The sequence below is a fragment of the Thalassospira sp. A3_1 genome (genome assembly GCF_017744215.1).
GTDB classification, from domain to species: domain Bacteria; phylum Pseudomonadota; class Alphaproteobacteria; order Rhodospirillales; family Thalassospiraceae; genus Thalassospira; species Thalassospira lucentensis_A.
On record NZ_JAGHQQ010000002.1, the window covers coordinates 1,035,503 to 1,090,742 of the forward strand.

Here is a 55,240-nt window from a genome sequence, read left to right on the forward strand (position 1 = left end):
GAAAAATTCATCGCCGCAAGTCATGCGCAGACCATCGGTAACGGCTTCATTCCCGGTACGGATATTGGCCCGCTGATCAATCGTCAGGCGGTGGCAAAAGTTGAACGATTGATCGATGATGCGAAAAAACGTGGCGCGACCCTGCATTACGGTGCTGACCGCCCCGAAGAAGGCCACTTCATCCGGCCGCTGGTGATGACCGATGTATCCCTTGATGCTGATTGCTTTAACGAGGAACTGTTTGCCCCGGTTGCGCCGATCTATCGTTTCAGAACCGAGGCCGAGGTGATCGAACTTTCCAACCGGGTACGTGCGGGTCTGTCGTCTTACCTTTTCAGTCGTGATATCGGCCGTATCCAGCGGATCGCCGATGGGCTTGAAACCGGGGTGGTTGGTATCAACGATGGCACCACGTCCCACGAAGGTGCGCCGTTTGGCGGCGTGAAGGAAAGCGGGCAGGGCCGCGAAGGCGGTCATTGGGGGCTGGAAGAATATCTTGAACCCAAATATCTGAATTATGCCCTGGGCTGAACCCGCGAATATTCGCCGACTTTCGTGCGATAATTCGAAGATCGCAGAACGGCAATTTTGCGCACCACTATTGCCGTTCTGCGATTTCTTAATCAGCCATGCAAAATTGAACGGTGTGCAGTTCCCGGAATCGAGTCTGCAATTTAAAGCCGTTTTGTCGGCAAATTGCCATTTAAGACCCCGTCTGAAGCATCAGAAACGCCCTGTTTGATCTGCCTCAATCCCTTTATACGCAAAGGATAGAGGTCTAAATGATCCGGCCTGTTCGGATTGTGTTTGAACTGTGTAAAACAGGTCGGGGAAAATTTCGTTCAAGTTGAATGGCTTATTTGTCATGAGACAATCATGCGTCTTTCGCATGAAATGATTATGACGGACTTGTGTCTGGATATGCGTCAAATGCATGGGTGAGGTGAAAAAACTCGTCTCGTAGGATCGAATAAACAGGCGTACACCGGCTTCAGAACAAATCAACGCGAAACCGGAGCGCACATAGCTCCGCCTGTTATGGAAAGGATAAAGCCATGCGTCGTTATGGTGATTACGATCTGACCACGCTGCAGCGCGAAGCCGAAAAACTCCGTGCTCAGGCGATCCGCAAAGCCGTTGTTACTTTGGCCCGCAAAATTGCTTCCCTGTTTGGCGGTAACCGCCTTCCGGGTGGCCGTCCGGCTGGTGCCTAAGCTTAACGCTTGGCGATGAATACCGGGTCGAATGACCCAAGAAACACCCCCGCATTCCTCCCATGCGGGGGTGTTTTGATTCCCATTCCCACCACAGGGCTTCACGCCACCGTCCGGTCCCGCTATTAAGGGGAATAACCAGATAACCCGATTGCGGAGCGTGCCTGATGAAACTTGCCCATTATGCCTTTGGCGAAGAAAACCGTGACAATGGCACGCTTGTGATCCTGCACGGGCTGTTCGGGCAGGCGCGTAACTGGACCGCCATCGCGCGGCGTCTGGCGGAAAAGTATCACGTGGTCACCGCCGATCTTCGCAATCATGGCCGGTCCGACTGGGACATGAACATGACCTATCCGGCGATGGCATCGGACATCGCCGAGCTGATCCGGGATGTTGCCAATGGCCCGGTCCACCTGATCGGACATTCGATGGGGGGCAAGGCATCAATGGTGCTGACCCTGTCACAGGATGCGGATCTGGTTGCCGATCTGGTTGTGGTTGATATTGCGCCTGTGACCTATGACCATGACTATACCGGCTATATCAGTGCCATGAAGTCTGTGGATTTCGATGCAGTATCGCGGCGCGCCGAAGTCGAAGATGCACTTGTCAGTGGCGTTTCGGAAAAGGGCGTGCGTCAGTTCCTGGCGCAGAATGTCGCGACCGACAAGGAAACCGGCAAAATGTCATGGCAGGTCAATATCGATGCCATGGCCAACCACCTTTCCGACATTACCGGCTGGCCCGAAACGGTGGGGGGCAGTTTTGATCGCGATGTGCTGTTCATATCCGGTGCCAATTCGCATTATGTCGATCCCAAGGATCGCGATCACATCAAGTCGCTGTTTCCCAAGGCGGCCTTTACCAGCATCAAGGGCGCAGGCCACTGGGTTCACGCCGAAAAACCCGATGCGGTATTGCTGACCCTGTCTGCCTTTCTGAACCGCTGACGGATATTTTGACATGACCGAGCTTCCCAAAGGTTGGAACTTGCCGGAAAACGACGATATCCGCGTTCAGAACATCGAATGCCTGTCGGATAACTGGTATCACCTGTATCGCGTCAGCTTTGATCTGCGCCGAAGCAACGGCGAATGGCAGTCCCAGCAACGCGAAGCCTATGACCGGGGCAACGGGGCGGCCATCCTGCTTTATAACCGCGCGGTTGGCACCGTGATCCTGACACGGCAATTTCGTCTGCCATCCTTTGTGAATGGCAATGAAAACGGCATGCTGATCGAAGTTCCGGCAGGGTTGCTTGACGATCGCGATCCGGCATCCGCCGTGATTGCCGAGGTCGAAGAAGAAACCGGTTACAGGATCGGCAAACCGCAAAAGGTGTTTGATCTGTTCATGAGCCCCGGTTCGGTCACTGAACGCCTGCACCTGTTCGTGGCCGAAGTCACAAGCGATCATCGCGCGGGCGAGGGCGGTGGTTTGCATGAAGAGGGCGAGGACATCCTCGTGCTTGAAGTGCCTTTCAGGGACGCACTGGCCATGATATCGGATGGCCGCATCCGGGATGCCAAAACCGTCATTCTGTTGCAGCATGCCGTGTTAAACGGCCTGTTTGACTGAGATTCCCGAGAAGCCAAAGGAGAAACCGATGTCCGGTTTTCGCAAGGATCATGTTCATTGGTCCGATATCGCTCAAAACTGGATCGCCTGGGCGCGTAAACCGGGGCATGATGCCTTTTGGCAATTCCGCAAAAATTTTGCTGACTTTGTCGGCCCGGGAACCGGCATTGCACTTGATGTCGGTTGTGGTGAGGGGCGCGGTTCACGGCTTCTGGCCGAACTTGGCTATGACGTCACGGGCATTGACCCGGTTGCGGACTTTGTTCTGGCGGCGCGTGAAGCTGCCACCGACAGCAGATCGTCCTATCATATCGCACCGGGCAATGATGTGCCCTTTGACAATGAAAGCTTCGATCTTGTGCTGGCCTATAACGTTCTGATGGATGTGGATGATCTTGCGGATACGCTGGATGAAATTCGCCGTGTCTTGCGTAAGGACGGGGAATTGGTGATTTCGATTGTGCATCCATTCCGGGACCGTGGCCGCTTTGACGGGACGGCTCCTGATGCCCCCTTCGTCCTGACGGGCAGTTATTTCGGGGAACGCCGGTTTGAAGGCAGCGAAGAACGCGATGGCCTGATCATGCATTTTGCCGGATGGTCGCGGCCGCTTGAGTATTACATCAATGCGTTGGGCAAGGCCGGGTTTGGTGTATCGGCCATGCGTGAACCGGCTCCCGATCAGGCCGACCGTGACATGCTCAAACAATGGTCGCGTGTGCCGCTGTTCATGTGGCTCAAGGCCCGTCCTATTTGATCATTGCATCTCACCACGGTAACTCATTGCCGTCATAGGCAAAGAAGCCGCCGCTTTGTGACGGCTGCAATCCGTCAATCACCATCAACATATTTGCCGTTGCCTGATCGGGGCTTTGTACATTAAGCCCCGATTTGGCAAACGGGCCCGAAAGGCCGGTATCGACCGTGCCGGGATGAAGGGCGACGCAGATGGCGTTGCGTTTGCTGCGGGCAAGCTCGATGGCGGTGCATTTGACCAGCTGGTTCAATGCGGCCTTTGCCGCCCGGTAACTGTACCAGCCGCCCATCCGGTTATCGCCAATGCTGCCGACCTTGGCCGAGAGGGTGGCAAAAACCGATTTGCCGTCACGCGGCAAGAGTGGCGTGAAATGCTTCATCAGCAAGGCCGGACCTATGGCGTTGATCAGAAACGATTTCGCCATGTAATCGGCATCGATCTGGCGCAATGATTTTTCCGGCTGAAATACCTCATCATGCAGATAGCCGGTGGCATCGATGATCAGACGCACGGATTGGTTCTGTGCGGATGCCTGATCGCGAACAAAGGCAGCGGCACTTTCGATGCTGCCGGGATCGGTGAAATCAATGGGGGGTTCGGTGCCGCGCGACAGTTCGATCACACCATCAAACCGGCCACAATCGCGAAGATGTTTCACAAAGGCCCGGCCAATACCGCCGGTCGCGCCGATGACGATTGCGATGCCGGTTGTATCGAAGCTTTGCAATTTGGGTACTGGCGTTCCCGGCATGATCTGATCCCCGATCCGGTTTGATGTCCTGCCTGTATTACGCGGGTAAAATTGCGTCGGTTCAGGGCTTGTCACAGGGTCGGATACCACCCGTCTCTGATGCGTCAGTTATCTTTTATCTTTCGCAAATCAGGGACAATCCAATGCCATATGTTTTCAGTCAGGCCGCCAACCCGCTAGCTATCGCCGAATGTGAATATGCAAGTGCCGCCGAAATCCGCTTCTCGACTTTCACAAGCTGTATCGGGATCGTTGGCATTCGCAATGGCGAGGTTTTCGGCATCCATTTGCCGCTTGCTGTCGACGATTTCGTCACCAACGCCGATATTGATGCCGCGCTGGTGCATTGCCAGGGCTTGGCACAGACAACAATTACCGGGGTGATCGGGGCGTGGACCTCTTCCCGTCCGACTGTATATGCCTATCTTGTTGCCCAGTTGGGCAATCCGGCAATTGGTGTGGATCATGACGAGGGCGTTTACGGTGCGCGCGTGAACAATGGCAATCTGGTTCTTTCCTATCCCTGATAACCCGCCATAATCACATAGCCGTCAAAGCCAAAAGCCGCCCCGGATAAGGGCGGCTTTTGAGTGTTCTATTCATCCGGGGATCGGGGCGCTGTCTATTCGGCGGCTTCGATCCGGGTCATGTCAGGCGCGCTTTTGCGGCCCTTGCCCTGCTGATCGTGGCGACGGATGAAATCCTTGATCCGCGGGCTGATCTGTTCGCGCCAGCGACGACCGTTAAACACGCCGTAATGGCCAACACCCTTCTGAATGTGATGCATGCGCATATTATCGGGCAGATTGGCGCAAAGCTTATGGGCTGCGCGTGTCTGACCCATACCGGTGATATCGTCGCGTTCGCCTTCGACCGTCAGGAGGGCGGTCTTGGTGATGGCCGATGGTTCAACCGGAACCCCCTGCCAGCGCATGGTGCCCTCGGGCAACTGATGTTCGTGGAACACGGCTTTCAGCGTCTGAAGATAGAACTCGGCACTCATATCCATGACGGCCAGATATTCGTGATAGAAATTGCGCTTGGCATCGGCACTTTCACCGTCCCCTTCGACAAGATGGGTGAACATCTCGTGATGGGCGGAAACGTGCTTGTCCCAGTTCATGCTCATGAAACCGGCAAGCTGCATGAAGCCCGGATAAACGCGGCGCATCACCCCGGCATGGGGCAATGGCACATGCGTAATGACATGGCGTTCAAACCAGTCGAGGCTGTGCTGCTTGGCAAAGTTGTTGACCTCGGTCGGGTTTTCACGGGTATCGACCGGGCCGCCCATCAGGGTCATCGATGCCGGCTGGCAGGGCTCGTTCCCGGCGGCCATCAGCGATGCGGCCGCAACCACCGGAACCGATGGCTGGCACACCGCCATCAGATGGGTGTTCGGGCCAAGCTTGCGCAGGAACTGCATGACATAGTCGATATAGCTATCAAGGTCGAAATGACCCTGATGCACCGGAACCATGCGGGCATCGATCCAGTCGGTGATGTAAACATCATGATCGGGCAGCAATGCCTCGACCGTGCCGCGCAGCAACGTTGAAAAGTGACCCGACAGCGGAGCCACGATCAGAAGCCGCGGATCATCCGGCTGATTTTTAAGGTGATCGGTTTCGCGTTTGAAATGCAAAAGATTGCAGAACGGTTCGCTATGGACGATTTCCTCGGTCACGGCGACGGTTTCACCATTGATGACCGTGGTATCAAGGCCGAATTCCGGTTTGCCATAACGGTGCGTGATATGGGTGAACACATCAAACGCGGCGGCCGCCGCACGGCCCTGATGGGTATAGGATAGCGGGTTGACCGGATTGCGCAGCCACTTCTTGCTCGCATCCGCTGCCATGCGCAACGGGCTGATGGTGGCGTGCTGCAATTCATAGAGATGGTACAGCATTAATCTCTCACTCCCCGGCGATGCAAAGGTTCGGTGTGGGGTGCATCGACCGTGTTGGTCCCCGGCTGCATTTTTCCGAAAGAATTTCCGGTGGGCAGGCCTTCTGTTTTTCGTAAATCCCGGGCCGGCTCATGCGGGCGACCGGCGGAACGGGGTGATCATCGCGGGTTAACATCCCGCAATATCACGATAAACAGAAATCCTGCATTCACCAGAACCCTACGATACTTCAGGTTTCAATCAATAACCTAAAAGTATGATGAATTTCCAAACTTTCGTGTTTCACCTTGATTCAAACCAACATTCAGGGTGCTGTCGAGTGAAATTTTGCGATGCAGCGTAAGTTGTTGCGTTGCAACAATAGTTCGCGGTCCGAAAGGCGGGGGAAAAGTATTCCGACCTATACATAGGGTTAGTTTTTTCGGGACTCGGCCTGTTTGCGGGCCGAACAAAGAAAAACGCTGCCGTCGGGGAAACAGCAGCGTCAAGTAGCGCGGAATAGCGAAGGTAATATGCAGGTTACAATTCACGAAATCCGGATCGATGGATGAGGGACGACCGACAGACGGGACAGGGTATGGGTGCGGGGTTGCCTGCCGGTCGTCACCCTGGATGGGAAGTCCATCCGGGTCTCGCAAAAGGTATGAGCTTTGATCAGATCAGACCGCGAAGGGTTTGCGCCATTCCCAGTCCGATAACGAACAGGAAAAATCCGGTGCTTCCGACCACGGCAACCGTGCTGCAAAGCTCGTTCAGGCGGTTCGGATTTTCAAGCAACTTCATCATGGCTGTGTCCTCCTCAATCTGTCTGAAGAAACCATACTGATCCTGTTTTGTTCTCACAAGAACAAAATTAGAACAAAAGCCGATAAAATATTTAAGTTATTGATTTTAAATGAAATTTATATGGCCTCGATGTTCTTGTCTTTCGAAGGAAAATGAGAACATCGGCGGTGCATGACCGGTATCAGGTTGAATGAAACCCGCAGAAATCAACGCTTTTGCGCGAGTCTTCCGAAGTGATGAACCGCAGGGGAATGAAAAACGGAACATCATCGCATTCCCGATGTTCTGTCGTGCGATGGCGGTGGACTATTCTGCGGCGGATGCCGGAATGGCGGTGCGTCGGTCCGGAACACCGTCTATCTCGCTTGGCAGCGGACGGGCCGGAACGGCACCGATACGGGCATCGGGCATTGGCGGGTGATCGGGGAACTGGCCGTGAATGCGAATGTTCTCGCGATAGTCGCTGGCCGATTTCCCACGATACTGGCGAAAACGCCGGTTGAAGTTCGAAAGATTGCTAAAGCCGTTATTTTCGGCGATCTGATAGATTGGAAGATCAGTGCGCGATAGCTGCACACAGGCCCGCGAAATCCGGTATTCGTTCAGATATTCGACAACACTGCGCCCGGTATAACGTTTGAACAGCCGGTAAAAGCTGCTTTCACTGACACCGGCAACATCGGCAAGCGACGATACCCGAAGCGGTTCGGCGTAATGCGCGTGAATGAAAGCCAGTGCGCGATCCACCCGGATAGATTCACTGTTCTTCCCGGCTTCGCCGCCAAAATTGGCCGATGCCAGCGGTTTGTCGATCCCGGCAAGCAGGGCTTCAAGCAGTTCGATCATCAGGATAAAGCGCCGCCGCGGTTTGGCATCATCAAGGTGCGGGCAGATTTCCCGAACGCGTGCGACGGCGTCATCGGTAAAGGAAAGGCCACGACGCGCACGGGCAAACAATTCGTGAAAATCGGCAAATTCAACAAAATCCCGCGTCAGGTTTTCCACCCATTCCTGCGACAGCCAAAGCACATAAACCTCGATCGGGCGGGACGGATCAATGCGCTTGCATTCCCAAAGATGGGGCAGGTTGGGGCCGACCATGGCGAAATCCAGCCCGTCAAACGCCTGCCGATGATCACCAATCAACCGCGATCCTTTGGCATTCAGCGTCAGGGTCATCTCATATTCGGGGTGCTGGTGCCAGTTGCAGCGAAAATCATCCCAGACATAGTGAAAATAACCCCAGCTATATCCCTGTGGATTCGTGATCCGTTCCTGGATGATCCGCATATCGTCCTACTATTCGTGTCGTGATTGCCGCGAATTTGCAGAATAGTATCATCCTTTGAAGGATATGACACTTTGAAAAGGTGCGATCAGGCGTATCCTTTTTCAATCGGGCGGCTCCGCGCCGGGAAGCAATCACCAAAACAGATTGCAGCCGGTGATTGCACCTGGGGTTCCGGTACGGGCGCCCGACCCGGACAAAAAGACCAATCAAAATGAATAAAAGCAGCTGCCAAAAGCTGCATGGGAAAACCGATAACATCCTAGGGAGGTCTATATGACCTTGATGAAAAAACTGCTCGCAACGGCTGGCGTTCTTGGCGCGACTTTTGCGATGGCCGGATCGGCCAATGCCGCAAAGATTTCTATTTCCTGTGGTGCCGTCGGACAGGAACTTGCGCTTTGCCAGGAAGGTGTCGATGCATGGGCAAAGCAGACCGGCAACGAAGTCGCGGTGATTTCCACCCCGAACTCCACCACCGAACGACTGGCCCTTTATCAGCAGATTCTGGCCGCCGGATCGTCCGATATCGATGTGTTCCAGATTGATGTGATCTGGCCGGGGATCCTGGGCAATCACTTCATTGATCTTAACGAATACATGGCGGACGAAGCCAAGCAGCATTTTGAAGCCATCGTCACCAACAACACCTTTGAAGACCGGCTGGTCGCCATGCCTTGGTACACGGATGCGGGCGTGCTTTATTACCGCAAGGATTTGCTGGAAAAGTATGGCGAAACTGTTCCTGAAACCTGGGAACAGCTGACAAAAACAGCGCAGAAAATCCAGGAAGGCGAACGCAAAGCCGGTAACGACAAAATGTGGGGCCATGTGTTTCAGGGCCGTGCCTATGAGGGCCTGACCTGCAATGCGCTGGAATGGGTGGTTTCGTTCAATGGTGGTTCGGTGGTCGAACCGAATGGCGATATTTCGATCAATAACGATCAGGCCAAAAAGGCAATTGAAACCGCTTCAAACTGGATCGGCACCATTTCGCCCGAAGGTGTCCTTGGCTATGCCGAGGAAGAAGCACGCGGTGTGTTTCAGTCAGGCAATTCGGTCTTCATGCGCAACTGGCCCTACGCCTGGGCGCTGGCCAATTCGGCAGACAGCCCGGTCAAGGGCAAGGTCGGTGTTGCTGCCCTGCCCAAGGGCGGTGAAGACGGCCGTTCGGCCGCAGCCCTTGGTGGCTGGCAGCTCTCGGTTTCGAAATATTCGGAAAATCCCGAACTTGCAGCCGATCTTGTGAAATTCCTGACCTCCTACGAAGAACAGAAACGTCGCGCGATCAAGGGTTCCTATAACCCGACGATTGCCGATCTCTACAAGGACGAGGAAGTCCTTTCTGCCAATCCGTTCTTTGGCGATCTGTACGAGACATTCACCAGTGCGGCACCGCGCCCGTCAACCGTGACCGGTTCGAAATACAATCAGGTATCAAGCGAGTTTTGGCAGGCGGTGCATGCATCCTTGTCGGGATCGCAGACCGTCGATCAGGCGGTTACCGGGCTTGAACGCAACCTGAAACGTGTAAAGCGTTCCGGCTGGTAAACGGACCTCGCAGTACCGGGGACGATGGTCGCCCGGTACTGCCCCGATCCTGTTTTCGTACCGGTTTGCTTAGGCCGGTTTGATGGATGGCGGTCATGGCCGATCATCCCCCTTCAAGATCAAGAGCGGTTCCCATGGCGCAAGCTTCGTCCCTGACGCGTGCAAGACGGCGTTCGGCATGGCTGTTTTTAACACCGATGCTGGTCATTCTTGCCGCAGTGGCCGGTTGGCCGTTGCTGCGGACTTTCATCTTTGGCTTTACCGATGCCAATCTGTCCGACCTTGGAAATTATGGCTTTATCGGCTTTGAAAATTTCTATGCGGTTTATGATGGCGAGACGTTCGGCCTTCTGGCCGATCCGGAATGGTGGCAGGCGGTTTGGAATACGATTTACTTCACCGTGATTTCGGTTTCGCTTGAAACGGTGCTGGGGATCATCGTGGCCCTTGTCCTTAATCAGGAATTCAAGGGGCGCGGTCTGGTGCGGGCGGCGGTTCTGATCCCGTGGGCGATCCCGACAATTGTATCGGCCAAGATGTGGAACTGGATGCTGCATGACCAGTTCGGCATCATCAATGATCTTCTGATGTCGCTGGGGCTGATTGCAACGCCGATCGCCTGGACGGCCAATCCGGATACGGCAATGGTCGCCGTGATCATGGTTGATGTCTGGAAAACCACACCGTTTATGGCGCTTTTGACACTGGCAGCCCTTCAGATGCTGCCAAGTGACTGTTACGAAGCCGCCCGTGTTGATGGCATCCATCCGGTCCGGGTGTTTTTCAAGGTGACCCTGCCGCTGATCAAGCCGGCCCTGATGGTGGCCGTGATCTTCCGTGCCCTTGATGCATTGCGTGTGTTTGACGTGATTTATGTCTTAACACCAAACAATCCGAACACCATGACCATGTCGGTCTATGCCCGGCAGCTTCTGGTCGATTTTCAGGAAGTCGGATATGGCTCGGCGGCATCAACGCTGCTGTTTCTGGTCATCGCCTTTTCGATCATGGCCTACATGATGATCGGTCGGGTCCGGCTTGACGAGGGGGGACATTAACATGAACCGCAATGTCAAATCCCTGATGATGAAGGCAGGGTTCTATCTTCTGGTAGCGGCCATCGTGATCTTTGCCGTTTTTCCGTTCTACTATGCGATCCTGACCGCGTTCGAAACCGGATCGGCCCTGTTTGACGTCAATTACCTGCCCGAAAGTTTCAGTTTCTCAAACTATCTGTCGGTATTTGAAGGGCAGCCGTTCGGTCGCAATATCTTCAATTCGATCTTTGTCAGTGTGATGGTTGTGGCCCTGTCGCTTTTGATGGGGGTAACGGCATCCTATGCGCTTGCGCGGGTTAAATTCGCCGGGCGCGGATTGTTGCTGGTGACGATCCTGTCGGTGTCGATGTTCCCGCAGGTCGCGGTGCTGTCGGGCATGTTCGAACTGATCCGGGCCGTCGGGCTTTACAATTCGATGTTCGGTCTGGCGATTTCATACATGATGCTGACCCTGCCATTCACGGTCTGGATCCTGACCGCCTTCATGCGCGAACTGCCCCGTGAACTTGAAGAAGCTGCCGTGATGGATGGGGCCAGCCCGTGGACCGTGATCACGCGCGTGTTCCTGCCGGTCATGTGGCCTGCCATGGTCACCACCGGGCTTCTGGCCTTCATCATGGCATGGAACGAATTCCTGTTTGCCCTGACCTTTACCCTGACCAATGAACAGCGCACCGTGCCGGTTGCCATCGCCCTGATTTCCGGGGCCAGCCAGTTTGAAATGCCATGGGGCAATATCATGGCGGCATCGGTGATCGTGACGGTTCCGCTGATTGTTCTGGTTCTGATTTTCCAGCGTCGCATTGTGTCCGGCCTGACCGCCGGGGCTGTCAAAGGCTGATGCGGCTTCTCGTCCCACATGACCTAAGGTGACTTAAATGGCTTTGGCCGGAAATCCTGACTGGTGGCGCGGTGGCGTCCTGTATCAAATCTATCCGCGCAGTTTCTTTGATTCGAATGGCGATGGCATTGGTGATCTGCCTGGGATTACCCAGAAACTGGATTACATTGCCGATCTGGGCGTCGATGGTATCTGGCTGTCGCCATTCTTTACCTCGCCGATGAAGGATTTCGGCTATGACGTGGCGGATTACCGCGATGTCGATCCGATGTTCGGAACATTGGCCGATTTCGACCATCTGGTTGAAAAGGCCCATTCGCTTGGCCTGCGCGTCACCATAGATCAGGTTCTGTCGCATAGTTCCGATCAGCATGCCTGGTTCAAGGAAAGCCGGTCATCACGCGATAATCCCAAGGCCGACTGGTATGTCTGGGCCGATCCCAAGCCCGACGGCACGCCGCCCAATAACTGGCTGTCGATTTTTGGCGGTTCGGCATGGAAGTTCGATACCACCCGGCAGCAATATTACATGCACAACTTTCTGGTCAGTCAGCCGGACCTGAATTTCCATAACCCGGATGTACAGGCCCAGTTGCTTGACGATGTGGAATTCTGGCTGCGTCGCGGGGTGGACGGTTTCCGGCTTGATACCGCCAATTTCTATGTCCATGACGCGGAATTGCGCGATAACCCGCCATGGGTTCCGGGTACCCACCGGCCCGAAGGTGCCCCAAAGGAAAATCCCTATACCCGCCAGATGCATGTCTATGACAAAACGCGACCGGAAAATATCGCGTTCCTTAAAAAGCTGCGCGCGGTTCTCGACAAATATCCGGGGGCAACGACGGTTGGTGAAATCGGGTCGGACAATTCGCTGGCGACCATGGCGGAATATACCGCCGGGGGCGACAAGCTTCACATGGCCTATACGATCAATCTGCTGGAAAGCCCGCTTGAAACGCCTTTGATCCGTGGGATGTTGCGCAATGTGTTTGACGTTCTTGGTGATGGCTGGCCGTGCTGGGCGGTGTCGAACCATGACTTCGTCCGGGTTGCGACCCGCTGGGGCAGGGACAAGGGCGGCGATAATGATGCGCGCCTTCGCATGATCCCGGCCCTTTACACCACATTGCGTGGCACGCCCTGCATCTATCAGGGGGAAGAACTTGGTCTTGAAGAGGCCGTCGTCCCCTATGAATTGCTGCAGGATCCTTACGGGATTGAAATGTGGCCGGAATTCAAGGGGCGCGATGGTTGCCGGACCCCGATGCCGTGGATGAATGCCAATATTCCGCATGGCGGTTTCACGGCAAGCGACGCGCCGTGGCTTCCGGTCCCGCAGGATCACAGCGCGCTTGCGGTTGCCGAACAGATGGATGACCCCAATTCACTGCGCAGTTTCTATCGTGATCTTCTGGCGTGGCGCAAAATCCATCCGGAAATCATTGATGGCGATATCGAGATGCTCGATATCGATGACAATGTCATCGCCTATGCCCGGATGTCGGGCGTGGTCCGGACCATCTGCGTGTTCAATACGACACCCGATGCCCGAACCGTGACCTTGCCCGGGCGTTCGGATGCGAATTTCGCCCTTAACAGCGGATCGGTTACCGGCAATCAGCTTTCGCTGCCGGGTTGGGGCTTTTATTTCGGAACGATATAAATCGACAAGTCGAGGGAGGAACCCGCATGTCTGAAGTGGTTCTTAAGCAGGTTAAAAAACGTTTCGGTCCGATCGAAACCATTCATGGTGTCGATCTGAACATCCGCGATGGCGAATTTTGCGTGTTTGTCGGCCCTTCGGGGTGCGGCAAATCGACCTTGCTGCGCCTGATTGCCGGGCTCGAAGATATCAGCGACGGCGAACTTTCCATTGGTGGCGAGGTCGTCAATGACAGGGCGCCAAAGGATCGTGGTGTGGCCATGGTGTTTCAGTCCTATGCGCTTTATCCGCATATGACGGTCTATGAAAACATGGCGTTCGGCCTTGATCTCGCAAAAAAGACCAAGGACGAGCAGCGCGAACGCGTGATGGCTGCGGCCAGGGTGCTGCAACTCGAAGAATTGCTGGACCGCAAGCCAAAGGAACTTTCGGGCGGGCAACGCCAGCGTGTTGCCATTGGCCGGGCGATTGTGCGCAAGCCGAAAGTCTTCCTGTTTGACGAGCCGTTATCAAACCTTGATGCCGGTTTGCGCGTGCAGATGCGCATCGAATTGACAAAACTTCATGAAAAATTGAAGTCCACGATGATTTATGTGACGCATGATCAGGTCGAAGCCATGACAATGGCTGACAAGATCGTGGTTTTGCGGGCGGGTTCGGTCGAGCAGGTCGGGACCCCGCTTGAACTCTATCATCATCCGCAAAATCAATTTGTTGCGGGCTTCATCGGGTCGCCTAAAATGAACTTTGTTCCGGCGGTTGTGATGGGGGTTTCGCAACAAACTGTTACGGTTAAACTGGATTCCGGTAAAGAGGTGACGCTGCCTGTTGATGGCAGTGGTCTTGACGCCGGAGATCGTGTAACAGTGGGCATCAGACCGGAACATTGCAGCCTTGCCGATCAGGACACGGCATTGCTGTCAGGAACGGTCGAAGTGGTTGAACATCTGGGCGAGGCGGGTCTCGTCTATGTGCAGGCCGGTGGTGATGAACTGTTCGTTGCCCGTGTCACGGGTGATACGGCAATTGTAACAGGATCATCCATTGGCATTCATGCCCGGGTGGAAGATTGCTATCTGTTCGATCAGAACGGACAAGCCAGACGGCGCCTTGATGTGGATAACGAACCGCTCAGAGCCCAGCTGGCAACAGGATAGGCGGTGACGGGGCGAAAACCCGGCGCCTGCCAACACGGTAAATACCGTGGCCCGGTCGTTTGCCAGAGCCCTTCGGGCTCGGGATCCCACCTTTACGACGGGGAGGAAACGAGTGAGAGCAGTTCGCTTGGAAGGCTTAGGGCAAGATGACACAAACGACGACGCAGCGCCAACGGCTGAAGCATCGTATCGCTGATATCGTGATTTTCGGTGGGACCGGAGATTTGGCGTTACGCAAACTTTTCCCCGCACTTTACGAAATGGAACGTACCGGGCGTTTCGATGACTCCACCCGCATTTTCGGTGCCTCGCGCAGCGAACATTCCGATGACGAATTCCGCACCAAGCTGGAAGAAGCCGGAAAAAAATACATTCCCCAAGGCGAATTTGACGCCAAGGTCTGGAAAAAGTTTGCAGCCCGCATCGCCTATGTTCAGGTATCCGCCGGGGATGAAGCCGGCTTCAAAATCCTGCATGAAAAACTTGCCGATCAGCCGGACCGGGACCGTGTCTATTATTTCTCGACCAGCCCGTCGCTGTTTGCCGATATGGCCTTTAACCTCAAGAAAGCCGGTCTGGTAACGCCCAATTCGCGCGTTGTGCTTGAAAAGCCGCTGGGCCACGATCTTGAAAGCTGCCGTGAAATCAACGGCCAGATCGGTGAAGTCTTCGAAGAACACCAGATTTTCCGTATCGACCATTATCTTGGCAAGGAAACGGTGCAGAACCTTTTGATCCTGCGCTTTGCCAATGCGATGTTCGAGCCATTGTGGAACAGCGCACATATTGATCACGTGCAGATCACGGTTGGCGAGGAAGTCGGCGTCGAAGGGCGCTGGTCCTATTATGACGATGCCGGTGCGATGCGCGACATGGTTCAGAACCATATGTTGCAGCTTCTCTGCCTTGTCGCGATGGAAGCCCCGCATGTTCTCGATCAGGACGCGGTGCGTGATGAAAAGGTCAAGGTGCTCAAGGCGCTCAAACCGATCAATGATTCCAATATCGACAGCGCAACCGTCCGCGGCCAGTATCGCAATGGTGCCGTCGGCGGCAAGGAAGTCCCGGGTTATCTTGAAGAAGAAGGTGCCAATATCGACAGCACCACCGAGACATTCGTTGCCATCCGGGCCGAACTGAATAACTGGCGCTGGGCTGGTGTGCCGTTCTATCTGCGGACGGGTAAACGCTTGCCGAAACGCCATTCGGAAATTGTCATCCAGTTCCGCGATGTGCCGCACCAGATTTTCCCGCTGGCAAAATCCATGACCAATTATCAGGCCAACCGCCTTGTTCTGCGTTTGCAGCCTGATGACGGCATCCATCTGGTTCTGAATACCAAGAATCCGGGGCCGGGTCTTGTGCGCCTGCGCCCGACCGCGCTCAACCTGTCCTTTGCCGAGGCGTTCGGTGGTCGAAGCCCGGATGCTTATGAACGTCTTTTGCTCGATGCGATTGATGGCAATAATACGCTGTTCGTTCGCCGTGACGAGCAGGACATTGCCTGGCAGTGGGTCGATGCCATTCAGGAAGCATGGCAAAGCAATCACATCACGCCCAAGGGTTACACCTCGGGCACGTGGGGGCCTTCGGCGGCCATTGCGCTGATCGAGCGTGACGGCCGGACCTGGAACGAAGAAGCCGGATTCTGATGTTGTGCAGGCTGCCATGCTTTTGGCGTGGTGGCCTTGCGTGACGATGAACCGGTTCCCAATTTTCTGGACGAAGACATGACAAACGAACGCATTTTCCAAAGCGGCGATGACATGCTTGCGGCCATGGTCAAGGAAACCGTGGAACGCCTTGAATTCGCCATTGCCACCCGCGGCCATGCCAGCATGGCGGTGGCCGGTGGACGTTTCCCCAAACCGCTTTTTGAAAAACTGTCGACCGTCAAACTGGATTGGTCGAAAGTCACCGTCACCCTTGGCGATGATCGCTGGGTGGGGCTGGATGACGATCAGTCAAACGAAAAGCTGGTTCGCGATCATTTCCTGATCAACGAAGCCCAGCATGCGCGTTTTGTGTCGCTGAAAACCGGCGATGCCAATCCCGAAGACGCAATTTCAACGGTTTCAAGCCGCCTTCGCACCGATCTGAACTGGCCGCTTGATATCGTGTATCTGGGCATGGGCGATGATGGCCATACGGCATCCCTGTTCCCGTCATCCGCGCCTGATGCCCTGCAAAAGGGACTGTATCCCGCCCATGGCGAACTGGTTGCCGCCGCGCGCCCGACCGTATCCCCGGTCCCGCGCATCAGCATGACTTTGCCCGCCATCCTTAATGCCCGGTATATTGGCATCCATATTACCGGACAATCCAAATGGTCGACCTTTGAAACCGCGAAAAACGGCACCGAGATCGAAGAAATGCCGGTTCGCGCAATCTTGCAGCAGACTGACATCCCTGTCGATCTGTGGTGGAGCGCCGAGAACCCGAAAGGCTGAACCCCATGAAACGTGAATTAGAACAGATTACCAAACGCATCATCGAACGTTCCAAGCCCACCCGTGAAGCATATCTGGAACGCATTGAAGCCGCCGCGTCCGACCGCCCGCACAGATCATCGCTTTCGTGTGGCAACCTGGCCCATGCATCGGCCGGCTGCGGTGCGGCCGAAAAGGAACGCATCAATGGCGACGAAGGTGCCAACTTGGGCATCGTGACATCCTATAACGATATGCTGTCCGCCCATCAGCCTTTGGGTGTTTATCCTGACCGCATCAAAAAGGCCGTGTTCGAAGCCGGGGCAACCGCACAGGTTGCCGGTGGCGTGCCGGCCATGTGCGATGGCGTGACGCAAGGGCGTCCGGGCATGGAACTCAGCCTGTTTTCACGTGATGTGATTGCGATGTCCACCGCGGTGTCGTTGTCGCATGATGTGTTTGATGCGGCCCTTTATCTTGGCGTTTGCGATAAAATCGTACCGGGTCTGGTGATGGGAGCCTTGGCTTATGGTCACATTCCGGCGGTGTTTGTTCCGGCCGGTCCGATGCCGTCGGGCTTGCCCAACAATGAAAAGGCCCGCATCCGTCAGCTTTACGCACAGGGCAAAGTCGGTCGCAAGGAACTGCTCGAAGCAGAAACCGCGTCCTATCACAGTCCGGGGACCTGTACCTTCTATGGTACGGCGAACTCCAACCAGATGCTGATGGAAATCATGGGCCTGCATTTGCCCGGTGCAGCATTTGTCAATCCGAACACCGATCTGCGCGATGCCCTTACCGAAGAGGCCGCCCGCCGTGCGCTTCAGATCACCAAGCTTGGAAATGATTATCGTCCGGTTGGTAAAATCCTTGATGAAAAGGCATTTGTGAACGGCATCATCGGTTTGCTGGCAACAGGTGGTTCAACCAACCACACCCTGCATCTTCCGGCGATGGCGCGTGCCGCGGGCATCGAACTTCGTTGGGAGGATTTCGATGAATTGTCGCGCCTTGTGCCGTTGCTGTGCCGCGTTTATCCGAACGGGCAGGCGGATGTGAACCACTTCCACGCTGCGGGCGGTATGGGCTTTGTGATCAGCGATCTTTTGAAAAATGGACTTCTGCACCCTGATCTTCAGACTATTCATACTAACGGCATGGCAGCCTATGGGACCGAGCCGTATCTGGACAACGGCAAATTGTCGTGGCGTGATGCCCCGGCCTCCAGCCATGATGAAGAAATCCTGCGCCCGGCCGAAAAGGCATTCAGTGCCGATGGCGGCCTTCGCATGCTGGCGGGGAATCTTGGCCGTTCGGTGATCAAGGTATCGGCGGTGAAACCGGAAAACCGCGTGATCGAAGCCCCGGCTGCGGTCTTTACCTCGCAGGAAGAAATGATGCAGGCGTTCAAGGACGGCAAACTGCATCGCGACGTTGTCTGTGTTGTCCGCTTCCAGGGGCCGAAAGCCAATGGCATGCCGGAACTTCACAAACTGACTCCGCCGCTTGGTGTGTTGCAGGACCTTGGTTACAAGGTCGCCCTTGTCACCGATGGCCGCATGTCGGGCGCATCGGGCAAGGTCCCGGCGGCAATCCATGTCACCCCCGAAGCCATGATGAATGGGCCGATTGCCAAGGTGAAAGACGGCGATATCGTGCGTCTTGATGCCGAAACCGGCGAACTGATCCTGAATGTGACCGAGGCCGAACTGGCCAAGCGTGACTTCGCAACCTTTGATAACAAGGCCGAACATCAGACCGGTTTCGGTCGTGAATTGTTCGGTGTCTTCCGCGAACATGTCGGACTGGCCGAACTGGGTGCCAGTGCGGTGCTTCCGGGGGCAGCCGAGGTCGAGGTAGCATAATGCGGCTGGTTGGTGATATCGGCGGTACCAACGCCCGCTTTGCCTGGATTGACGAAAATGGAAATCCGCAATCACCGATGACATTGCCGGTCCGCGATTATGCGACCATCGGCGATGCCATGCGGGATTTCATGGTGAAAACCGATTGCGCAGATCTGAATGAATTTGCGGTTGCCGTGGCCTGCCCGGCATCCGCAGACATCATCAAATTCACCAATAACCCGTGGGTGTTTTCCAAGGACGCGCTCAAGGCCGAATTTGGTCTTGATCGTCTGGTAGTGGTCAATGATTTTACCGGTCTTGCGATGTCCGTGCCTTATCTTGGCGACGAAGACCTGATCACGCTGTTTGATGGTCCGGGGCGCCCGGGATTGCCATTGGCGGTGATCGGGGCTGGGACCGGGCTTGGCGTTTCGGGGCTTCTGCGCCATGACGATCACTGGATTCCGATCCAGGGCGAAGGCGGCCATGTGTCACTGCCCGCCGTTGATGATCTCGATTATGAAATCGTCAAATTCCTGACGGCTGAGCTGGGCCGTGTGTCGGCCGAACGCATCCTGTCGGGGATGGGGCTTGAAAACCTCTATCGCGCGCTTGCTGCCATTGACGGGATGGATGTGACACCGCTCAGTGCCGCTGAAATCGTTGAAAATGCCATGCAGAAAAACGATCCGCTTTGCCTTAAGGTGCTAGATCGGTTCTGTCTGTTCATGGGCGGGGTGGCCGGTGATCTGGTCCTGACGCTTGGCGCATTCGACGGCGTATTTATCGGTGGCGGTATTGGCCCGCGCATTGCCGACTTTATGAAACAAAGCGGCCTTAAGGATCGTATGATCGCCAAGGGCCGTTTCCATGATTTGATGAATGATGTGCCGGTGCGCCTGATGACGGCGAAATACCCGGCCCTGATCGGTTGTGCCAAGATTTTGACGGCCTGACCGAAAACTGGAGGATACCCAATGAGCCTTTCGTCACGCGAAATTCTGTCCAAGGCCCCGGTCGTACCGGTTCTGGTGATCGAAGACGCCAATGATGCCGTTCCGCTTGCAAAGGCGCTGGTGGCCGGTGGTTTGCCGGTGCTTGAAATCACCCTGCGCAGTGCCGCAGCCGAAGAAAGCATCAAACGCATCATCGCCGAAGTGCCAGATGCCATTACCGGTGCGGGCACCGTGATCAATGCCAAGCAGATGGAACGCATGGCAAAAATCGGCTGTGCCTTTGCCGTGTCACCCGGCCATACCAAAAGCCTTCTGAAGGCGGCCAAGGATACCGGCGTGCCGTTGCTTCCGGGGGCCGGAACCCCGTCAGAGATCATGTATCTGCTTGAACATGGTTACGACATGCTGAAATTCTTCCCCGCCGAACAGCAGGGCGGTGTTTCGATGCTCAAAGCCCTGTCCGGGCCGCTGCCGCAGGTCAAATTCTGCCCGACGGGTGGTGTGTCGCTGGCAAATCTTGGTGACTATCTGGCCCTGCCAAACATCATCACCGTCGGTGGTTCATGGGTGGCACCCAAGGATGCGGTCAAGGTCGGTGACTGGGCAACCATCACCCGCCTTGCACAGGAAGCCACCGACAAGGTTGCCGAACTGCGCGGCTGATTGCCCCTGATAGACGACTGCAAAAAAGGAGCCCGCAACAGGCTCCTTTTTCATTGGTGGGGCGGGGGATCTTCATCAGACAATGCGCGTAACGCGCCATTGGTTGCCATCAAATGTGCGTTGCAGTCCGACATCGCGAAGCTGATCGTCGCTCAGATGCGCCATCACTTCGCGTTCGTTCTTGCGTTTGCGGGCGTCGGCCGAATAGTTGGTGATCTTGTCGATCAGACGGCCAAACGGCACGCGGTTGGCGATCGGGTCGGTACGAATGTCGAAGTCCTGTGCTTTGGTCGGGGGCCGATAGGTCATGGTGTCCTCCTGGTTTGCAAAAAACCGTATTCCGTCGATGAACTGATCCTCTCATATGCAAAATAAAACGGGAATTTGGTTGTTTCGCAGATTTAATGTGCAAAAATAAACGGAACTGGTGATCCCCGATCATATGAACTGGTCATGCACATGAACTGGAACGACCTGCGCTATTTCCTGATCCTTGCCGAGGAAGGCAGCCTTTCGGGGGCCGCCCGACGGTTGCGCAAGGAACATACCACCGTCGCCCGCCGGATCGAGGCGCTTGAAGACGCGGTGGGAACCAAGCTGTTTGACCGTTTGCCGCGCGGCTGGCAATTGACCATCGCCGGGCAGAATCTTGTGCCGGTGGCCGAACGGGTCGAGGCCGAGGCGCTTGGCTTTGAACGGCAGGCCAAAGGCGACGAAGCCGCCCACGGTGTGGTGCGCATATCGGTTCCCCCGGTGGCAGGGCGGGTTTTGTTTGCCCCGCGTTTGGCGCAATTGCTAACCGCGCACAAGGGACTGGAATTTGAAATTATCGGGGCGTCCAATGTCGTCAATCTGGCTCGGCGCGAGGCCGATCTGGCGGTGCGCATGGTCACCCCGCGCGAACCCGGCCTGATCACCCGCAAGCTGGTCGAACTTGGCGTCGGCCTTTATGCCGCGCGGGGATATAGCGCGCGCGTGCCCGAACAGGATTGGGAATTTTGCGGCTACGAGGATACATCCTATGGGGCCGCCAAAAAGGAATGGGTGCGCAATATTATGGGGCGTGAACTGCCCTGCCGTTTCCGGGCCGATGATACGGAATCCGTGCGCCAGTTCATCGCCGCCGGGCACGGGGTGGGGGTGTTGCCACGCTATCTGGCGGACGGGGACGAACGGCTTGAACTGATCCGGGCCGATACGGCGGGCGAAAGCCGCGAAACCGCATGGCTGGTGGTGCATCCCGATATGCGCCGCTCCCCCGGTGTGCGGCTTGTCATGGATGCCCTGATCAAGGCTGCCGACAGCATTTCTGCGGAATTTCAGGTGTGAAAAACAAAAAGAGACCCCGTGCTGTGTATCTGCGCGGGATCTCTTTTGCTGCCTGAGGGAGGCATATCAAAGCGTGTCGATTGCCAGAATGAAAGGGTCAGGAACCCTGATCAGGCACCGCCTTGAATCTTTTAATAATTGTCGCGGGATACATACCCGCTTTCGCTGCGTTCCAGTCCGATATCGCACAGTTGATGATCCGACAGCCGGTGAAGTGCTGCGCGGCTTTGATGGCGTTTGTACGCGGCCAGCAGGACATCAATCGCAGTCGTCGCAATTTGCGAGACGGTAGGGCGCGAGGGGCGGTTCAACCGGACATTGGCATCGCATTCGATATGATGGGAGACGGCCATGTCGAAATCTCCTTGTTCGGGGGCTCGTTTGATATGGCGTGATCATGACATGCGCATAAATCTCATGTAATTCCGATAAAATGCGCTATGATTGTGCAAATTTGCGCAAGCGGGATAAGCCATCATGAACTGGAACGATCTGCGATATTTCGTCGTACTGGCAGGTGAAGGCACGCTTTCCGGTGCTGCCCGAAAGCTCGGCAAGGATCACACTACCGTTGCAAGACGGATCGAGGCCCTTGAACAGGATGTCGGGGCGCGGCTGTTTGACCGGCTGGGGACGGGATGGTCGCTGACCGATGCCGGTGAAAATCTTGTGCCCGTCGCGGCAAAGATCGAGGAAGACGTTCTTGCCTTTGAACGCCAGGCACGTGGCGATGAAACCGCGCACGGTGTGGTGCGCATTGCCGTGCCACCAGTGGCAGGTCGCATATTGTTTGCGCCGCGCCTTGCCGAACTTCTGAAAGACCAGCGCGATCTGGAATATGAAATCCTTGGTTCCAGCGTGATTGCCAATCTGGCACGGCGGGAGGCCGACGTGGCGGTGCGTATGGCAACCCCGGATCAAAGCGGGCTGATCGCGCGCAAGCTGACCGATATACGATATGCGGTTTACGCCGTGCGCGGTTACACCGCCAATGTGCCGGAAAAGGATTGGGAATTTTGTGCCGACGGGCGCAATAGCTTTGGCGACTATCAGCAGGGCTGGGTATGGGATCAGCTTAACCGCAAATTGCCGATGCGGGTCAAATCCGACGATACCCAGACCGTGCTGGCCTTTGTTGCTGCGGGATACGGGCTTGGCCTTCTGCCGCGTTATCTGGCGGACGAGGATGACAGGCTGGAACTTGTCACCGATGACGTGACCAATGAACTCAGCAAGCCGGTCTGGCTGGTCGTTCATCCCGATATTCGCCGCTCGCCCGCAGTACGGATGGTGATGGATGCCCTGATCAAGGCAACCGACGCCATCCCTGACCAGTATAAATGCTGATGGATACAGGTTTTTCTGACCGGATAACTGATCAACCTTGCCAATCTGCACGTACGGATTGATGGCTCGGGATCAAATATCCCGGAAAATGGTACATTGGTTCGTCGCAGGGTTGCGGCGGCGATATTTGGCGGATGGCATGGGGACATCAACCCGGGATCTGGAACAGTTTCTGGCACGTGCGGCCGACGGCGATATGGACGCCTTCGGGCATCTTTATCATGCGACATCGGCGAAACTTTTCGGCATTGTCCTGCGTATCTTGAAAAACAGGGCCCAAAGCGAGGATATCCTGCAGGAGATCTATGTGCGGGTCTGGGAACGTGCCGGGGACTTCGAACCGGGTCGTGCGTCGATCATCACCTGGATGGCAACGATTGCGCGTAACCGGGCGATTGATGCGCTGCGTCGTGACAAACGTCATGACGCGGTGGTTGATGATTTCGATATCGATCAACTGGCCGATCACGATGATCTGTCGGTTGCCGATGATGCCGAACGCAATGATGACCTGCGCCAGCTTGAAATCTGCCTTGGCGGGCTTGATGATGATCGCCGCACAATGGTCAGGCTGGCCTATCTTGACGGATTTTCGCGTGCCGAACTGGCAGAACGGTTTGCCCAACCGGTCGGCACGATCAAGACATGGCTGCATCGCAGCCTGAAACAATTAAAGGAATGCCTCGGATCATGACCGACCGGGAAGATATCGACATGCTGGCCGCGGAATATGTGTTGGGAACGCTTGATCCCGACATGCGCCGGATTGTCGATGAACGCCGGTCGCACGAGGATGATCTGAATGCCGCGATTGCCGATTGGGAAAAGCGCCTGTCGCCATTAAACGCGCATTACCGCGATGAAATACCATCGCGCGATCTGTTTCCCGGTATCCGTGCACGGATAGAAGGGGCGCGTGTCCAGGCGGATAATATTGTCGAAATTGATCTGCTTAAACGCAAACTCACCCGCTGGCGGATCGGGACGTTTGCCACTGGCGCACTGGCGGCAAGCCTGATGGTAGCCGTTCTGGTATCGGATTTTGCCACCCCGGTTCAGGACCGGCAATTTGTCGCCGTCTTCCATCGTGACGATACCCAGCCCGCCTTTGTCATGAGCATTGATCTGGATACCCGTGCCGTGATCATCCGGCCGGTTTCGGCAACATTGCCGGAAGGCAAGACTTATCAGTTATGGATCGCATCCGATCAGTTGGGACCGGCACCAAAATCGCTGGGGCTGCTTGAAAACGCATCTGTGCCAACAACCCGGTCGCTGGGGGAATTTGATCCGGCCCTGCTGCGCAATGCGACCTTTGGCATCAGTCTGGAACCCGAAGGCGGATCGCCAACCGGGCGTCCGACGGGGCCTGCCATTCATGGCCGTCTGATCCCGGTCGAACACTGATTTCAAAAAAAGTTTCCCGATCTGAAACCCGGCCGGTCTGGCCTGCGTAGCTTCGATGTGCGCAACAAAGCGCGACACGAGCGGACGGCAGACAAAAGCCTGTCCCGGTTCAACAGACAAGGAGACTTCAAATGCTGGTGACCAAAAAGATGTTCGGTATTCTCGGCGGGGCGCTGATGGCCGGTGCCCTGACTGCCGCCATTCCGACGGCTGCCAACGCCATGGGGCCGATGGTCGATGCGATGGATCAGGATGTTTCGGGCGGAACCGTCAGTGCATCGAAAATCATGGCTGACGAAAATGGCTGGCTGGTGGTGCATCGCACCGATTCCGCGATGAAGCCGGGCCCGGTTGTCGGTTATGCGCCGCTGAAAAAGGGCGAGAACATGGATGTTACCGCCATCCTGCAGGAACCGGTCAAATCCGGTGAAATGCTGATGCTGATGATCCATTCCGAGCAGGGTGGCATGAAAACCGGCTATTTCGAATATACGCTGGGTGCCAAGGAAGACGGCCCGATCAAGCCGGATGGCAAACTGGTGATGAAAGTCGTGACCGCCGAATAATCGGGGCGGCATTTTAAATCAAACGGCCCGCAAGATTGCTTGCGGGCCGTTATCTTTTACAGCCAGCCAAGCTGCCGGGCTGCCGAAAGCAGCAGCAACAGGCCAAACAGGGTAATCAACGCGGCCCCCGCCAAGCCAATCCCGCGGCGAAGCCAGCCCGATGTGCTTTCCGAAACACTGAAAAGATGCTGCGTGCCGGTACGAATACCGATGGCCGCCAGCCCGATCAGGCTGATGGTCAGCGCCACACCGGCCGCCATGGCAAAGGCCGACGCAATCCCGATCAGGAACAATCCATTTGCCAGCGTGAACAGCAACACCAGTATCGACCCGGTGCAGGGACGCAGGCCGACCACAATCCCGCCCGCAATCATCTGCCAGCGGGACTTGGTGATGGCGTGGCCATGCTCATGATTGTGATGCTGATGGTCCGCATGATCATGTTCGTGATCGTGGTCATGGTCATGATGATGTGAGTGATCATGTGCATGGTGGTGATGGTCATGCCCGCCGTGATCGCAACAATCATCACGTCCCTGCAAAATACGGATACACATGAATCCGCCCAGTCCGGCAATCAGGGCATAGGACACGGCTTCCAGAACCAGTCCGTTCTGCGTAATTGCCGCCGGGCCAAGATTAAGGATCAGGGTCAGCGACCCGACAAGAACGATGGCCGTCACCGCCTGAACGCCGGCAATCAGGCTGCCCATGGCAACACCCTGTTTCCATCCGGCATCACGCGACAGGAAATAGGTGGTTGTGACCATCTTGCCATGGCCGGGGCCCGCCGCATGAAACACGCCATAGGCGAATGAAAGCGCGATAATGGTCAGGCCCGGCCACCACGCATCGCCAGTTTTGGCACTGCGCAATGTTGCTGTCATCTGTCGGTTAAGCTGTGTCTGGATCACCACCACCTGACCGACAATATCCGATAGCCATCCCGGCAGGCTGATCAGGCTCTCGCTGTCATTTTGTGTCGTCTGATCGGGAGTATTCGGGGCCTGTTCGCTGCTTGTGCCGCGGCCCAGAAGGTTACTGGCTTGTGCTGCGGCCTGATTGCTCGGCAGAAACGAAATCGCCAGCAGAAAGGCCATGATCAGAACCGGCATCCGCAACCTCGTTCTGGCAGGCAAGGTCGGCGCGTATTGGCGAAACCAGATCAAAATAGATGCGGTTCTTTTCATCTTCGCTCATTTCATAGTGGCATTTGAGATGGCGGTTACCCTTGAACAGGATCGGATCAACCTGGGTAAAGGCAACATCAATATAGAATTCCGCATCATATACCGACAGGGCAACGGCATCTTTTATCGGGTCAAGCGGCTCTTTAAGCGTCAGGGTGAAATCGTAACTCACCCGACGGTCATCGGTAATATCGGCCTTGAAGTCCGTTGCCCCGGCAAAGGTCACAAGCTCCTCGTTCCGGCGCAGATGCGTCAACCATGAAACTTCGGAAAGCAATGCAAACGCATTGTCGTGAACGTCGGTGTTTTCTTCATCAAAGAACCGCAAATCACGATTTTTGTCGAACTGGTCAATCAGCGTCAGACTGAACAGGTCATCAAACACCCAATGCAGCCGGATGGCGGTGATTTTGTCGTCTTCAAAAATCATCTGCGCATCGGCATCGATCCAGACATGCGGATGTGCCGATGCCGGCATGCCTGATCCGACCCAAAGGACGGATGCAAGCATGCCGGCAACAAACGTCTTAGGACTGCGAAAGGCAGTCCGCCAACGCGCCAGCATTCTGGCGCAGGATGTTCTGATAGGCATCTGGTCCTGCCGGAATATCCGCGCCCAGCGGATCAAGCGTTCCGATATGCGCGCCGGTATCGGCAACCACGGCCTCAACGATGGCCGGGCGGAATTGCGGTTCGGCAAAGACACAGACAGCATTGCTGTCCCGGATTTTGTCTTCGATCTCATGCAGGCGCTTTGCTCCGGGCTTCTGTTCCGGTGAAACAGTAATCGAACCAACCGCATTCAGGCCAAATCCCGCTTCCAGATACTGATAGGCATCATGGAAAACGACAAACGGCTTGCTGCGGACCGGTTCCAGTTGACTGTCCAGATCATTCCCAAGTGCATCAAGGCTTGCAAGGAACTTTTTCAGATTGTCCTGATAGGTGCCTGCATGGTCCGGATCAATTTCACCCAGTTCAGCGGCAATCGCCTTTGCGATAGATGCGCCATTGGCCGGATCAAGCCAGAGATGGGCATCAATACCGTGTTCATCATGATGGTGACCTTCTTCACCTTCGTGCTCGTGCTCGTGCTCGTGCTCGTGCTCGTGCTCGTGCTCATGATCATGGTCATGTTCTTCGGCATGGACGTGATCTTCATGCCCGTCATGATGTTCATCTTCGTGATCATGATCATCGTGGTCATGGCCGCCATGATCATGGCTATGGGCTTCCCACGCGCCGCCTTCACGCATTGCCAGGATGGTCAGGCCTTCAACATCGGCCAGTTCAAGCTGATGGGCATCGCCCGACAGGGTTGCCAGCGGCTTTTTCAGAAAACCTTCAAGACTGTGCGACACATAAATCACCAGATCAGCTTCCTGAAGCGACCGGGCTTCGCTGGGACGCAGCGAATAGGCATGCGGTGATGAGGCACCATCAAGCAGCAGAACCGGTTCACCAACGCCTGCCATGATTGCGCTGGCAATGCCGTGGATCGGCTTGATCGATACAACGACCGACGGATTTTCGGCTGCCTGCGCCCCATAGGGCAGGGCAAGCAACGGCAGGGCAAGCAGGGCGCAACGAAGGGCAGAAATTGGCATGACATCAATCCGGTTCGAAACGGGGAAATGGCTATTGGTGAGGTATTATTTGTTATGTTATATCATAACGATTCGTCAAGCGATAAATCCCCTCGTGGTCCGGTTATGCCTGTTTGAGCTTAATAGGGTTTTCTGTTTGATCCCGATAAGCAAGTTTCGAGTTCGTAACAAAAAATCCGCACCCGTAGTTGAATGCGGATTTTGGGCGGATTTCGGCGCAAAACCAACGTTGGGGAATGGCAATGATATCAACGGGCCTGTGGGATCAGACCCGCACACCCTTGCCGAGCTTTTTCTCGATCCGGCTTTGGATGAATTCGAAAATCCCCGAAAGCACCCAGTAAATCAGCGCTGCCGAAATCAGCATTTCCATATATTTGAATTCGGACCGCCCATGGGTGCGCGCCAGATACATCAGCTCCCACACGCCCATCACGGATACCAGGGACGAATCTTTCAGCATCGAAATGAACTGGTTGCCGGTCGGCGGGATCACCAGCCGCAAGGCTTGTGGCAGGATCACCAGACGCATGACCTGACTGGGTTTAAGCCCAAGCGACAGCGCGGCCTCGGTCTGGCCTTCGGGAACGCCTTCGATACCCGCCCTGAAAATCTCGGCCATATAGGCCCCGTAACATAGCGACAGGGCGATGATCCCGGCCGGGACAGCCGACAGGACAATGCCGACCTGCGGCAGGCCGAGATAGATCAGCATGACTTGAAGTAACAACGGTGTTCCGCGAAAGAACGAAGTATAAAAGGTCGAAATCCCGTAAAACACGCCGTTCTTCGATAAACGCCCAAGGGCTGCCGCCAGGGCCAGCACCGTCGCGCAAAAGATCGACACCAGCGAGATGAAAAGCGTCAGCACCGCACCCTGAAGAAACTCGCCTTCAAGCCTGAGCCCCAGCAGGAAGGGCAGGCGCGAGCCGATGAAATCAAAGCTGAGATCAAAGCTGTAAAAGAACAGGGCAAAACCCAAAAGCAGTTCCGCCCAGATGATCGTGGTCTGCACCCGGAACGGCAGATTATGCAGCAGACGAAAATTCAGCCAGATCATAAAGCCCAGCACGACGGCCACGATGACATCGCCAATCATGTTATCCATGCCGATCCAGATGCCCGGCTGGGCTGCTATCAGGATCACGCCGCAAATCCCCGAAAACAGCCCAAGCGGCCAGCCGGGGCCGGTCTTCGTTCTGGGGCGGGATGCGTTTTCAGGCAGGGGCGTGGTCATCGGCGCTGACATTTTCATGAAATTGTATAAAACTGCGTCAGAACTACACAAAAAGAGAGTTTTAGGAAATGGGCTTTCACAAAACCGGGATGCTTCTGGTCGGGGTCACCTTTGCAATTATGCCGTTTGCCAACGGGATGGCGGGCGAAACCCTTGATCGTGTGATGGAAACCGGAACGCTGGTCGGTGCGACGGCCGATGGCTATCCGCCGGTTGCCTTTACCGATGAAAACAATCAGCTAACCGGTTTTGATGTCGAAGTCGCACGTGAAATCGCCAAACGGCTTGGCGCGGAGTTCAAACCGGTTACACCCTCTTGGGAAGCACAGGTTGCCGGACGCTGGGCCGGGCGGTGGGATATCGCGGTCGGTTCCATGACCCCGACAACCGCACGCGCCGAAGTCCTCGATTTCCCGGCGGTCTATTACTATACCCCGGCAATTCTGGTCACGCATAAGGACAACACAACCTATCAGTCCGCATCCGATCTGGATGGCAAGGTGGTCGGCGCCTGTGCCGCCTGTTCGTATGAAGATTACCTGCGCCATAACCTTGTGATGGATGTCGAGGGCGTGCCGCCCTTCGACTACGAAGTCACACCGGGCCGGATCCAGACCTATGAGTCGGATGGCATGGCTTTTGATGATCTGCGTCTGGGGGACGGTGTGCGCATTGACGCGGTTCTGTCCAACGTACCAACGGCAACCGCCGCAATTGAAAACGGCATGCCGTTCCGCATGGTGGGCGAGCCGCTGGTCTATGAGCCGCTCGCCATCGCAACCGACAAGGGGGATGCGGAATTCAACGCCAAAATCACCGAAATCGTCGATGCCATGCGGGCTGACGGAACGCTAGGCGCCCTTTCAGAAAAATGGTTTGGGGTTGATCTGACCACGGTGAAATAGCCGATCCGATTACCGCATAAAAAAGCCGCCCGAAACCAAACGTCCGGGCGGCTTTTTGCTATGACTGCTCAGGACGGCGTCATGCCCTTTAACCACGGCAGGAACCCGTCAAGAAACCGTGTCGTCGCGGGCATGAAATGGCTGCCGTGATGATACATCGGGTCAAGCGTGGTGACGATCATCCGGCCCGGCGTGGTGACCGTATCGTCATAAAGAACCGACCCCAGATCACCAACATCAATCAGCGATGCCGCCCCCTCGGGCACGATCAGATGCCCGTGATGATGCCACGTCGCATCGGCCAGCGTAATGTGATCAAATAACGGATGATCTGGTGCGGTTACGTGAAGGCCAAGGCTGCCGCCTTCCTTCCACCACCAGAAATTGGTCGGGGTGAAATGCCATTCGATCCCCGAAATCCATTCTGCTGGTCCGGTCGATCCCATGATCACGAGCGTTCTGCCGCTTTCAAGAAACTGCCTGAACTTTTCACGGTGCGGCCGCAACACGGACGGATCGGTACGGCATGACACAATCAGCGTGTCATAATCCTCAAGCACCGTATCGCCCAGTTCACGGGTATAGATCACGCCATCGAAAAAGTCGCGATAACGCGGCTCATAAAGCGTTCTGTGATGGTAATAGGTCCCGCCATCAAGGGCTGCAATCCTGCTGGTCATGATGCGCCTCCCTGTTCGTGATCATCGCCACCGGCCCAAAGGCAAAGCTGCGGCACGATCCGTGCGGTGCTGTCTTTTGATCCGGCATACATCCATAAATCATTGCCTGCATGCATCAGGATGCGTCCGCCCTCGGGGCGATGATAAACCCAATCGCACGGCAACCGGTCCGGGCCAACCCCGTGCAGGGCAATCGCACCCTTGGGTGGCGGGTTGTAACCGCGGGCATAAAACCCCGCCACACCGCGCCGGAATGTCAGATGCTGCGTATCCACGCCTTCGAAAACCGGATGATCGGCAAGGCGATGAATGATCAGGTTTTCAAGCGACTGGCTTTCAAGCGGAACAAAAGTCTCAAATTCCGGCAACATCGGCCATGCGACATGCCCGTTAAACACAAGCGTCCCACCCTGGGCAAGGAACCCCTCGATCTTGCTCGTCAGCGTCCCGAAAAACCGCTGATCAAGATGGGCGGGCAACATCAGGGCGGCATAGGGTGAAAGATCGATATCGCTCAGGTCGTAATGATCGATCTGTGCGATATTGGGCGCATGATCACCCACATCGGGCAAATCATCCCCGGCCCCCTTGATCGGATTGATAAACAGGCAAAGTCCCATGGCTGTTTCCTGCAAGAAAAGCGCGTAAAATCCCGTCCCCGGCGATAATGCCGGGGACGGGAAGATCGTCAGTCTTTCGACACACTCTTGAAGTCATAGAAGAAGCCGGACGGATGGATGCGATAACCTTCAACATCCTTGGCCGAAGCCCCGACCGAAACCTTGTGCACCAGCGGAATGATCGGTGCATCGTCATGCAGGATATTTACCGCCCTGCGATAGGTTTCGTCCTTTTCCGCGCCGGGCGAAAGGGTCCGTCCGGTATCGACCGCCTCGTCAAAACCGGCATTGTTCCAGAACTGGTAATTCAGCCCGGCGTTCGAATGGAACTGCGATTTAAGGTGCAGGTCCGGATGGCCGGTCATTTCCGGGGTCCAGAACACGACCGAAATGTCATATTCACCGCGCTTGACCAGATCAAGCATCCCTTCCCAGGTATACATCTGCACATCGGTGGCGATGCCGTTCTGGTTCAGAAGGGCGGCGAGTGCCTCGGTAATCGCGGGCATTTCGGTTCGGCTGGAATAGCTGAGGATACGAAGTGTCAGCGGCGCGCCATCCTTTTCCCATTTGCCGTCATTCTGTTCATATCCGGCGTCGTTCAGAAGCGACGTCGCCAAACCGGTATCAAGCTTGAACGGGGCATCGGCCTTGGGCGCCCAATCAAATTGCGGGCCAAAGAAATCCCATGCCGGTTCGCCAATCCCGTCAAGCGCACCCTTGACGATCAGATCGCGATCCACCAGCGCATTGACCGCCTGACGAATGCGCACATCCGAAAGCGGGCTTTTGTCCCCGGCATTGAACGCACCGTAATAAAGCCCGGCAATCGGTTTGGAATAGACCTTGAAGTTTTCATCGCGTGACAGACGTGCCACATCGGATGGCAGCATATTGTCGATGAAATCAACCTCACCGGCTTCAAGGGCCAGCGTGCGCGAATTGTGATCGGGGATGAACCGGTATTCGACTTTCGAAAGGGCCGGTTTTTCACCCCAATACCCATCAAAACGCGTCACGATGGTACGGTCCTGTTTGCGGTATTCCTCGAACTTCCAGGGGCCGGTGCCGATCGGTTTGACGAACTCACCCGCATCATTGAACGATGCCTTGGCATAAATGCCGGTGATCGCGTCGGTCAACTGGTTGGGAAGTGCGGCAAACGGTTCGTTCGTCTCGATCTCCAGAACCAGCGGTTCGGCCACCGACATCTGCTTGATGTTCAAAAGGTCGGCAGCATAAGGCAGCAGCGCAATCACCCGTTCGAGCGAGAATTTGACCGCCTCGGCATCAAGCTTTGTTCCGTCATGGAAGACGACATTTTCACGCAGGTTGAAATGCCAGACAGTCGGTGAAACGCGTTCCCACGATGTCGCAAGACCCGGAATGGTGTTCAGGTCATAATCCAGTTTGACCAGCGTATCGAGGATCTCGCTTTCATTGAAAAAGCGTGACCGGCGCGGCTGCATCGCCAGCGGAAGGGCTTCCCACATGGTGCCGACAACCAGCGTATCCTGTTCGGTTGCCGCTGCTTTCTGTGGTGCGGTTGCGATGGCACCGATTGCCAGTGTTGCAAAGGCAAAAGTGCAAAGGGTCTTCCTGAATATCGTCATAATGATCCTTCTAGTGAAGATAGTTGATCTGACTGAGCCGGAAACGATCGCCAAGCGCGTCTCCAAGCAGGTTTACGGCAATGACAAACCCGGCAATGGTCAGGCCAGGCGCCAGAACCAGCCGCGGGTAATCGCGAAGATAGTTGCGGGATTCAGCAATCATCAGGCCCCATTCCGGCGTGCCCGGTTCAACGCCAAGCCCAAGGAAACTGAGCCCGGCAAAGGACAGGATCACCCAGGACATGGAATAGGCACCAAGCGTCAGAAGCGGCCCGACGATATTGGGAAGGATATGGCGTCTTGCGATCCGGTGATGCGGTGCGCCAAGTGCCTCGGCTGCCATGACATAGGGCTTGGCCCGTTCGACAATCACCGCATTTCGAACGATCCGGGCATAGTCGGTCCAGTGAATGGCAATCAGGGCAATGATAACGGCGTTAAGTCCAAGCCCCAGCACCCCGGCAATGATCATGCTGATTGCCAGTGCCGGGAAAACCGAAATGCCCTCGCAGAACCGCATCAGGATGCGGTCCGGTGTCCCGCCGATCATTGCCGCAACCGTGCCAAGCAGGCTGCCAAACAGCGATGACGCAATTACCACGACAATCGCCGATGCGGTGGTAAGCCGTGCGCCATAAAGCAATCGCGAAAACACGCAGCGCCCCATCGCATCCGTGCCCAGCGGATAATCCAGACTTGGCGGCTGCAACCGAAACAGGAATTGCGTCTGATAGGGATCATGCGGCGCAAAGAACGGCAGGATCAGGATCGCCACCATCACCGATACGACAATGGCGGCATACATATTGCCATTCCGGCCAAGAAGGATGGCCAGCTTTTCGTGGGCGACGGATTTGGGAACAAAGGACCGCGCCAGCATCTAGACGATCTCGCGCGTGCGGGGGTCGTAAACCGATATGGTGATATCGACGATCAGATTGACCAGAATGTAGGATGCCGCAATCAGAAGGAAACAGGCCTGTATCGCCGGATAATCACGATTAAGCAGCGATTCCACCAGATACCGCCCGATCCCCGGCCACGCAAACAGCGTTTCGACAATGATCATGCCATCAAAAATCCGGGCAAATTGCAGCCCGGAAAATGTCAGAAGACCCGGCACGATATTGGGAATGGCATGATGCAGAACCACGCGCCGCCGCCTGCCGCCCTTGGCGCGTGCGGTGCGGATATAGGGTTTTGACAATTCTTCCAGAAGACTGCTGCGCACGAACCGCGACAGAACGCCGGTGATGGATGTCGCAATCACAAGGGTCGGCAAAACGGCATGCTGCCATGTGCCGTGCCCTCCGGTTGGCAACCAGCCAAGTGCAAGCGAAAACAGCAGGGCAAGCAACAGCGAGTACCAGAAATTCGGGATCGACATGCCGATCACACTGATGATCCCCGCAATCCGATCTATTCTGCTGTCGGGATAAACCGCACACACAATACCGATCGGCACCGCAAGCAACAGGGCAACCGCCAGCGCGCAGACCGCAAGGATCAGCGATTGTTCAATCCGCAACAGAATGTCGGTGATAATCGGTTCGCGGGTCACAAGCGAAAGACCAAGATCGCCCTGCATCAATCCGCCCAGCCAGCGCAGATACTGCAACGGCAACGGATCATTCAGACCATGCGTATCGGCAAATCGCGCAACCTGGGTGGCATCGGGCAGGGTGCCATCCATCTGCGCCATCAACAGGACTTCGGCAAAATCACCCGGCATCAGCCGAAGCAGGGCAAAACCCGCAACCGAAACGGCAAGCAGCAGAACAAGAGCATGTGCAATGCGGGCTGCCAGGCGGGACGCCATCGGATCGATTTTCCATCTTGCGCTATGAACCGGGAATTCGAAACCGCACCGGGTGCGGCACGAATTAATACCGCAAGTAATATGCAGTTGCATGAAAGTGATGCAACTGATTTCCATTATTAATTAAGGGGCCTGTGAATAAATCGATTGTACCTGCTGATAAAGCACAATCTTTGGGGGTGGTTGTGCCGAAGTCACGGTTTTAGATGGATAGGTTCGTGGCCTGATACAGCTTCAGGTTTTCTTTGGTGCGCAAAAATACAAATCCTGTTCCGCCGTATTTCAACGATACGGATCGGATTCTGGATCGGCTAAACTGCCGCAGAGATACGGTCAGGCGTTGGCAAGGTCTTCGGGGGTGTAATCCATTTCATGCAGGATTTCGCCGGTTTCATGGTCGACGGCCTGTAAAGTCACGCCATATCCCCACAACTGCCCGATATAGCCCAGGGTCATTTCCGCTTCGGACTTTTCAAGCCGGATGCCGTCATGTTCGGTATGCTGGATGTAAAGCTGCCGGTTGCCACGAATATCAACATCAACCACCTGCATGTCCGGTTCGCGGACCGAAATATCATGCATGCGCGCCAACGCGCGGCGCACTTTGCGATATCCGTTATCGTCATGGATGGCGGCAACTTCCAGATGCGGGCTGGAACTCAGATCCTCGATCAGGAACATCCGCATGTCGCGCATCAGTTTCGGGGACAGGAATTGCAGGATGAAGCTTTCATCGCGGTAATGCGCCCATGCCTCTTTTAGCGTTTCAACCGGCTCATTATTGCCTGCAATATCGGGGAACCATTTGCGGTCTTCCTCGGTCGGGTCGACACAGATGCGGTGAATATCCTGCATCATGGCAAAGCCAAGCGCATAGGGGTTAAACCCGGAATAGCGCGGATCATCATATTCGGCCTGAAACACGACGCGCGAATGGTAATCGATGAATTCCATCATCGCACCTTCGGAAATCAGACCCTTGTCATACAGGCTGTTCATGATCGCGTAATGCACATAGCACGCGCAGCCTTCATTCATCATCTTGGTCTGTTTCTGTGGATAGAAATACTGCCCGATATTGCGCACGATCCGCAAAATCTCGCGTTCCCACAACTGCATGGACGGGGCATTTTTCTCCAGGAAATAAAGCAGGTTTTCTTCCGGCAGGCCAAACTGGGCCCGGCGTTCTTCCATCCGCATTTTTCGGCGCATTTCATCAAGGTCTTCATCGTCCTTTTCGGCCTGGGGCAGGGTGCGCCACAGATCGTTATAGGTCTCGTCCTCGTATTTCGCGCGTTCGCGTTCGCGTTCAAGTTCCTCGGCCAGATTGGGTTTTTCCGGGTGTGAATACCGGTTTACCCCCTGTTCCATAAGCGCATGGGCCGCATCCAGAACCCGTTCGACCGCATCAAAGCCGTACCTGTCCTCGCACTTGGCGATATAGCGTTTGGCAAATTGCAGATAATCGAGAATACCTTCCGCATCGGTCCATTGCTTGAACAGGTAATTGTTCTTGAAAAAATGGTTATGGCCAAATGCCGCATGGGCAATCACCAAGGCCTGCATGACGATGGTGTTTTCTTCCATCACATAGGAAATGCAGGGGTTGGAATTGATCACGATTTCATAGGCAAGACCCTGATATCCCTTGCGATACATCACATCGTCGCGCACGAACCGTTTGCCGAACGACCAGTGGTGATACATCAACGGCATACCGATGGATGAATAGGCATCCAGCATCTGCTCGGACGTAATCACCTCGACCTGATTGGGATAGACATTCAGCTTGAGCTCGTTGATTGCAATATCCTCAATCGCGTCATAGGTGGCTTTCAGGGTGTTGAAATCCCAATCCGCACCGGAAAACAGAAGTCCGGGCGCGCTATCGGATGCGGCGGTTTTTTCCATGTCCGCTTTGGTCGTGCGTTTCTCGGTCATCCTTTGACCCCGCTTAGTTTTTCTGCACGGTTCTTGGCAAACAGTTCCCGGAATACCGGGAAGATATCGGCGGCCTTGGTCACCCGTTTAAGGGCAAATCGCGCATTGGTGCGTGCAACCGGGGCATAGGCCTTCCAAAGGGCGGTTTCCCCTTCGGCGGACGAGAAAATCTCGGCCTCGCGCTCGTCGGTAATTTCGATATAGGCGTAATACTGGCATTTCGGCAAAAGGTCTTCGGCCAGCAACGCCGTGCATTTTGCCCCGTCATTGGAATAATTGTCGCCGTCCGATGCCTGTGCGGCATAGATGTTCCACTGATCAGTCGGGTAACGATCCTTCAGCACGCGTTTCATTTCCTCTAACGCGGTGGAAACGATGGTGCCGCCGGTTTCACGCGAATAGAAAAACGTTTCCTCGTCCACTTCGGCGGCGCGCGATGTATGGCGGATGAACACCACATCGACATGCTCGTATCTGCGGTGCAAAAACAGATGCAGCAACATGAAGAACCGTTTGGCCAGTTCTTTCATCTGCTCGGACATTGATCCGGACACATCCATCAGGCAGAACATGACCGCCTGGGTGTTTGGATCGGGGATTTGCTGGAACTGGTTGAACCGTGTGTCGATGGGGTCGATGAAGGGGATCGCCTTCATGCGGCGCTTGGCTTCCTCAAGTTCGGCCAGAAGCATGTGAAGCGTGTCTTCATCCGTCTTGGTCAGTTTGCCGGATGGGCGTTTTTCCGCCTTGGCCTGAAGGGCGGCGATCCTGTCTTCAAGATCACGAACCTGTGCGGTTTTCGGGCGTCGCAAACCGATCCGGCGCGCCAGCGAGTTGCGCATGGTGCGCACAAGGCTCAGGTTCGATGGCGTACCCTCGACCGAAAAACCGGCCCGCGCCGTACGATAGGCGGTGGTCTGTTTCAGACTTTTTTTCAAAAGGTCGGGCAGCTCCAGATCTTCGAAAAAGATATCCAGAAACTCGTCACGCGTCAGACTGAACTGAAATTCGTCCTCGCCCTCGCCATCGGGGCTGGCCTGTGATCCGCCGGCACCACCATCGCCGCTTTGCGGGCGGGCAATCCGGTCGCCAGGCACAAACTTTTTATTGCCGGGCAGGACATAATTGCGGTCCCCGCCGCGGCGTGCGTGATGGAAACCCGGTTCATGCAGGGTCTTTCCCGGAATGGTGATGGAATCGCCGCTATTGATATCGGTAATGCCGCGGGTGCGGATGGTGTCTTCTACCGCCTTTTTGATCTGTGCCTTTGCGCGCCGCATAAAGCGCTGCCGGTTGCCAAGGCTTTTGCCTTTCGGGTTCTTGCGGCGGTCGACGATATAAAGCATGGGCCATCATATCCTTGCTTGCGCACGTATCGTTTCGAGAACCCCGGCCGACGCTCGTTGGAAAACCGTCGGCCGGGAACTCGGTGCACCGGGCGGACAAGGGGACAAACCGCCCGGTGCGGGTCGGCAAAGCCGCAGCTTGGGCTTAACCGGCCTTGTTCACACGCATATACCACTCGACCAGACGACGGGTCTGACGTTCGGTATAGTTACGATCAATCATGCGTTTGACGAACTCGTTATGCTTCTTCTCGGTGTCGCTGTCTTTTTTCGACCCGAAGGAAATCACCGGCAGCAGGTCTTCGACCTGGCTGAACATGCGTTTTTCGATGACTTCGCGCAGTTTTTCGTACGATGTCCATGCCGGGTTCTTGCCCTTGTTATTGGCACGTGCACGCAGGGCGAACTTGACGACCTCGTTGCGGAAATCCTTCGGATTGGCGATACCCGCCGGTTTTTCGATCTTGGACAGTTCCTGATCGATGATCTTGCGATCCAGCAACTGACCGGTATCGGGGTCCTTGAAGTCCTGATCCTCGATCCATGCATCGGCATAGGCGACATAACGGTCAAACAGGTTCTGGCCATAATCGGAATAACTTTCGAGATAGGCCTTCTGGATTTCCGCCCCGATGAACTCCGCATAGCGCGGGGCCAGTTCGGATTTGATGAAATCCATATAATCCTTCTCGCGTTCCTCCGGATATTGTTCGCGCCGGATTGCCTGTTCCAGCACATACATAAGATGGACCGGGTCGGCCGCAACCTCGTGGGTGTCGTGGTTGAACGTTTCCGAAAGCACCTTGAAGGCAAACCGTGTCGAAATGCCGTCCATGCCCTCGTCGACACTCGCGGTATCGCGATATTCCTGCATCGATTTGGCTTTGGGGTCGACATCCTTCAATGTTTCGCCGTCATAGACGCGCATCTTGGAATACAGGTTTGAATTCTCGTGTTCCTGCAAACGCGACAGGACCGAAAACTGTGCCAGCATCTTAAGCGTACCGGGCGCACATGCCCCCTGTTCCAGTTCGGATCCCTGCAACAGCTTGTCGTAAATCTGGGTTTCCTCTGTCACCCGCAGGCAATAGGGGACCTTGATCACGCTGATACGGTCGATAAAAGCCTCGTTGTTTTTATTGGCCTTGAAGGTTTGCCACTCGGCCTCGTTCGAATGCGCCAGAATAAGGCCCTGGAACGGGATCGCACCAAGGTTCTCGGTGCCGATATAGTTGCTTTCCTGTGTTGCCGTCAGCAACGGATGCAGCATCTTGATCGGGGCCTTGAACATCTCGACAAATTCAAGAAGTCCCTGATTGGCGCGGTTAAGCCCGCCGGAATAGCTGTACGCATCCGGGTCGTTCTGGCTGTAATATTCAAGTTTGCGGATATCGACCTTGCCGACCAGCGACGAAATATCCTGATTGTTTTCATCGCCTGGCTCGGTTTTGGCAATCGCAATCTGACGCAGGCGCGACGGGATCAGTTTAACGACCGAGAATTTCGAAAGATCGCCGTTAAATTCATCAAGCCGTTTGACCGCCCATGGTGACATAAGCCCGGTCAGGCGGCGTTTGGGGATGCCGTATTTGTCTTCGATCGCATCACCCATCTTGGCCGGGTTAAACAGGCCAAGCGGGCTTTCGAAAACCGGGCTGATCTGATCGCCGGCTTTCAGCACATAGATCGGCTCGACCTCCATCAGTTCCTTCAGCCGTTCGGCAAGCGAACTTTTGCCGCCGCCAACCGGGCCCAGCAGATAAAGAACCTGTTTGCGTTCTTCCAGTCCCTGGGCGGCATATTTGAAGAAACCGACGATGCGTTCGATGGTTTCTTCCATGCCAAAGAAATCCTCGAAGGCGGGATATCGTTTGATGGTGCGGTTCAGGAAAATTCGGCCGAGACGGGAATCGGTCGAGGTATCGATCATTTCGGGTTCGCCGATTGCCTTGATCATCCGCTCGGCTGCGGATGCGTAGGCCGATGGATCATCGCGACATAGATTAAGATAGTCCCGGATGGTTAGTTCGGTTTCGCGTTTTCCGTCATAGCCTTCCGCATACAGCTCGAAGATGTCCTTGTCTTCAGCCATGGCGCGGTCTCCTTTCCAACGTTATCGCACTTCTGTCAGATGTCGTTTCCTGTGTTCTTTTGATCTTGGGGCTTAACCGGCCTGATGGGGGCGGCGGGCCCGATCCTGTTGCAAGAATGCAGCGGGTTTGCTGCACTGCGGCAGCATTGAAAATAGCCGCCGTTCATTCTGTCTGCGCCCGAAATAAACATCTCGTTTAAGCGGGCGGTGAGTAAATAAACTAATGAACTTTATTTAAGGTTCGTTTAAAGGTCTGCCAGATATTGGCAAAGAAAACGGCTTTGATGACTTTTTAGAATGGCTTGCAATATTTGCAACCGATGATGGAAATTTTGCGGCCCCGGCACGCGGCAGCCCAAAGTCACTTTTTGTTGCGGGCAGACATTACCGGTGAATACACCCGGATAGGGTCTGCTCCTGTAACCTTGTCCCTTTGACGTGGGGCTTCCGGTTTCATTCCGCAATGGCCAACTTACGAATATTGTTGGTAAAAACGCATGCGAAACGATCACTTCAAAGTGACCGGCCCCGACATCGGGAATAGCTTGGCCGGCCGACGAAAACATCCGCCGCAGCCGTTTTGCAATTGCACAGTCAGGCTGCAAAATTTATATCAGTCCACTGTCGTCCACTGTGCGCCAAACCTGCCCCGAAGGGAAGTAACGAATGACCGATGGTAGTGTGACTTTCGTCGAAAGTGGTGAACTCGATCACCTGATCGCACAGGGCAATGTGACCCTGATTGATGTCCGCGAACCCGACGAATTCAAGTCCGGCCATATCAGCGGGGCGATCAATATGCCGACCTCGAATTTCGACATTCCGGCACTTGTCGACCTTGCCGACGATACAGAGACGGATCTGGTCTTCATTTGTGCCGTCGGCCAGCGATCTTTCGGCGCTGCCAATGCTGTTCTCCCGCACCTTGATTGCAAGGTGATGAACCTCAAAGGCGGCCTGCAAAGCTGGACCCGCGACGGATTTGACCTAACCCAAGCCTAACAAACGCCACGCGCCTTTCCCTCTATCCGCCCTCGCATCCACAACCCAAACACCAAGAATCGCAAACCAAACTGGAGCAGGGGGGGCTCCGCGCCAACACGCCTACCCACAGACCCTCTTCCTTCCTCGCCCTCATCCCTTCCTCGTATTCTCCTTTCCTTGTTCTTGTCCTCGTCCTCGCTCTCGCTCTCGTCCCCCCACTCCCGCTCCATACGCCACCTCCTCCAACAACCACATCGATTCTCGTTGACGATTTCTCATATATGGGAATAATTCCCTAATTGTCGAGCTTGAGGTGGTGGGATGATGGATCGGAGGATTGCGGAGCGGTTGGGTGCGCTGCGGGCGGAGCGGGGATGGTCGCTGGAGGAGCTGGCCGCGCGCAGTGACGTCAGCCGGGCCAGCCTGTCGCGGCTTGAGAATGGCGAGGTCAGTCCGACGGCGCATGTTCTGGGCAAGCTCTGTGCCGCCTATGGCCTGCCGATGTCGCGCCTGATGCAGATGGTCGAGGACGAGTTCAAACCGCTTGTCTATCGCGGTTTGCAGCGGACCTGGGCCGACCTGGAGACCGGTTTTTTCCGGCGGACGGTTTCGCCACCCGCGCAGGGGCTGATGGCGGAAGTCATCGAATGCGAACTCGATCCCGGCGCACGGATCGAATACGAGGGAACGCCACGCCCGGGGCTTGAACATCATCTGGTGATGCTGGCCGGGCAACTGCATATCACGGTGGAGGGCAAGGCCTATGTGCTGAATGTCGGGGATTGCCTGCGATACCGGCTTTCAGGCCCCAGCAGCTTTGAAGCCCCCGCCGATAAAGGCGCGATCTATCACCTTTTCATCGTATGAAAGTATGAGGCCCCCCAAAAAATGAGCGACCAGATTACCATTGCAAGCTTTGACCCCGATCAGCTTGAAAGCCACCTGGAGGCGTTTGGCGAGATGCTGCATGCCTGCGTTCATGACGGGGCCAGCATCGGATTTATCGAACCGTTTGATGCCGCCGCCGCAATTGGCTTCTGGCGCGACATGGTCCTGCCCGCCATGCGGGGCGGCAGGCGCGATCTGTTCGTGGCGCTGCTGGGGGGCAGCAAGGTGGTGGGAACCGTGCAGCTTGATTGCGCCACCATGCCCAATCAGGTCCATCGTGGCGAGGTCTGCAAACTGATGGTGCATCCGCAATATCGCCGCATGGGCATTGCGCGAAAACTGATGGAGGCACTGGAAAAACGGGCGTTTGCGAAAGCACGTCATCTGCTGACACTTGATACGAGAACAGGCGACAGTGCAGAGCCGCTTTATGCCTCGCTCGGCTTTGAAACGGTGGGCGTGATCCCGGCCTATGCCCGTGATCCGTTTTCCGAAAAGCTGAGCGCAACGACGGTGATGTATAAGCGGCTTGCCAATTAACGCGCAGGTGAACGATTCCCGTATTCTGTATTCAAAACCGTTTTTCTGGCATGCCAGATTACGTAGAAAAAGTGAATAATCAGCCCGATTATTCACTTTTTGCATTGCAGCATGTGATTGCCGGGCAGGGCGCTTTCCCCCGGAACAGAAGACCTTCATGCTGCTGTGCAGCGCACTAAGGGTTAATGCGTGTGACAGTGGTATGACCAAAACATCTTGAATGCCAAACCGGGATGAGCGCATCTTTGCGCCTGAAAGCTTTTGTATAAAATAAAAAACCCCGGAGGACGTTCGTCATGAAGAAATTTGCCCTTGCGGCGGCCCTGATGGCTGCCGTTGGTTTTACCGGCATGACCCATAGTGCCATTGCAGCCGATCTGACATTGCGGATTTCGCTGCAACTGCCGATGAAAAGCCATCTTGGTCAGAACCTTTTGATGTTCAAGAACGAGGTCGAGGAAAAATCGAACGGCGATATCGCGGTCGAGATTTATGACAGTGCGCAGCTTTATAAGGACAAGGAAGTTCCCGCCGCCGTCGGTTCCGGGGCGATTGAAATGGGTGTCGCATCGCTGACCCGTTATGTCGGTGATGTGCCGGCGGTCGATGTGTTCTATCAGCCGTTCCTGCTTGATTCCGAAGAGAAAGTCCGTGCCGCGGTTGCCAAGGGATCGCCGGTACGTGGTCCGCTGGATGAGGCGATTGCCGATACCGGTGCGACCGTCCTGTGGTGGCAGGCATATGGCGGATCGATCATGCTGTCGAATGGTGGCCCGATCAAAGGCCCGGAAGGTCTTAAAGGCCAGAAAGTCCGCGTGTTTTCCAAAACCCAGGGCGATTTCATTTCAGCGGCTGGCGGTGCGCCGACCCTTATTTCCGGGTCCGAGCAATATATCGCCTATCAGCGTGGCACGGTTGATGTCGGCATGACCGGCATGTCGGGCGTCAAATCCCGCCAGCTTTGGGAAGTCATGGATACCGTGACCGCCACCAACGATGCCGATGTTGAATTCATCGTGGTGATCAATACCGATTTCTGGAACGGCCTTTCGGATGCACAGCGCGACATCATTTCGACCGCGGCGATGAATGCGGAAAAAGACGTGCGTGATCGCATGTCATCGATCGAAGCCGAAGCCTACGAAGAAGCCAAGGCCAACGGCATGACCGTCTATACCCCGACCGAAGAGGAAATGGCGGCATGGCGTGAAGTTGCCAAACCGGTTTACGAGGAATTCCTTAGCCATACCGGTGATCTGGGCAAGCAGGTTTTTGACGCGGCGAGCAAGCTTTAAGCCTTGCCCGCGGACGATAGACTGAACTGCCAATAAAGAAGACATCACCGCATTTTCGGCAACCAAGCCGTTGCGGTGATGTCTTTTCATCTATTCACCAGTCTCTCTTTTCAGGAGGCGGTCGGGACCGGAGGCCACCATGCCGGTACGGCCAGGATTTTTATCATGTTTGATCGTTTGATGCTTTTGCTGGCCTGGATCGCGGCCCTGCTGTTTGTCGCAGCGGGCGTGATGCTGACCTATGAGGTCGTGGCCCGGTATTTCTTTATTCGTCCCACCATCTGGGCAGCAGAGCTTTCGCAGCTTTGCCTGATCTGGGGGTCACTACTTGGCATGCCATGGGCATTGGCGGCACGGCGGCATATTTCCGTCGATGCGATCACCCGGCTTTGCAAGCCGGGGATGCGCCGCTTGCTTGAAATCATCGCGATGGCGGTGGTTCTGGTGTTTTCCGTCATGGTGACGTTCAAGGGCTGGGAAATCTTCCTTGAAAGTTTCGAGCGCGGCCGCACCAGCGGCACGATGCTTGACCTTCCAGCGTGGGTTGCGGAAATCCCGGTCGTGATCGGTTTTGCGCTTCTGGCTGTTCAGGCCATCATTGAAATTGTCGGCGTGATCCGCGGCAAGGATATTCCGGAAGGGGCGCACGAATGACAATTATCCTGACACTTGCGGCAATGTTCGCCTTGCTGCTGATCCGTGTGCCGGTGGCCTTTGCGCTGGGCGGGCTTGGTCTTGGCATGCTGATCATTGGCGGGTTTTCGCCGCTGATGGCACCGCAGGCGATCCTGTCGACACTGGATGGGTTTATTCTGCTGTCGGTGCCGCTGTTCCTTTTGATGTCCAACATCCTGCTGCGCGCCGGGGTCGGTAATGACCTGTTTGCCGCAGTCAGCGCCTGGGTCGGGCATTGGCCGGGCGGGCTTGCGGTGGCGACCATCCTGTCGTGTGGCGTGTTTGCCGCGATTTCGGGATCATCGGTGGCAACGGCGGCCACGATTGGCACGGTCGCCATTCCGGAAATGGTCCAGCGCGGCTATAACAAGCGTTTCGTTTATGGCCTGATGGCGGCGGGCGGCACGCTTGGCATCCTGATCCCGCCTTCGATCCCGATGATCATTTATGGCTTCGTGACCGAAGAATCCGTGATTGCGCTTTTCCTTGCCGGGGTCGGGCCGGGCATTGCGTTGCTGTTGCTGTTTATCGTCTATTCGATGATCTATGCCCGGTTTGGCGGGCAGGAACGCGAACCAAAACGCGGCTGGGATGAGCGCAAGCGCGCCACGTTAAAGGCCCTGCCTGCCGTGCTTCTGGCGGTGCTGATCATATCGGGGATCTATTCCGGGGCCTTTACCCCGACCGAGGCCGCGGCCATCGGCTTTGCCGCTGCCCTGCTGATTACGGCAGCGATGAGGGTTCTGACCTGGAAGGCGTTGAAGCTTGCGATTTTTGATACCATGGCGACCACGGTTGCGATCATTCTGATCATTGCCGGGGCCAAGGTGTTTGGCAAGGCGATCACGCTGTATCGCATCCCGCAGGATATCTCGATGATGATCAGCCAGGGGATCGATACCGAACTTGGCTTTATCCTCGTCGTGACGGTCGTATTGCTGATCATGGGGCTGGTGTTCGAAGCACTTTCAATGGTGCTGATCATGACGCCGGTTCTGTTGCCGGCGGCCCTGGCGTTGGGCTTCGATCCGATCTGGTTCGGGGTCTATATGGTGATCATGGTTGAATGCGCGCTGATCACGCCACCGGTGGGGCTTAACCTTTATGTCATTCAGTCGGTGGCGAAAACGCGATTGGGCGAAGTGGCGCGCGGTGTGTTGCCGTTCCTGCTTCTGATGTTCCTGACGGCGGCCATTCTGTATGTCTGGCATGATCTTGCCCTGTATATCCCCTTTAAAATGTGACGCTTATGACCAAACAAATCACTCCTGCCGATAAACTCCGTGCGCTTCTGGCGACTGGCGATCTGATCACCATGCCGTGCTGCTTTGATGCGCTTTCGGCCAAGCTGATCGAACAGGAAGGCTTTGGCCTGACTTTCATGTCGGGCTTTTCGGCCGCGGCTTCGCGGATTGGTGAGCCTGATCTTGGCCTGATGTCTTATGGCGAAGTGCTTGATCAGGCGCGCAACATCACTGATGCGGTTTCGATCCCCGTGATCGGTGATGGCGATACCGGTTATGGTAATGCGATGAATGTGAAACGCACCGTTGCCGGCTTTGCCAAGGCAGGCTGTGCCGCGGTGATGATCGAGGATCAGCTTGCGCCCAAGCGTTGCGGTCATACCAAGGGCAAGGAGGTCGTTGGCCGGGACGAGGCGTTTGACCGTATCAAGGCCGCCGTTGATGCCCGCGATGCCGGGGCGGATATCCTGATCCTTGCGCGTACCGATGCCCGGCATCAGCATGGTCTGAGCGAGGCGATTGACCGGGCGGCGAAATTTGCCGAACTGGGCGCGGATATTCTGTTTGTCGAAGCGCCGAAAACCGTCGCGGAAATGCGCGAGCTTTGTGCCGCCCTTCCGGGGCCGAAAATGGCCAATATCGTCGAAGGTGGGGAAACCCCCGATCTGACCCCCGAAGAACTGAGTGATATCGGCTATCAGATCGCGGCCTATCCATTATCGCTTATGGCAGCGGCAATGAAGGCGATGGTTGAAACCCTGCAATTGATGAAAGCGGGCAAGCCACGCACCGATATGCTGATGGATTGGGGGCAGTTGCGCAATCGCATCGGCTTTGATGCCTATTACGAGGAATCGGAACGCTACGCGACTTCGAAACGCGGGTAGGGGCGGGCACTCATCTGATAGTGTGAAAAACGGCGCGCGAGGGGCTTCTCGCGCGCCGTTTTGCGTTTCAAGTCCGGTGATCATTAGTCCGGAACGCGGGCGATGACCTTGATTTCGAAGTCAAACCCGGCCAGCCAGTTCACGCCGATGGCAGTCCAGTTCGGATAGGGGGCTTTGGGGAAGACGTCACCCTTCACCTTCATGATCGTTTCAAACTGGTTTTCGGGATCGGTGTGGAAGGTCGTGACATCGACGATATCGTCAAGCGTGCAGCCACCAGCCTTGAGCGTTGCTTCAAGATTGGCGAATGCCAGACGGACCTGTGCCTCGAAATCCGGTTCGGGCGAACCGTCAGAGCGGCTGCCGACCTGACCGGATACGAACAGAAGGTCGCCCGATTTGATCGCTGCGGAATAGCCGTGTTCGGCATAAAGGGCGTGCCGGTTGGCGGGGAAAACGGCGTTACGCTGTGCCATGTGGATTATCCTTTGCGTGGGTCTGGTATGTGTCTGGAAAATGTTGATGCCGGATTTTGTCCGGTTCAGGTCTTCAGCCCGGAATGCGGGCAATGACCTTGATTTCAAAGTCATACCCGGCCAGCCAATTGACGCCGATTGCCGTCCAGTTCGGATAGGGGGCTTCGGGGAAAACTTCGCCCTTTACCTTCATGATCGTTCCGAACTGATTTTCGGGATCGGTGTGGAAGGTCGTGACGTCGACGATATCGTCAAGCGTGGCACCACCTGCTTTGAGCGTTGCTTCAAGATTGGCAAATGCAAGGCGGACCTGTGCCTCGAAATCCGGTTCGGGTGAACCATCAGAGCGGCTGCCGACCTGACCGGAAACGAACAGAAGGTCGCCCGATTTGATCGCGGCGGAATAGCCGTGTTCGGCATAAAGGGCATGTCGGTTGGCGGGGAAAATGGCGTTACGCTGTGCCATGTGGATTATCCTTTTATCTGGGTGTGCAATTTCACATACGATGCGTATATAAAACTCAGATACACGGCGTATGTCAAGTTTTATATACGTGACGTATGTGAAATGATATATGTCAGGCAATCAAAAAGGAGACATGCAATGGCTGTACGACGTCGCCAGGAAACGATGGAAGAAAACCGCGAAAAGCTTATTTCGGCGGGGCGCAAGGCATTCGGATCGCAGGGATTTGCCGCATCATCGATGGATGAGATGACGGCATCGGTTGGTCTGACGCGCGGGGCGCTTTATCACAATTTCGGTGACAAGAAGGGGTTGCTTGCAGCCGTGGTGGCGCGGGTCGATGGCGAGATGGTCGCACGCGCCCAGGCTGCCAGTGCTGATACCGGGGACGAGTGGGAACAGCTTCTGGCCGAAGGTGCGGCCTATATCGCGATGGCGCTTGATCCCGAGGTGCGCAGGATCGTGCTGTTGGATGGTCCGGCCTTTCTGGGGGATCCGTCGCACTGGCCGAGCCAGAATGCGTGTCTGGAAGCAACGAAACAGGTGGTCGGGAAATTGATCGCGGACGGCGTTATGAAGCCAGTTGATATCGATGCTGCTGCACGGCTTCTTTGCGGTGCCGCGCTGAATGCGGCCTTGTGGGTCGCAGACAGCGATGATCCGAAATCAGCCTTGCCCAAGGCGGTTGATGCCTTCAGCCTCATGGCCGAGGGTTTTCTGGTCGAGAAACGATAGTGTCCCCTGGCGGTAAGACGACAATGCCAACGTATTGAGTTTGTCGTACCGCTGACTGGATGCCCGCCTTCGCGGGCATGACGTTTGGGGGCCTTCACAAATCTGCCCGTCACTCCCGCGGAAGCGGGAGCCTATGGTGCCGCGGTTTCGATGCCGGGGCAGGGAGAGATCAGACGGGATTCCCGTTCCCGTGTTACCGAAAAACTGGCACTATCGCGCAAATCCCGCATGACGGCGAAGCCGCCAGCCACCATAAATCCGAGGACGCGATGGAATATGTCCCCTATCTTCTGACCGCCTATGCGATTTTTGCCATGGCGGTGATGTCGCCCGGTCCGAATTTTCTGGCGGTGACCAGTGCCTCCATGACGGTGTCGCGCCGGGCGGGACTGGGGATTGCGCTTGGCATCGGTACGGGTACGATCTGCTGGTCAACGATGACGGTCCTTGGCCTGACCGCGATCCTTGCCGCGTCCGAGGAAGTGGCGATTGCCCTTCGCTGGATTGGCGGTGGGTATCTGATCTATATGGGGTTCATGGCGCTGCGCAGTGCCTATAAAAGCCGGGGGCAGGGGCTTGAGGTGCCGGTGTCGGATGCGAAGGCGGATCGTCCGTTATGGCGTTATGTCCGGCGCGGACTTCTGGTGCAGATGAGCAATCCCAAGGCTGCCCTTTTCTGGTTTTCGATCATGTCGATTGTGCTTCGCCCCGATGCCCCGGGCTGGGTCGGGCTTGCGATTGTGCTGGGCACGACGACCTTCTCGTTTGGCTGGCATCTGGCGCTGGCGTGGTTCTTTTCAACCGAGGCCGTCATGCGCGTTTATCGGCGGGCCTACCGCGCCATTCAGGGCGTGATGGGGACAGCGTTTGTTTTGCTGGGTGGGCGGATGATCGCGAATTGACCAAAACAAACTTCGGTATGGTTTGGTTCCCTAAGAGGTTAGGAATACAACACGTCCCCGAAAAATTAGAAGCAGTTACTAGTAGCGATGACAGTTGATGAGAGTTCAACGCACCCGCAGATGGCGTTTTTTGTCTGAACTTTCTTTAGCTTTTTTCGTCAAAAAGCCCAGCCTGTTTCATAGGTAGTATCACGTTATAAACCTTTAAAACGCGATAAGTTGGCTCCTCGAGAGCTTCACCATTTTCGTTTACGATGACAGTCTGTTCAAGATCGACATCAAGGCTGCTGTTGGGAGGAGCGGAAATCATATTTTTTTGAAATTTCTCCAACCATTCAAGGTCGTCTATGGGAGCCTCAATAGCCCGCATGTACATCAAGGTCCATTTTGATTTCCCTTCATAGGCAGCCTTTCTAATTCGAACCTCGGTTCTAATTTTGGATATCTGCTGGTTCGTTGGGCGTATATCGGGCATTTCGTCAGCGCTTGGGTCAGGTACGTCTTCAGTTGTGAAGCGTTCGAATATCATTCCATCGTCATGGAATTCCAGAGATTCGTAACCCTCAGATCTCAGGGGCTGAAGAACGGCGATAGCTTTGTCACGTACCGGTTTGGTTGCATACAGATGATAAACAGGCTGAGATACAACGACGGCATTATCGTCGCCTTCTACTCTAATCTGTACCTGATGATTTCCATCTTTGCTTTTGATGATGGTTGTATCTTTTACAGTTCTCCCTTTGAGGAACCGTATAAGACTAAACAAGGAGACTGATCCGGCTGTTGTGCCACCTCCCACTATACCAACCCATTCAGCTATTTCTTTAGCTGTTGCAACATTATCATCTTGAATGAGTGCGCCGACTTGCTCCCAGATTGTTTGGGCCAGTTGTAGCGAAAGTTCGAAACAATGCTGTTCTGTATCAGCGTTGACCAACAATTTAACTGCAGATCTGTCGCCGTTAAACTGCTGGTTTGCAGCCTTAATTACATCCGACAAAGCTATTAGCGCAGGAGCCAAGTGTGCCACATCCATCGTGTGATCCGCCAGTGCGGGCCCATCGAATTTAATTATGGAATGTACTTTTTTTGACATCTGAACACCGCTCCTTGGTTGATCTTATATACTAATCGAACCAATAAAAATCCGTTGAATTTTGCCTGATAGAGCGAGGGTATAATCGAACCGGCTAACTAAATATTATGATCAGAAAAGAAAACCCCGCAGCCCAAAAGGCGATGCGGGGTTTTCTTTTAATGGTGCCGGCAGAGAGACTCGAACTCCCAACCTTCGGATTACAAATCCGCTGCTCTACCAATTATAGCTATGCCGGCCAAGCGGCGCGAAACATAATCCGGGCCGTTCGCGAATGCAAGACTTTGAAACAGGGAAAAGATCAGAAAATTGCATCCCTGAAAATCACGGTCCTGTCGCGGATGTTGGCGGGCCGTGATGCCGGTTTGGCATCACGGGATTCGTCAAAGGTTTTCAGCCGCGTGTCCGGTACAGTTCGTAAAGGGCAACCGCGGCCGCGTTCGAGACATTGAGGCTTTCGATGCGGTCCGACATCGGCAGTTTGACGAGGAAATCGCAATTTTCGCGCGTCAGGCGGCGCAGGCCGTCACCTTCGGAGCCCATGACGATTCCGACACGGCCCTTCAGCTTGGCTTCGGCCAGGGTCTGTTCGGCATAACCATCCATGCCCGCCAGCCAGAAATGGGCGGCTTTGAGTTTTTCGATGGTGTGGTTGAGGTTGCCCGCATGAATATAGGGCACGGTTTCAAGCGCGCCGCTGGCCGATTTGGCCAGAACACCGGTTTCAGGCGGGGCGTGACGGTCCGGCACGATGACGGCAGCCGCACCAAAGGCAGCCGCACTGCGAAGAATCGCCCCAACATTGTGCGGGTCGGTGACCTGATCAAGGATGAGGACCGTGCATTGTTCCTCGTCCCGGGTATCGGCAATCAGTTCTTCTACGGAAATCTGGGGCAGGGGGGCGCAATGCATGGCCATGCCCTGATGGACGGTGCCCGGCGGCAGCATTTCATCCAGATCGGTGCGCCCGGCGGCGTCAAGCTGGACATCGGTGCGTTCGGTATCGGCAAGGGCGGCAACGATTTCGTCGCGCACGGCCTCGGACGCCCAGATTTTATGAATCGTGCGTTGCGGATTGTAAATCGCGTTCAGAACCGGGTGACGGCCAAACAGAATCAGGCGCGAAGCGTTGCTTGCATTGCCGCCGTCGCGACCGCGTTTTCGTCCGCGACGCGAATTGCCGTCACGTTTATCATCGTCTTGCGGGAAGCTGTCGCCCGGACCCGTTCCGGTCGAACGGTTGGCAGAACGTGAATTGTTGCGACGCGACATAATGGCGGAAACCTCCGGACGGTAAGGGTGTGAATGCACTTTGTTTCGCTTTGGAACGAAAGCATGGGGAACATATAGGAAAGGAAATACGATTTCGTGTTTTTTTTGCTGTTGACAAGGAAGGGCCCTGCAACGTATTCCCTCCCTCGCCGAACGAAGCCGGGGGTTAACCCCGACAACGTTTTGACCCTGATGGAGGGGTGGCAGAGCGGTCAAATGCAGCGGACTGTAAATCCGCCGACTTAGTCTACGCAGGTTCGAATCCTGCCCCCTCCACCATTCTCTCGCCCTCGCGAGAGCTCGCAAAGAGAATATGCGGGTGTAGCTCAATGGTAGAGCAGAAGCCTTCCAAGCTTACGACGAGGGTTCGATTCCCTTCACCCGCTCCAGATTTTATATGATCCCGTCGGCTCGTGCGGTGGGTTCTTACGTGTTTTTTTTGGTTCGGATTAGGATCTGAGTGTAATGGCTAAAGAAAAGTTTGCGCGTACAAAACCGCACGTGAACGTCGGCACCATCGGCCACGTTGACCACGGTAAAACCACGCTGACCGCAGCGATCACCAAAGTTCTCGCAGAGAGCGGCGGCGCATCGTTCCAGGACTACAGCATGATCGACAAGGCGCCGGAAGAGAAAGCTCGTGGTATCACGATCTCGACCGCGCACGTCGAATACGAAACGGCGAACCGCCACTATGCGCACGTCGACTGCCCGGGCCACGCTGACTATGTCAAGAACATGATCACCGGTGCGGCACAGATGGACGGCGGCATCCTGGTTGTTTCGGCAGCAGACGGCCCGATGCCGCAGACCCGCGAGCACATCCTGCTTGCGCGTCAGGTTGGCGTTCCGGCCCTCGTCGTGTTCATGAACAAGGTTGACCAGGTCGATGACGAAGAGCTGCTTGAGCTCGTCGAAATGGAAATCCGTGAACTTCTGTCGTCCTACGACTTCCCGGGCGACGACATTCCGATCGTTAAAGGTTCGGCTCTTGCTGCCCTTGAAGGTCGTGATGACGCGATTGGCAAAGAAGCGATCCTGAAACTGATGGAAGCTGTTGACAGCTACATCCCGGCACCGGAACGTCCGAAAGACCGTCCGTTCCTGATGCCGATCGAGGACGTGTTCTCGATCTCGGGTCGTGGTACCGTTGTGACCGGCCGTGTTGAAACCGGTATCGTCAAGGTTGGTGAAGAAGTCGAAATCGTCGGTATCAAAGACACCGTCAAAACGATCGTCACCGGCGTTGAGATGTTCCGCAAGCTGCTCGATCAGGGTGAAGCTGGCGACAACATTGGCGCGCTGCTGCGCGGCACCAAACGTGAAGACGTCGAACGTGGCCAGGTTCTGGCACATGTCGGCTCGATCAAGCCGCACACCAAGTTCACTGCAGAAGCTTACATCCTGACCAAGGATGAAGGTGGCCGTCACACGCCGTTCTTCTCGAACTACCGTCCGCAGTTCTACTTCCGTACCACTGACGTCACCGGCTCGATCGAGCTGCCGGCAGGCACGGAAATGGTTATGCCGGGCGACAACGTCCAGATGACCGCGACCCTCATTGCACCGATCGCAATGGACGAAGGTCTGCGTTTCGCAATCCGTGAAGGCGGTCGTACCGTCGGCGCCGGTGTTGTTGCGAAAATCATCGAATAATTTTTGAAGATTTGCACCATTGGGTGCTTGATCTTTGATGTGCGGGCGGATATAAGCCGCCCGCACACCCTGCCGCCCGGGCAGGACTGTGTCGGAAAGACCTGAAGAAATTCAACTTTCTGATTACCTTGTAGGAGTGTAGCTCAGTTGGTAGAGCATCGGTCTCCAAAACCGAGGGCCGTGGGTTCGAGTCCCTCCGCTCCTGCCATTTACCCGGGTCTTGGAATTGAATTTTTGAAAGCGGTGTAACCCCGACAATGGCTAAAACGTCGCCGGCACAATTCGTACAGCAGGTTCGCACCGAAGCTAAAAAGGTTTCGTGGCCGACCCGCAAGGAAACGACCGTTTCGACCATCATGGTTTTCGTCATGGTGGCTTTGGCGTCTGTTTTCTTTTTTGTTGTGGATCAGCTTCTCGCCTGGGGCGTTCAGTTGATCTTTGGTGTCGGGGGTTAAGTCATGGCGCATCGCTGGTACGTTTTGCACGTCCATTCGGGTTTTGAGAAAAAAGTCGCCCAGTCGATCCGCGAACAGTCCATCAAGAAAGGTCTTGAGGGCGAAATCAAAGAGGTCCTGGTTCCGACGGAAGAAACTGTCGAGGTTCGTCGCGGTGCGAAGGTCAATGCCGAGCGGAAGTTTTTCCCCGGCTACGTGCTGCTGAATATGGACCTGACGGATGAGAGCTGGCATCTGGTCAAGAACACCGCCAAGGTCACCGATTTCCTTGGCAGCCGTGGCAAGCCGATGCCGATTTCCGAAAAGGAAGCCCAGCACATCCTGCATCAGGTGCAGGAAGGTGTCGAGCGTCCGAAGTCGACCATTTCGTTCGAGGTTGGCGAGGAAGTCCGTGTTTCCGACGGTCCGTTTGCATCGTTTAACGGTGTCGTCGAAGGGGTTGATGAAGAACGTGCGCGCCTTAAGGTGTCGGTTTCGATCTTCGGTCGTTCAACCCCGGTCGAGCTGGAATATACCCAGGTCGAAAAGCTCTGACGAGCTGATACAAGTGAAGTTTCTGTCTGCGTGATGCGGACAGTTTTTAAAGCGCGGGAGGTCAGCCATGACCGTACCGCGCGCTTCTGTAATGAGGTACTCTAATGGCGAAGAAAATCGACGGCTATATCAAGCTGCAGATTCCCGCCGGCAAAGCCAACCCGTCGCCGCCCGTCGGCCCGGCTCTTGGTCAGCGCGGCGTGAACATCATGGAATTCTGCAAGGCGTTCAACGCAGCGACCCAGCAGATGGAACCAGGGATGCCGATTCCGGTCGTCATCACCGTTTATTCCGACCGTTCCTTCAGCTTTGTCACCAAAACCCCGCCGGCATCCTACTTCCTGAAAAAGGCAGCAGGCATTCCGAAAGGTTCCGGTACGACCGGTAAAGGTTACATCGGTAAAGTGACCAAAGCACAGGTCAAGGAAATCGCGGAAGCCAAAATGGCTGACCTCAACGCATTTGACGTTGAAGGCGCGATGGCGATGATCGAAGGTTCTGCCCGTGCTATGGGCCTCGAGGTTGTGGAGTAAGACGATGGCCAAGACTGGTAAGCGCCTTGCCCAGGCTTATGAGGGCATCGACCGTAACACCCAGTACGAACTGACCGCAGCGGTCAAGCTCGTCAAGGATGGTGCAAAAGCGAAATTCGACGAAACCGTTGAAATCGCGATGAACCTTGGTGTTGATCCGCGTCACGCAGACCAGATGGTCCGTGGTGTTGTTTCGCTTCCGCATGGTACCGGTAAAACCATGCGCGTCGCCGTCTTCGCAAAAGACGCCAAAGCAGAAGAAGCCCAGAAAGCTGGTGCGGACGCTGTTGGCGCCGAAGACCTGATGGAAGCAATGCAGAAAGGCGATCTGAACTATGATCGCGTTATTGCAACCCCGGACATGATGGCTGTTGTCGGTCGTCTCGGTAAGGTTCTCGGCCCGCGCGGCCTGATGCCGAACCCGAAACTCGGCACCGTGACCATGG

General features: G+C 55.5%; 58 protein-coding genes and 4 tRNA genes (2 of these 62 cut by a window edge). 39 read left to right on the forward strand and 23 right to left on the reverse strand.

Features of this window, described 5'->3' with window-relative positions; translation table 11 throughout:
* The 5 genes from J7395_RS11885 to J7395_RS11905 form a co-directional block, all read left to right on the forward strand.
* Positions 1–531 carry the end of an NAD-dependent succinate-semialdehyde dehydrogenase gene (locus J7395_RS11885; protein WP_247742099.1) on the forward strand. 984 nt of this gene lie to the left of the window's left edge, so 531 of the gene's 1,515 nt are visible here — the last part of the coding sequence; its start codon lies off the left edge, out of view; its stop codon occupies positions 529–531.
* A 524-nt stretch (positions 532–1,055) separates the two neighbouring features.
* Entirely contained in the window at positions 1,056–1,214 is a 159-nt protein-coding gene (locus tag J7395_RS11890) for a hypothetical protein (protein WP_156484639.1), read from the forward strand.
* A gap of 167 nt (positions 1,215–1,381) precedes the next feature.
* Complete coding sequence (locus tag J7395_RS11895; protein ID WP_062959223.1) at positions 1,382–2,167, forward strand: alpha/beta fold hydrolase; 786 nt, start codon at positions 1,382–1,384, stop codon at positions 2,165–2,167.
* 13 nt (positions 2,168–2,180) lie between these two features.
* Positions 2,181–2,795 (forward strand): NUDIX domain-containing protein, encoded by a 615-nt coding sequence (locus tag J7395_RS11900; protein ID WP_209221611.1) that lies wholly within the window; start codon positions 2,181–2,183, stop codon positions 2,793–2,795.
* 28 nt (positions 2,796–2,823) lie between these two features.
* A complete protein-coding gene (locus tag J7395_RS11905; protein ID WP_209221612.1) occupies positions 2,824–3,552 on the forward strand; it encodes a class I SAM-dependent methyltransferase in 729 nt (242 codons plus the stop codon).
* Between the two features lie 10 nt (positions 3,553–3,562).
* Here J7395_RS11905 and J7395_RS11910 read toward each other — a convergent pair whose 3' ends face one another.
* On the reverse strand, positions 3,563–4,303 hold the full coding sequence (locus J7395_RS11910; protein WP_209221613.1) for an SDR family NAD(P)-dependent oxidoreductase: 741 nt from the start codon (positions 4,301–4,303) through the stop codon (positions 3,563–3,565).
* Between the two features lie 143 nt (positions 4,304–4,446).
* Here J7395_RS11910 and J7395_RS11915 point away from each other — a divergent pair, with 143 nt between their 5' ends.
* Positions 4,447–4,830 carry a hypothetical protein gene (locus J7395_RS11915; protein WP_062952573.1) on the forward strand — a complete coding sequence of 128 codons (384 nt, stop codon included), beginning with the start codon at positions 4,447–4,449 and terminating at the stop codon, positions 4,828–4,830.
* A 95-nt stretch (positions 4,831–4,925) separates the two neighbouring features.
* Here the strand turns inward: J7395_RS11915 and phaZ are convergent, their stop codons facing one another.
* The 3 genes from phaZ to J7395_RS11925 all read right to left on the reverse strand — a co-directional run bounded on the left by phaZ (position 4,926) and on the right by J7395_RS11925 (position 8,291).
* Positions 4,926–6,215: a polyhydroxyalkanoate depolymerase gene (gene phaZ, locus J7395_RS11920; RefSeq protein ID WP_062959219.1), complete on the reverse strand. Its 1,290-nt coding sequence runs from the start codon at positions 6,213–6,215 to the stop codon at positions 4,926–4,928.
* Between the two features lie 654 nt (positions 6,216–6,869).
* On the reverse strand, positions 6,870–7,001 hold the full coding sequence (locus J7395_RS21010; protein ID WP_255356831.1) for a hypothetical protein: 132 nt from the start codon (positions 6,999–7,001) through the stop codon (positions 6,870–6,872).
* 306 nt (positions 7,002–7,307) lie between these two features.
* Positions 7,308–8,291 (reverse strand): AraC family transcriptional regulator, encoded by a 984-nt coding sequence (locus tag J7395_RS11925; protein ID WP_062952571.1) that lies wholly within the window; start codon positions 8,289–8,291, stop codon positions 7,308–7,310.
* Between the two features lie 274 nt (positions 8,292–8,565).
* Here J7395_RS11925 and J7395_RS11930 point away from each other — a divergent pair, with 274 nt between their 5' ends.
* The 10 genes from J7395_RS11930 to J7395_RS11975 all read left to right on the forward strand — a co-directional run bounded on the left by J7395_RS11930 (position 8,566) and on the right by J7395_RS11975 (position 20,457).
* Positions 8,566–9,840, forward strand: coding sequence for an ABC transporter substrate-binding protein (locus tag J7395_RS11930; protein WP_209221614.1), 1,275 nt, complete (start codon positions 8,566–8,568; stop codon positions 9,838–9,840).
* A 134-nt stretch (positions 9,841–9,974) separates the two neighbouring features.
* A complete protein-coding gene (locus J7395_RS11935) occupies positions 9,975–10,898 on the forward strand; it encodes a sugar ABC transporter permease (RefSeq protein ID WP_209221615.1) in 924 nt (307 codons plus the stop codon).
* A gap of 1 nt (position 10,899) precedes the next feature.
* Positions 10,900–11,739, forward strand: coding sequence for a carbohydrate ABC transporter permease (locus J7395_RS11940; protein WP_062952569.1), 840 nt, complete (start codon positions 10,900–10,902; stop codon positions 11,737–11,739).
* Between the two features lie 37 nt (positions 11,740–11,776).
* Positions 11,777–13,405, forward strand: coding sequence for an alpha-glucosidase (locus tag J7395_RS11945; protein ID WP_209221616.1), 1,629 nt, complete (start codon positions 11,777–11,779; stop codon positions 13,403–13,405).
* Between the two features lie 26 nt (positions 13,406–13,431).
* A complete protein-coding gene (gene ugpC, locus J7395_RS11950) occupies positions 13,432–14,562 on the forward strand; it encodes a sn-glycerol-3-phosphate ABC transporter ATP-binding protein UgpC (protein ID WP_209221617.1) in 1,131 nt (376 codons plus the stop codon).
* 146 nt (positions 14,563–14,708) lie between these two features.
* Complete coding sequence (gene zwf, locus J7395_RS11955; protein ID WP_209221618.1) at positions 14,709–16,214, forward strand: glucose-6-phosphate dehydrogenase; 1,506 nt, start codon at positions 14,709–14,711, stop codon at positions 16,212–16,214.
* A gap of 78 nt (positions 16,215–16,292) precedes the next feature.
* Complete coding sequence (gene pgl, locus J7395_RS11960; RefSeq protein WP_037992486.1) at positions 16,293–17,012, forward strand: 6-phosphogluconolactonase; 720 nt, start codon at positions 16,293–16,295, stop codon at positions 17,010–17,012.
* A gap of 5 nt (positions 17,013–17,017) precedes the next feature.
* Positions 17,018–18,856 (forward strand): phosphogluconate dehydratase, encoded by a 1,839-nt coding sequence (edd, locus tag J7395_RS11965; protein WP_209221620.1) that lies wholly within the window; start codon positions 17,018–17,020, stop codon positions 18,854–18,856.
* Positions 18,856–19,794 (forward strand): glucokinase, encoded by a 939-nt coding sequence (gene glk, locus J7395_RS11970; protein WP_209221621.1) that lies wholly within the window; start codon positions 18,856–18,858, stop codon positions 19,792–19,794. The genes edd and glk overlap by 1 nt, the downstream gene beginning before the upstream one ends.
* A 21-nt stretch (positions 19,795–19,815) precedes the next feature.
* Positions 19,816–20,457: a bifunctional 4-hydroxy-2-oxoglutarate aldolase/2-dehydro-3-deoxy-phosphogluconate aldolase gene (locus J7395_RS11975; RefSeq protein ID WP_209221622.1), complete on the forward strand. Its 642-nt coding sequence runs from the start codon at positions 19,816–19,818 to the stop codon at positions 20,455–20,457.
* A 75-nt stretch (positions 20,458–20,532) separates the two neighbouring features.
* Here the strand turns inward: J7395_RS11975 and J7395_RS11980 are convergent, their stop codons facing one another.
* A complete protein-coding gene (locus J7395_RS11980; RefSeq protein ID WP_062952561.1) occupies positions 20,533–20,766 on the reverse strand; it encodes a hypothetical protein in 234 nt (77 codons plus the stop codon).
* 150 nt (positions 20,767–20,916) lie between these two features.
* Between J7395_RS11980 and J7395_RS11985 the strand changes: the two genes are divergently transcribed.
* Positions 20,917–21,786 carry a LysR family transcriptional regulator gene (locus tag J7395_RS11985; protein WP_062952971.1) on the forward strand — a complete coding sequence of 290 codons (870 nt, stop codon included), beginning with the start codon at positions 20,917–20,919 and terminating at the stop codon, positions 21,784–21,786.
* A gap of 131 nt (positions 21,787–21,917) precedes the next feature.
* Here the strand turns inward: J7395_RS11985 and J7395_RS11990 are convergent, their stop codons facing one another.
* Complete coding sequence (locus J7395_RS11990) at positions 21,918–22,139, reverse strand: DUF1127 domain-containing protein (protein ID WP_062959211.1); 222 nt, start codon at positions 22,137–22,139, stop codon at positions 21,918–21,920.
* A gap of 124 nt (positions 22,140–22,263) precedes the next feature.
* On the opposite strand from J7395_RS11990, the gene J7395_RS11995 reads away from it, so the two are divergent.
* The 4 genes from J7395_RS11995 (at position 22,264) to J7395_RS12010 (ending at position 25,106) form a co-directional block, all read left to right on the forward strand.
* Complete coding sequence (locus J7395_RS11995) at positions 22,264–23,133, forward strand: LysR family transcriptional regulator (RefSeq protein ID WP_062959326.1); 870 nt, start codon at positions 22,264–22,266, stop codon at positions 23,131–23,133.
* A gap of 139 nt (positions 23,134–23,272) precedes the next feature.
* The gene (locus tag J7395_RS12000) at positions 23,273–23,827 is read left to right on the forward strand and encodes a sigma-70 family RNA polymerase sigma factor (RefSeq protein ID WP_209221623.1); all 555 of its coding nucleotides are present in this window, start codon (positions 23,273–23,275) and stop codon (positions 23,825–23,827) included.
* Positions 23,824–24,540 carry an anti-sigma factor gene (locus J7395_RS12005; protein ID WP_209221624.1) on the forward strand — a complete coding sequence of 239 codons (717 nt, stop codon included), beginning with the start codon at positions 23,824–23,826 and terminating at the stop codon, positions 24,538–24,540. Before J7395_RS12000 ends, J7395_RS12005 begins: the two co-directional genes overlap by 4 nt.
* 131 nt (positions 24,541–24,671) lie before the next feature.
* On the forward strand, positions 24,672–25,106 hold the full coding sequence (locus J7395_RS12010; protein ID WP_097050751.1) for a hypothetical protein: 435 nt from the start codon (positions 24,672–24,674) through the stop codon (positions 25,104–25,106).
* 56 nt (positions 25,107–25,162) lie between these two features.
* On the opposite strand, the gene J7395_RS12015 is transcribed toward J7395_RS12010, so the two are convergent.
* The 4 genes from J7395_RS12015 to J7395_RS12030 all read right to left on the reverse strand — a co-directional run bounded on the left by J7395_RS12015 (position 25,163) and on the right by J7395_RS12030 (position 29,140).
* Positions 25,163–26,221, reverse strand: coding sequence for a high frequency lysogenization protein HflD (locus tag J7395_RS12015; protein ID WP_247742100.1), 1,059 nt, complete (start codon positions 26,219–26,221; stop codon positions 25,163–25,165).
* Positions 26,145–26,807: a DUF1007 family protein gene (locus J7395_RS12020; RefSeq protein WP_209221625.1), complete on the reverse strand. Its 663-nt coding sequence runs from the start codon at positions 26,805–26,807 to the stop codon at positions 26,145–26,147. The genes J7395_RS12015 and J7395_RS12020 overlap by 77 nt, the downstream gene beginning before the upstream one ends.
* Positions 26,808–26,823: 16 nt before the next feature.
* Entirely contained in the window at positions 26,824–27,903 is a 1,080-nt protein-coding gene (locus J7395_RS12025) for a zinc ABC transporter substrate-binding protein (protein ID WP_209221626.1), read from the reverse strand.
* A gap of 265 nt (positions 27,904–28,168) precedes the next feature.
* Positions 28,169–29,140 (reverse strand): amino acid ABC transporter permease, encoded by a 972-nt coding sequence (locus J7395_RS12030; protein WP_247742101.1) that lies wholly within the window; start codon positions 29,138–29,140, stop codon positions 28,169–28,171.
* Positions 29,141–29,208: 68 nt separating this feature from the next.
* Here J7395_RS12030 and J7395_RS12035 point away from each other — a divergent pair, with 68 nt between their 5' ends.
* Positions 29,209–30,045 carry a transporter substrate-binding domain-containing protein gene (locus tag J7395_RS12035; RefSeq protein ID WP_209221627.1) on the forward strand — a complete coding sequence of 279 codons (837 nt, stop codon included), beginning with the start codon at positions 29,209–29,211 and terminating at the stop codon, positions 30,043–30,045.
* 68 nt (positions 30,046–30,113) lie between these two features.
* Here the strand turns inward: J7395_RS12035 and J7395_RS12040 are convergent, their stop codons facing one another.
* The 8 genes from J7395_RS12040 to J7395_RS12075 form a co-directional block, all read right to left on the reverse strand.
* Complete coding sequence (locus J7395_RS12040) at positions 30,114–30,725, reverse strand: hypothetical protein (RefSeq protein WP_209221628.1); 612 nt, start codon at positions 30,723–30,725, stop codon at positions 30,114–30,116.
* Complete coding sequence (locus J7395_RS12045; protein WP_247742102.1) at positions 30,722–31,345, reverse strand: hypothetical protein; 624 nt, start codon at positions 31,343–31,345, stop codon at positions 30,722–30,724. The genes J7395_RS12040 and J7395_RS12045 overlap by 4 nt, the downstream gene beginning before the upstream one ends.
* 68 nt (positions 31,346–31,413) lie before the next feature.
* A complete protein-coding gene (locus J7395_RS12050; RefSeq protein WP_209221629.1) occupies positions 31,414–32,958 on the reverse strand; it encodes an ABC transporter substrate-binding protein in 1,545 nt (514 codons plus the stop codon).
* A 10-nt stretch (positions 32,959–32,968) separates the two neighbouring features.
* Positions 32,969–33,838 carry an ABC transporter permease gene (locus tag J7395_RS12055; RefSeq protein ID WP_209221630.1) on the reverse strand — a complete coding sequence of 290 codons (870 nt, stop codon included), beginning with the start codon at positions 33,836–33,838 and terminating at the stop codon, positions 32,969–32,971.
* Positions 33,839–34,777: an ABC transporter permease gene (locus tag J7395_RS12060; protein WP_247742103.1), complete on the reverse strand. Its 939-nt coding sequence runs from the start codon at positions 34,775–34,777 to the stop codon at positions 33,839–33,841.
* A 333-nt stretch (positions 34,778–35,110) separates the two neighbouring features.
* Positions 35,111–36,688, reverse strand: coding sequence for a SpoVR family protein (locus J7395_RS12065; protein WP_062952965.1), 1,578 nt, complete (start codon positions 36,686–36,688; stop codon positions 35,111–35,113).
* A 26-nt stretch (positions 36,689–36,714) separates the two neighbouring features.
* A complete protein-coding gene (locus tag J7395_RS12070; protein ID WP_097050744.1) occupies positions 36,715–38,064 on the reverse strand; it encodes a YeaH/YhbH family protein in 1,350 nt (449 codons plus the stop codon).
* Between the two features lie 145 nt (positions 38,065–38,209).
* Positions 38,210–40,156 carry a PrkA family serine protein kinase gene (locus J7395_RS12075; protein ID WP_062952549.1) on the reverse strand — a complete coding sequence of 649 codons (1,947 nt, stop codon included), beginning with the start codon at positions 40,154–40,156 and terminating at the stop codon, positions 38,210–38,212.
* Positions 40,157–40,822: 666 nt separating this feature from the next.
* Between J7395_RS12075 and J7395_RS12080 the strand changes: the two genes are divergently transcribed.
* The 7 genes from J7395_RS12080 to J7395_RS12110 all read left to right on the forward strand — a co-directional run bounded on the left by J7395_RS12080 (position 40,823) and on the right by J7395_RS12110 (position 46,669).
* Positions 40,823–41,158: a rhodanese-like domain-containing protein gene (locus J7395_RS12080; protein ID WP_209221632.1), complete on the forward strand. Its 336-nt coding sequence runs from the start codon at positions 40,823–40,825 to the stop codon at positions 41,156–41,158.
* Between the two features lie 303 nt (positions 41,159–41,461).
* Positions 41,462–42,007 (forward strand): helix-turn-helix transcriptional regulator, encoded by a 546-nt coding sequence (locus J7395_RS12085; protein WP_082824803.1) that lies wholly within the window; start codon positions 41,462–41,464, stop codon positions 42,005–42,007.
* Positions 42,008–42,028: 21 nt separating this feature from the next.
* On the forward strand, positions 42,029–42,568 hold the full coding sequence (locus J7395_RS12090) for a GNAT family N-acetyltransferase (protein WP_209221633.1): 540 nt from the start codon (positions 42,029–42,031) through the stop codon (positions 42,566–42,568).
* A gap of 296 nt (positions 42,569–42,864) precedes the next feature.
* On the forward strand, positions 42,865–43,863 hold the full coding sequence (dctP, locus tag J7395_RS12095; RefSeq protein WP_062959199.1) for a TRAP transporter substrate-binding protein DctP: 999 nt from the start codon (positions 42,865–42,867) through the stop codon (positions 43,861–43,863).
* 165 nt (positions 43,864–44,028) lie between these two features.
* Positions 44,029–44,517, forward strand: a complete 489-nt coding sequence (locus J7395_RS12100; protein ID WP_209221634.1) for a TRAP transporter small permease — start codon at positions 44,029–44,031, stop codon at positions 44,515–44,517.
* Positions 44,514–45,782: a TRAP transporter large permease gene (locus J7395_RS12105; protein ID WP_007092235.1), complete on the forward strand. Its 1,269-nt coding sequence runs from the start codon at positions 44,514–44,516 to the stop codon at positions 45,780–45,782. The genes J7395_RS12100 and J7395_RS12105 overlap by 4 nt, the downstream gene beginning before the upstream one ends.
* Positions 45,783–45,787: 5 nt before the next feature.
* Entirely contained in the window at positions 45,788–46,669 is an 882-nt protein-coding gene (locus J7395_RS12110) for an isocitrate lyase/PEP mutase family protein (RefSeq protein WP_209221635.1), read from the forward strand.
* Between the two features lie 83 nt (positions 46,670–46,752).
* Here the strand turns inward: J7395_RS12110 and J7395_RS12115 are convergent, their stop codons facing one another.
* Together J7395_RS12115 and J7395_RS12120 are read right to left on the reverse strand one after the other, a co-directional pair.
* Complete coding sequence (locus tag J7395_RS12115) at positions 46,753–47,145, reverse strand: RidA family protein (protein WP_209221636.1); 393 nt, start codon at positions 47,143–47,145, stop codon at positions 46,753–46,755.
* A gap of 73 nt (positions 47,146–47,218) precedes the next feature.
* A complete protein-coding gene (locus J7395_RS12120; RefSeq protein ID WP_209221637.1) occupies positions 47,219–47,611 on the reverse strand; it encodes a RidA family protein in 393 nt (130 codons plus the stop codon).
* A 138-nt stretch (positions 47,612–47,749) separates the two neighbouring features.
* Between J7395_RS12120 and J7395_RS12125 the strand changes: the two genes are divergently transcribed.
* Together J7395_RS12125 and J7395_RS12130 are read left to right on the forward strand one after the other, a co-directional pair.
* Positions 47,750–48,346: a TetR/AcrR family transcriptional regulator gene (locus J7395_RS12125; RefSeq protein ID WP_209221638.1), complete on the forward strand. Its 597-nt coding sequence runs from the start codon at positions 47,750–47,752 to the stop codon at positions 48,344–48,346.
* A gap of 269 nt (positions 48,347–48,615) precedes the next feature.
* Positions 48,616–49,248 (forward strand): LysE family transporter, encoded by a 633-nt coding sequence (locus J7395_RS12130; protein ID WP_062959194.1) that lies wholly within the window; start codon positions 48,616–48,618, stop codon positions 49,246–49,248.
* A 145-nt stretch (positions 49,249–49,393) separates the two neighbouring features.
* Here the strand turns inward: J7395_RS12130 and J7395_RS12135 are convergent, their stop codons facing one another.
* The 3 genes from J7395_RS12135 to rlmB all read right to left on the reverse strand — a co-directional run bounded on the left by J7395_RS12135 (position 49,394) and on the right by rlmB (position 51,616).
* Complete coding sequence (locus J7395_RS12135) at positions 49,394–50,344, reverse strand: VCBS domain-containing protein (protein ID WP_209221639.1); 951 nt, start codon at positions 50,342–50,344, stop codon at positions 49,394–49,396.
* Positions 50,345–50,506: 162 nt separating this feature from the next.
* Positions 50,507–50,583 (reverse strand) — tRNA-Thr (locus tag J7395_RS12140).
* A 154-nt stretch (positions 50,584–50,737) separates the two neighbouring features.
* Positions 50,738–51,616 carry a 23S rRNA (guanosine(2251)-2'-O)-methyltransferase RlmB gene (rlmB, locus tag J7395_RS12145; RefSeq protein WP_114121219.1) on the reverse strand — a complete coding sequence of 293 codons (879 nt, stop codon included), beginning with the start codon at positions 51,614–51,616 and terminating at the stop codon, positions 50,738–50,740.
* Positions 51,617–51,810: 194 nt separating this feature from the next.
* On the opposite strand from rlmB, the gene J7395_RS12150 reads away from it, so the two are divergent.
* The 8 genes from J7395_RS12150 to rplA form a co-directional block, all read left to right on the forward strand.
* Positions 51,811–51,895, forward strand: a tRNA-Tyr gene (locus J7395_RS12150).
* A 36-nt stretch (positions 51,896–51,931) separates the two neighbouring features.
* Positions 51,932–52,005 (forward strand) — tRNA-Gly (locus J7395_RS12155).
* Between the two features lie 76 nt (positions 52,006–52,081).
* Positions 52,082–53,272, forward strand: coding sequence for an elongation factor Tu (gene tuf / locus J7395_RS12160; protein WP_040059651.1), 1,191 nt, complete (start codon positions 52,082–52,084; stop codon positions 53,270–53,272).
* A gap of 132 nt (positions 53,273–53,404) precedes the next feature.
* Positions 53,405–53,480 (forward strand) — tRNA-Trp (locus J7395_RS12165).
* A gap of 49 nt (positions 53,481–53,529) precedes the next feature.
* Positions 53,530–53,727, forward strand: coding sequence for a preprotein translocase subunit SecE (gene secE / locus J7395_RS12170; RefSeq protein WP_062952273.1), 198 nt, complete (start codon positions 53,530–53,532; stop codon positions 53,725–53,727).
* A 3-nt stretch (positions 53,728–53,730) separates the two neighbouring features.
* Entirely contained in the window at positions 53,731–54,261 is a 531-nt protein-coding gene (nusG, locus tag J7395_RS12175) for a transcription termination/antitermination protein NusG (protein ID WP_007092434.1), read from the forward strand.
* Positions 54,262–54,365: 104 nt separating this feature from the next.
* Positions 54,366–54,794 carry a 50S ribosomal protein L11 gene (gene rplK, locus J7395_RS12180; protein WP_062952272.1) on the forward strand — a complete coding sequence of 143 codons (429 nt, stop codon included), beginning with the start codon at positions 54,366–54,368 and terminating at the stop codon, positions 54,792–54,794.
* Positions 54,795–54,798: 4 nt separating this feature from the next.
* A protein-coding gene (rplA, locus tag J7395_RS12185) for a 50S ribosomal protein L1 (protein WP_007092432.1) crosses the window boundary here: on the forward strand, positions 54,799–55,240 show its 5' portion. It continues 257 nt past the right edge of the window; the window shows 442 of its 699 coding nt (coding positions 1–442); the start codon lies at positions 54,799–54,801; the stop codon falls past the right edge of the window.

Excerpts from the sequence above, each read along its gene's own strand:
- J7395_RS11985 (WP_062952971.1), top strand. The coding sequence starts at position 20,917 with ATGAACTGGAACGACCTGCGCTATTTCCTGATCCTTGCCGAGGAAGGC.
- J7395_RS12115 (WP_209221636.1), bottom strand. The coding sequence starts at position 47,145 with ATGGCACAGCGTAACGCCGTTTTCCCCGCCAACCGGCACGCCCTTTAT.
- J7395_RS11900 (WP_209221611.1), top strand. The coding sequence starts at position 2,181 with ATGACCGAGCTTCCCAAAGGTTGGAACTTGCCGGAAAACGACGATATC.
- phaZ (WP_062959219.1), bottom strand. The coding sequence starts at position 6,215 with ATGCTGTACCATCTCTATGAATTGCAGCACGCCACCATCAGCCCGTTG.
- J7395_RS12045 (WP_247742102.1), bottom strand. The coding sequence starts at position 31,345 with ATGGGACTTTGCCTGTTTATCAATCCGATCAAGGGGGCCGGGGATGAT.
- J7395_RS12035 (WP_209221627.1), top strand. The coding sequence starts at position 29,209 with ATGGGCTTTCACAAAACCGGGATGCTTCTGGTCGGGGTCACCTTTGCA.
- J7395_RS11935 (WP_209221615.1), top strand. The coding sequence starts at position 9,975 with ATGGCGCAAGCTTCGTCCCTGACGCGTGCAAGACGGCGTTCGGCATGG.
- J7395_RS12110 (WP_209221635.1), top strand. The coding sequence starts at position 45,788 with ATGACCAAACAAATCACTCCTGCCGATAAACTCCGTGCGCTTCTGGCG.
- J7395_RS12070 (WP_097050744.1), bottom strand. The coding sequence starts at position 38,064 with ATGCTTTATATCGTCGACCGCCGCAAGAACCCGAAAGGCAAAAGCCTT.
- J7395_RS11910 (WP_209221613.1), bottom strand. The coding sequence starts at position 4,303 with ATGCCGGGAACGCCAGTACCCAAATTGCAAAGCTTCGATACAACCGGC.
- J7395_RS11990 (WP_062959211.1), bottom strand. The coding sequence starts at position 22,139 with ATGGCCGTCTCCCATCATATCGAATGCGATGCCAATGTCCGGTTGAAC.
- J7395_RS12120 (WP_209221637.1), bottom strand. The coding sequence starts at position 47,611 with ATGGCACAGCGTAACGCCATTTTCCCCGCCAACCGACATGCCCTTTAT.
- tuf (WP_040059651.1), top strand. The coding sequence starts at position 52,082 with ATGGCTAAAGAAAAGTTTGCGCGTACAAAACCGCACGTGAACGTCGGC.
- J7395_RS11945 (WP_209221616.1), top strand. The coding sequence starts at position 11,777 with ATGGCTTTGGCCGGAAATCCTGACTGGTGGCGCGGTGGCGTCCTGTAT.
- J7395_RS11940 (WP_062952569.1), top strand. The coding sequence starts at position 10,900 with ATGAACCGCAATGTCAAATCCCTGATGATGAAGGCAGGGTTCTATCTT.
- J7395_RS12015 (WP_247742100.1), bottom strand. The coding sequence starts at position 26,221 with ATGCCGGTTCTGATCATGGCCTTTCTGCTGGCGATTTCGTTTCTGCCG.
- edd (WP_209221620.1), top strand. The coding sequence starts at position 17,018 with ATGAAACGTGAATTAGAACAGATTACCAAACGCATCATCGAACGTTCC.
- secE (WP_062952273.1), top strand. The coding sequence starts at position 53,530 with ATGGCTAAAACGTCGCCGGCACAATTCGTACAGCAGGTTCGCACCGAA.
- J7395_RS12125 (WP_209221638.1), top strand. The coding sequence starts at position 47,750 with ATGGCTGTACGACGTCGCCAGGAAACGATGGAAGAAAACCGCGAAAAG.
- J7395_RS12025 (WP_209221626.1), bottom strand. The coding sequence starts at position 27,903 with ATGCCAATTTCTGCCCTTCGTTGCGCCCTGCTTGCCCTGCCGTTGCTT.
- J7395_RS12010 (WP_097050751.1), top strand. The coding sequence starts at position 24,672 with ATGCTGGTGACCAAAAAGATGTTCGGTATTCTCGGCGGGGCGCTGATG.
- J7395_RS11915 (WP_062952573.1), top strand. The coding sequence starts at position 4,447 with ATGCCATATGTTTTCAGTCAGGCCGCCAACCCGCTAGCTATCGCCGAA.
- J7395_RS12065 (WP_062952965.1), bottom strand. The coding sequence starts at position 36,688 with ATGGAAAAAACCGCCGCATCCGATAGCGCGCCCGGACTTCTGTTTTCC.
- J7395_RS11975 (WP_209221622.1), top strand. The coding sequence starts at position 19,816 with ATGAGCCTTTCGTCACGCGAAATTCTGTCCAAGGCCCCGGTCGTACCG.
- ugpC (WP_209221617.1), top strand. The coding sequence starts at position 13,432 with ATGTCTGAAGTGGTTCTTAAGCAGGTTAAAAAACGTTTCGGTCCGATC.
- nusG (WP_007092434.1), top strand. The coding sequence starts at position 53,731 with ATGGCGCATCGCTGGTACGTTTTGCACGTCCATTCGGGTTTTGAGAAA.
- zwf (WP_209221618.1), top strand. The coding sequence starts at position 14,709 with ATGACACAAACGACGACGCAGCGCCAACGGCTGAAGCATCGTATCGCT.
- J7395_RS12085 (WP_082824803.1), top strand. The coding sequence starts at position 41,462 with ATGATGGATCGGAGGATTGCGGAGCGGTTGGGTGCGCTGCGGGCGGAG.
- J7395_RS12040 (WP_209221628.1), bottom strand. The coding sequence starts at position 30,725 with ATGACCAGCAGGATTGCAGCCCTTGATGGCGGGACCTATTACCATCAC.
- rplK (WP_062952272.1), top strand. The coding sequence starts at position 54,366 with ATGGCGAAGAAAATCGACGGCTATATCAAGCTGCAGATTCCCGCCGGC.
- J7395_RS12100 (WP_209221634.1), top strand. The coding sequence starts at position 44,029 with ATGTTTGATCGTTTGATGCTTTTGCTGGCCTGGATCGCGGCCCTGCTG.
- dctP (WP_062959199.1), top strand. The coding sequence starts at position 42,865 with ATGAAGAAATTTGCCCTTGCGGCGGCCCTGATGGCTGCCGTTGGTTTT.
- J7395_RS12130 (WP_062959194.1), top strand. The coding sequence starts at position 48,616 with ATGGAATATGTCCCCTATCTTCTGACCGCCTATGCGATTTTTGCCATG.
- J7395_RS12020 (WP_209221625.1), bottom strand. The coding sequence starts at position 26,807 with ATGCTTGCATCCGTCCTTTGGGTCGGATCAGGCATGCCGGCATCGGCA.
- J7395_RS12005 (WP_209221624.1), top strand. The coding sequence starts at position 23,824 with ATGACCGACCGGGAAGATATCGACATGCTGGCCGCGGAATATGTGTTG.
- J7395_RS11895 (WP_062959223.1), top strand. The coding sequence starts at position 1,382 with ATGAAACTTGCCCATTATGCCTTTGGCGAAGAAAACCGTGACAATGGC.
- J7395_RS12090 (WP_209221633.1), top strand. The coding sequence starts at position 42,029 with ATGAGCGACCAGATTACCATTGCAAGCTTTGACCCCGATCAGCTTGAA.
- J7395_RS11905 (WP_209221612.1), top strand. The coding sequence starts at position 2,824 with ATGTCCGGTTTTCGCAAGGATCATGTTCATTGGTCCGATATCGCTCAA.
- glk (WP_209221621.1), top strand. The coding sequence starts at position 18,856 with ATGCGGCTGGTTGGTGATATCGGCGGTACCAACGCCCGCTTTGCCTGG.
- J7395_RS11930 (WP_209221614.1), top strand. The coding sequence starts at position 8,566 with ATGACCTTGATGAAAAAACTGCTCGCAACGGCTGGCGTTCTTGGCGCG.
- J7395_RS12060 (WP_247742103.1), bottom strand. The coding sequence starts at position 34,777 with ATGGCGTCCCGCCTGGCAGCCCGCATTGCACATGCTCTTGTTCTGCTG.
- J7395_RS11890 (WP_156484639.1), top strand. The coding sequence starts at position 1,056 with ATGCGTCGTTATGGTGATTACGATCTGACCACGCTGCAGCGCGAAGCC.
- J7395_RS12055 (WP_209221630.1), bottom strand. The coding sequence starts at position 33,838 with ATGCTGGCGCGGTCCTTTGTTCCCAAATCCGTCGCCCACGAAAAGCTG.
- J7395_RS11925 (WP_062952571.1), bottom strand. The coding sequence starts at position 8,291 with ATGCGGATCATCCAGGAACGGATCACGAATCCACAGGGATATAGCTGG.
- J7395_RS11980 (WP_062952561.1), bottom strand. The coding sequence starts at position 20,766 with ATGACCTATCGGCCCCCGACCAAAGCACAGGACTTCGACATTCGTACC.
- J7395_RS12080 (WP_209221632.1), top strand. The coding sequence starts at position 40,823 with ATGACCGATGGTAGTGTGACTTTCGTCGAAAGTGGTGAACTCGATCAC.
- J7395_RS12105 (WP_007092235.1), top strand. The coding sequence starts at position 44,514 with ATGACAATTATCCTGACACTTGCGGCAATGTTCGCCTTGCTGCTGATC.
- pgl (WP_037992486.1), top strand. The coding sequence starts at position 16,293 with ATGACAAACGAACGCATTTTCCAAAGCGGCGATGACATGCTTGCGGCC.
- rlmB (WP_114121219.1), bottom strand. The coding sequence starts at position 51,616 with ATGTCGCGTCGCAACAATTCACGTTCTGCCAACCGTTCGACCGGAACG.
- J7395_RS12000 (WP_209221623.1), top strand. The coding sequence starts at position 23,273 with ATGGGGACATCAACCCGGGATCTGGAACAGTTTCTGGCACGTGCGGCC.
- J7395_RS21010 (WP_255356831.1), bottom strand. The coding sequence starts at position 7,001 with ATGATGAAGTTGCTTGAAAATCCGAACCGCCTGAACGAGCTTTGCAGC.
- J7395_RS12030 (WP_247742101.1), bottom strand. The coding sequence starts at position 29,140 with ATGACCACGCCCCTGCCTGAAAACGCATCCCGCCCCAGAACGAAGACC.
- J7395_RS12050 (WP_209221629.1), bottom strand. The coding sequence starts at position 32,958 with ATGACGATATTCAGGAAGACCCTTTGCACTTTTGCCTTTGCAACACTG.
- J7395_RS11995 (WP_062959326.1), top strand. The coding sequence starts at position 22,264 with ATGAACTGGAACGATCTGCGATATTTCGTCGTACTGGCAGGTGAAGGC.
- J7395_RS12075 (WP_062952549.1), bottom strand. The coding sequence starts at position 40,156 with ATGGCTGAAGACAAGGACATCTTCGAGCTGTATGCGGAAGGCTATGAC.
- J7395_RS12135 (WP_209221639.1), bottom strand. The coding sequence starts at position 50,344 with ATGTCAAAAAAAGTACATTCCATAATTAAATTCGATGGGCCCGCACTG.